This is a genomic window from Streptomyces sp. NPDC026062 (assembly GCF_055568375.1).
On record NZ_JBVHOQ010000033.1, the window covers coordinates 1 to 57059 of the forward strand.

Sequence of the window (57059 nt, forward strand, 5' to 3'; positions counted from 1 at the left end):
CGGTTGACCAGGTGAAATTCCTGGACCGACGGTTAAAGTCCGGATGGGAGGCAGTGCGCGGCGGGCGGGCATTCGTGCGCGCCGCCGTATGTTGCGCACGTCCTGTCGGACGTGTCCCTGTCGGCGACGTTCCCGGTGTTCTCGTCCGCTCATTCTGTCGTCATCGACAGGCCCCGGAGTCCGTGCCCCATGAGGCAGGAGGACCCGGGAAGTGTTCACCGGAATCGTCGAAGAGCTGGGTGAGGTCACCGCCGTCGAGATCCTCGACGACGCCTCCCGTTTTCGTCTGCGCGGCCCCGTCGTCACGCAGGGCGCGCAGCACGGCGACTCCATCGCCGTGAACGGCGTCTGTCTCACGGTGGTCGAGCACGAGGGCGACGAGTTCACCGCCGACGTCATGGCGGAGACCCTGACCCGCTCCAGTCTCGGTGCCCTGGCCGTCGGATCCCGCGTCAACCTGGAACGCCCCATGGCCGTGGGCGAGCGCCTCGGCGGACACATCGTGCAGGGGCACGTCGACGGCACCGGCTCGATCATCGAGCGCAAGCCGTCCGAGAACTGGGAGATCGTCAAGATCTCGCTCCCCGCGGACCTCTCCCGCTACGTGGTCGAGAAGGGTTCGATCACCGTGGACGGCATCAGCCTCACGGTCGTCGACGCGGGCCCCGACCACTTCACGGTCAGCCTCATCCCCACCACCCTCGACCTGACCACGCTCGGCCACAAGCAGCCCGGCGACCCGGTCAACCTCGAGGTCGACGTGATCGCCAAGTACGTCGAGCGGCTGCTCGGCGGGCGCGGCGACCAGCCGGCCGGCCTGCCCGGCACCGAGGGAGCCACCCGGTGAACTGGCTCAACTCCGAGGCCTTCGTCCTGTTCGACCAGCACATCAAGTGGTCGGACATGGCGGGCAACGTGATCGGTCTGATCGCCCTCGCCCTCGGCTGGCGGCGCTCCATATGGAGCTGGCCCGCCCAGTTCGTCTCGGGCGTCATCCTCTTCGCGGCCTTCGCGACCGCCCATTACTCCGGCAGCGCGGGCAAGCAGGTCGTCGTCATGGTCGTCGCCGTGTACGGCTGGTGGCAGTGGAACCGCGGCAAGGGCCAGGACGGCTCCGTCGCGGTCCGCTTCGCCACCTGGCGCGAGCGCGCGGCGATGGCCGGTGCCGCCGCCGTCGGCACGGTCGCCGTCGCCGGCCTGTTCCTCGCCTACCCGTCCCTGTCCTGGGACCCCTGGCCGGACGCGTACATCTTCGTCGGCACGATCGTGGCGATGTACGCCCAGGCGCGCGGCATGGTCGAGTTCTGGTTCGCCTGGCTGCTCGTCGACGTCGTGGGCGTACCGCTGAACTTCGCCAACGGCTTCGCCTTCTCCGGATTCGTCTACGTCCTGTACGGCGCGCTCGTCCTGTGGGGCATGCGCGACTGGTGGCTGCGCTCCCGAAAGGCCGGGCAGCCCGTCATGGAAGGAGCCCCGGCATGACAACCGCGCCGGTTCGGTACAGCATCGGGCACGACCAGGATGCCTCCGACTTCGCTCTCGACCCGATCGAGCAGGCCATCGCCGACATCGCGGCCGGCCGCCCCGTCGTGGTCGTCGACGACGAGGACCGGGAGAACGAGGGCGACCTCGTCATCGCCGCCGAGAAGGCGACCCCCGAGATCGTCGCCTTCATGATGAGCGAGTGCCGCGGCCTGATCTGCGCACCCATGGAGGGCGACGAACTCGACCGGCTCCGGCTCCCGCAGATGGTCGACGACAACACCGAGTCGATGAAGACCGCGTTCACGGTGTCCGTGGACGCCTCCGCCGCCCACGGTGTGACCACCGGCATCTCGGCGTCCGACCGGGCCACCACGCTCCAGCTCCTCGCCGACGGGACCGCCCAGGCCGACGACTTCGTCCGCCCCGGGCACATCTTCCCGCTGCGCGCCAGGCCCGGCGGTGTCCTGGTCCGCAACGGCCACACCGAGGCCGCCGTCGACCTGGCCCGGCTCGCCGGACTGCGCCCCGCCGGCGCGATCGTCGAGATCGCCGGCGAGGACGGCCGGATGCTCCGGCTGCCCGAGCTGATCCCCTTCGCCCGCAAGCACGGCCTGACGATCGTCTCCATCGAGGACCTGATCGCCTACCGGCGCTCCCTCAAGCTCTCGGCCCCGCCCGAGCAGGGGGGACCGTCGGCCGAGCCCACCGTGCGCCGTGAGGCCGAGGTGCACCTGCCCACCGCCTTCGGCGAGTTCACTGCCTACGGCTACCGCTCCACCGTCGACGGCGTCGAGCACGTCGCCCTCGTCCACGGCACCGTCGGCGACGGCGAGGACGTCCTCGTCCGCGTCCACTCCGAGTGCCTCACCGGCGACGTCTTCCACTCGCAGCGCTGCGACTGCGGCCCCCAGCTCCAGACGTCCATGCAGCGCATCCAGGCCGAGGGCCGCGGCATCGTGGTCTACCTGCGCGGTCACGAGGGACGCGGCATCGGGCTGCTCTCCAAACTCCGCGCGTACGAACTCCAGGAACGCGGCCGGGACACCCTCGACGCCAACCTGGAGCTGGGCCTGCCCGCCGACGCCCGGGACTACGGCGCGAGCGCCCAGATCCTGGAGGATCTCGGCGTGCGGAGCCTGCGCCTGATGACCAACAACCCCGACAAGACCGACGCGCTCGTCCGGCACGGCCTCCAGGTCACCGGCCGCGAGCCGATGCCCGTCCTGGCGGGCGAACACAACCTCCGCTACCTGCGCACCAAGCGGGACCGGATGGGACACGATCTGCCCTGGCTCGACACGACCACCGTGTCGGCCTGCAGCAACCAGTAACACGGCAACACCACCGAACAAGCAGCACCAACGGCAACACAGCACAGCGGCACTGAGGAGAGACGTGAGCGGCAAGGGTGCACCCGAACTGTCCGTACGCAACTGCGGCGACCTGCGCGTCGCGGTCATCGCGGCACAGTGGCACGAGAAGGTGATGGACGGCCTCGTCGACGGCGCGCTGCGCGCCCTGCACGAGCTGGGGATCGACGAGCCGACCCTGCTGCGGGTCCCCGGCAGCTTCGAGCTCCCGGTCGTCGCCAAGGTCCTCGCGGGACGCGGCTACGACGCGATCGTCGCGCTCGGAGTCGTCATCCGCGGCGGGACCCCCCACTTCGACTACGTGTGCCAGGGGGTCACCCAGGGCCTCACCCAGGTCTCCATCGACACCGGCGTCCCCGTCGGCTTCGGCGTGCTGACCTGTGACACCGAGGAACAGGCCCTGGACCGCGCGGGCATCGAGGGCTCGAACGAGGACAAGGGTCACGAGGCGGTGACCGCCGCCGTGGCGACGGCGGCCACACTCCGCTCGGTATCCGAACCCTGGCGCTGAGGTACGGCCACGAGCGCGTAGGGTGGGCAGCACCATGTCCAAGAAGACGTTCGAGGAGCTCTTCACCGAGCTCCAGCACAAGGCCGCCAACGGCGACCCCGCCACTTCGCGTACCGCCGAGCTGGTCGGCAAGGGTGTCCACGCCATCGGCAAGAAGGTCGTCGAAGAGGCCGCAGAGGTCTGGATGGCCGCCGAGTACGAGGGCAAGGACGCCGCCGCCGAGGAGATCTCGCAGCTGCTCTACCACGTCCAGGTGATGATGGTCGCGCGCGGGATCTCCCTCGACGATGTGTACGCCCACCTCTGAGCCGCACCAGCAATCCACACACAAACGCACGAACGAAGGAAGCCGACCTCATGCTGCGCATCGCCGTCCCCAACAAGGGTTCCCTGTCAGGCCCTGCGGCGGAGATGCTGCATGAGGCCGGCTACCAGCAGCGCCGGGAGTCCAAGGAGCTGCGGATCGTCGACCCGGAGAACGAGGTCGAGTTCTTCTACCTCCGCCCCCGCGACATCGCGATCTACGTCTCCTCCGGCCGCCTCGACATCGGCATCACCGGCCGGGACCTGCTCATCGACTCGGGCGCCAACGCGGAGGAGATCCTCCCGCTCGGCTTCGCCCGCTCCACCTTCCGTTTCGCCACCAAGCCCGGTACCGCGAACGGCGTAGCGGACCTGTCCGGCATGACCGTCGCCACCTCCTACGAGGGCATCGTCGCCAAGCACCTCGCCGACCACGGCATCGATGCCTCCGTCGTCCACCTCGACGGCGCCGTCGAGACGGCCATCGAGCTGGGTGTCGCCGAGGTCATCGCGGACGTCGTCGAGACCGGCACCTCGCTGCGCAACGCGGGCCTGGAGGTCTTCGGCGACCCGATCATGAAGTCCGAGGCCGTCGTCATCCGCCGCGTCGGCGCCGACACCTCGGAGGAGGCCGAGCCCAAGGTCCAGCAGTTCCTGCGCCGCCTCCAGGGCGTCCTGGTCGCGCGGACGTACGTGATGATGGACTACGACTGCCGCGCCGAGCACCTGGAGAAGGCCGTCGCGCTCACCCCGGGGCTGGAGTCGCCGACCATCTCGCCGCTGCACAACGAGGGCTGGGTGGCCGTCCGGGCCATGGTCCCCGCCAAGGAGGCCCAGCGGATCATGGACGACCTGTACGCCCTCGGCGCGCGGGCCATCCTGACCACGGCCATCCACGCCTGCCGGCTCTGACGGGACGCAGAACATGTCGGACAACTCCGCGCCTCCCGCGCTCCCCGTCACCTTCCGGCCGTCCCGCACCCGGGCCGTGCTGCTCATCGGCGGAGCCGCCATCTTCGTGGTCATCACGACGGTCGCACTGCTCCTCGAACAGCTCAGCCCGGGGGAGCGGACCAGCTTCGTCTTCACCGCGGCGCTGCTCTTCGGCGTACTCCTGCTGCTCGCCCGGCCCAAGGTCGTCGCCGACGAGACCGGCGTCACCGTGGTCAACATCGCCAGCAGAAGGCACCTGGAGTGGGCCGAGATCCTCCAGGTCAACCTGCGCCCCGGCGACCCCTGGGTGTTCCTCAACCTGAGCGACGGCACCAGCCTGCCCGCGCTCGGCATCCAGCCGGGCATCGCCAAGCAGCGCGCGATCGAGGACGCCCGCGCCCTGCGCGCCCTCGCCGAGGCCCGGGCCATCGGCGAGCCGCACGGACGACGTGACGAACATCAGGGCTGACTCTCGCCCTTCCACCCTGCCCCGAGGGCCCATGTCTTGATTAACCTGTTGGCGGAGGCGTTTTCGTTGCGCCTCCGCCTTCGATCCGCCACCCGGCGTTTCCGAGGCCCCCTGCTACCCGAGGAGTGACTCCCTCCAGCGATGGACGGATCGTCCTGTAGTACCTGCGCCGCCCCCTCCCGACATACCGAGGCGGCGGCATGACCATCCCCCTGCTGCTCCTGGGAGCGGCGTTCCTGCTGATCCTCGCCAACGGCTTCTTCGTCGCGGCGGAGTTCGGCCTCGTCACGGTCGAGCGCCCCGACGCCGAGAAGGCCGCGGCCGAAGGTGACCGACGGGCCGGTACCGTGGTCGACTCCCTCAAGGAGCTGTCCTTCCAGCTCTCCGGCACCCAGCTCGGCATCACCATCACCTCGCTCGTGGTCGGCATGCTCGCCGAACCGGCGCTCGCCGAGCTGCTGCACGGCCCGTTCACCGCGATCGGCCTCCCCGAAGGCGCCGTACCCGGTGTCGCCGTGGTCGTCGGCATGCTGCTCGCCTCGGCCGTGCAGATGGTGGTCGGTGAGCTGGTGCCCAAGAACTGGGCGGTGTCCAGGCCCCTCCAGGTCGCCCGCTTCGTCGCGGGCCCCCAGCACGTCTTCTCCCGGCTCTTCCGGCCGGTGATCGCCGCGCTCAACACCGTCGCCAACCGGCTGGTGCGCGCACTGGGCGTCGAACCCGCCGAGGAGCTGGCCTCCGCCCGCACCCCCGGCGAACTCGTCTCCCTGGCCCGGCACTCGGCACAGGCCGGCGCCCTGGAGCAGGACACCGCGGACCTGTTCGTGCGGACCATCTCGCTGGCCGACCTGACGGCCCAGCACGTCATGACGCCGCGCGTGAAGGTCAGCGCGCTCCAGTCGTCGGCGACCGCCGAGGACGTCGTCAACCTCACCCGCGCCACCGGCCTGTCCCGATTCCCCGTCTACCGGGAGCGGATCGACGAGATCGTCGGCATGGTGCATCTCAAGGACGCCCTGGCGATCCCCTCGCACGACCGGCTGCGCACCCCGGTGGGCCGGATCGCCCAGGCACCGCTGCTCGTCCCGGAGACGCTGCCCGTGCAGCCGCTGCTGGAACAGCTGCGCAGCGAACAGCCCATCGCCGTCGTCGTCGACGAGTACGGCGGTACGGCAGGTGTCGTCACCCTGGAGGACATCGTCGAGGAACTCGTCGGCGAGGTCCACGACGAGCACGACGACGTCCTCAACGAACTCCCCGAGCTCGCCCCCGCCCCGCCCGAGGACGGGCGGCCCGCTTGGGACGCCGACGGCAGCTGCCGCGTCGACGTCCTCCAGCGCATAGGCCTCGACGTGCCCGAGGGACCGTACGAGACCGTGGCCGGCCTGGTCGCCGATCTGCTCGGCCGGATCCCGGCCCCCGGCGACCGGGCCGAACTGCCGGGCTGGCGTCTGTCGGTACGCCAGGTCGGGCACTACCGCGCCGAACGCGTCCGCCTGGTGCGGACCGCGCCCGTCCCGGAGGCCGTCCGATGAGCGTGCTCCAACTTCTCTTCGCCGCCCTGCTGGTGCTCGCCAACGGCTTCTTCGTCGGCGCCGAGTTCGCCCTGGTCTCCGTGCGGCGCAGCCAGATCGAACCGCTCGGGACCGCACGGGCCCGACAGGTCCTGTACGGCCTCGAACGCCTCCCGCAGATGATGGCCGCCGCGCAGTTCGGCATCACCGTCTGCTCGCTGACGCTCGGCGCCGTCGCCGAACCGACCGTCGCCCACCTGCTGGAGCCGGTCTTCGAGGCGGCGCATCTGCCGGACGGGCTGATCCACCCGCTCGGCTACGTGATCGCGCTCGCCCTCGTCGTCTTCTTCCACCTCGTCATCGGCGAGATGGTGCCGAAGAACCTGGCGATGGCCGCGCCCGAGAAGACCGCGCTGTGGCTCAGCCCCGGTCTGGTGGCCTTCGCGCGGCTGTGCCGTCCGGTGACCGTCGCCCTGGGAGCCTGCGCGCGGGTGATCCTCAAGCTGTTCCGCGTCGAGCCCAAGGACGAGGTCGAGGCGGTCTTCACCAGCGAACAGCTCAATCGTCTCGTCGAGGACTCGGGCCAGGCCGGTCTCCTCGACCCCGAGGAGCAGGAGCGCCTGGAGGACGCCCTGGAGCTGGGCTCCCGCCCGGTCACCGACGTCCTGCTGGACCGCGATCTGCTGATCACGGTGGATCCCTCGGTCACTCCCGGCCAGGTCGTCGCGCTCACCGCGCGCACCGGGTACTCGCGTTTCCCGGTGGTCGCCGAGAACGGCGCCTTCATGGGCTGCTATCTGCACGTGAAGGACGTCCTCGACCTGGAGGAATCCGACCGGGCGGTGCCGCAGCAGATGTGGCGCCCGATGACGACCCTGCGGGCCGAACTTCCCCTGGACGACGCCCTCACGGTGATGCGCCGCGCTGCCACGCACCTCGCTCAGGTCGCCGACGCGTCCGGCAAGGTCCTGGGGCTCGTGGCGCTGGAGGACGTCCTGGAGCTGCTGGTGGGCGAGGTCCGCGACCCGGCGCACCGGGAAGCCCCGCGGCTGCGTGTCTCGGAGCCGCGCCCGAGCGAGACACCGGAGGAGGCGCTGGCCGGCTGAGCTGTCTCCGGCCCCCCGCTCGGCCGCGGGCCGGCGGAGGCTTGTCGCGGGGGGGCCGGCCCCCCCCGGGGGGGGCGCGCCCTTCCACGGGGCACTGCCTAGCCGAGCGGGTGCATCCAGCCGTGGGTGTCCTCGGCGGTGCCACGCTGGATGTCCAGCAGACGCTCGCGCAGCTTGAGGGTGACCGGGCCGGGCGTGCCGTCGCCCTGGGTCCACTCGCCGCTCGCGCTCTTCACGATGCCGACCGGGGTGATGACGGCGGCGGTGCCGCAGGCGAAGACCTCGGTGAGGGTGCCGTTCGCGGTGTCGTCGCGCCACTGGTCGATGGAGACACGGCTCTCCTCGGGCTCGTAGCCGAGGTCGCCGGCCAGCTTGAGCAGCGAGTCGCGGGTGATGCCCGCGAGGAGCGAGCCGGTCAGGGCCGGGGTGACGATCTTGTTCCCGTACACGAAGTACAGGTTCATTCCGCCGAGCTCCTCGACCCACTTGTGCTCGACGGCGTCGAGGTAGGCGACCTGGTCGCAGCCCTTGGCCGCGGCCTCGGCCTGGGCGAGGAGGGACGCGGCGTAGTTGCCGCCGGTCTTGGCGTCGCCCATGCCGCCGGGGACGGCGCGGACGCGGTCCTCGGAGAGCCAGATGGAGACGGGCTTCACGCCGCCCGGGAAGTAGGCGCCGGCCGGCGAGGCGATCACGAGGAAGAGGTACTCGTTGGACGGCCGCACCCCGAGACCGACCTCGGTCGCGATCATGAACGGGCGCAGGTAGAGCGACTCCTCGCCGCCGTGGGCCGGCACCCAGGCGGCGTCCTGCCGGACGAGCGCGTCACAGGCCGCGACGAACGTCTCGACGGGCAGTTCCGGCATCGCGAGCCGGCGGGCGGACGCCTGGAAGCGCTCGGCGTTGGCCTCGGGGCGGAAGGTGGCGACGGTGCCGTCGGGCTGCCGGTAGGCCTTGAGACCCTCGAAGATCTCCTGGCCGTAGTGGAGCGTCATGTTGGCGGGGTCCATCGACAGCGGCGCGTACGGTGCGAGCTGGGCGTCGTGCCAGCCGCGGCCCTCGGTCCACTTGATCGTCACCATGTGGTCGGTGAAGTAGCGGCCGAATCCGGGCTTGACCAGAATCGCGTCGCGCTCCGCGTCGGACAGCGGGGTCGAGGAGGGCTTGAGCTCGATCGTGGGCGTCGTCATGAGTGCTTGTCCTTCACCGTTTTGTGTGTGTAGGACCACGTCCACGCCAGCTCCTGCCGGACAGGTGCTAGGACGTCCGAGCTTCGTGGCGGACCACGGTCCCGTTCGATTATCTCTCGCGGGTGGCCGTGCACGAAATGACGTGAGTGCGGTCCAGGGTTCGATGGTGGCACCCGGGGCCGCACAGGAGAAGCCGCCGGGTGCGTGTGCGACCCGGCGGCTTCGTGGTGGAGTCGTCGGATCAGCCCGCTACGCGTACCGCGAGCGCGTCGCCGATCTCGTCGGTGGTACGGGCGCTGCCGTCGCGCTCCGCGAGGTCGGCGGAGACGGCGTCCTCGATGCGCACGGCCTGGGCCTCGTAGCCGAGGTGGCGCAGCAGGAGGGCGACGGAGAGGATCGTGGCGGTCGGGTCGGCCTTGCCCTGCCCCGCGATGTCGGGGGCGGAGCCGTGGACCGGCTCGAACATCGACGGGAAGGCACCCGTCGGGTTGATGTTGCCGGAGGCGGCCAGGCCGATGCCGCCGGAGACGGCGGCGGCGAGGTCGGTGAGGATGTCGCCGAAGAGGTTGTCGGTGACGATGACGTCGAAGCGCTCCGGCTGGGTGACGAAGAAGATCGTCGCGGCGTCGACGTGCAGGTAGTCGGTGGTGACCTGGGGGTACTCGGCCGCGACCTTGTCGAAGGTGTTCTTCCACAGGTGGCCGGCGTAGACGAGGACGTTGTTCTTGTGGACCAGCGTCAGCTTCTTGCGCGGGCGGGCGGCGGCACGCTCGAAGGCGTCCCGGACCACGCGCTCGACACCGAAGGCGGTGTTGAGGCTGACCTCGGTGGCGACCTCGTGCTCCGTGCCGGTGCGCAGCGAGCCGCCGTTACCGGTGTACGGACCCTCGGTGCCCTCGCGGACGACGACGAAGTCGATCTCCGGACGGCCGGCCAGCGGGGTCTCCGTGTTCGGGAAGAGCTTCGACGGCCGCAGGTTGATGAAGTGGTCGAAGGCGAACCGCAGCTTCAGCAGCAGACCGCGCTCCAGCACACCGGAGGGCACGGACGGGTCACCGATCGCGCCGAGCAGAATGGCGTCGTGGCCCTTGAGGGCCTCCAGCTCCGCGTCCGGGAGGGTCTCACCGGTGCGGTGCCAGCGCTGGGCACCAAGGTCGTACTCCTTGGTCTCCAGCTTCACGTCCTGCGGGAGAACAGCGTTGAGGACCTTGAGGCCCTGGGCCACGACCTCCTGGCCGATACCGTCACCGGGGATCACTGCGAGATTGATGCTGGAAGCCATGTCCGGCACGATACTGCGCGTCCCACCCCATGACACGTCGCGTCCACCATACGGACACATGGTGAGCTGTACGTGTACCGTTCACCTATCCGACGGGGCGGCGTCAGGCAACGCGTGCAGGTTGTCGCCATGGACATCCCACGTTTCGGCATCCCCGAGAAGCTCGCCGACCGCATGAGCATGGCCGAGCAGCACGACTACCTGCGGACCCGGCTGACCCGGCGCGGTGTGCTGCGTACGAGCGTGGCGACCGCCGCCGTCGCCGGTGCCGGGCTCGGCACCTCGCTCACCGCCTCGCCCGCGTACGCCGCGCCCTCGGTCCCCACCTCGCACAGCACCACCCGGGTCGACGGCTCACTGGTCGCGCCGTTCGGCCGGCACCTGGCGTACGGCGCCGACCCGAAGACGCAGATGGCGGTCTCCTGGCAGGTCCCCTTCGCCGTGCGCCGCCCGTACATCCGGATCGGCCTCCAGCCGTGGGCGCTGAGCCGGAGGATCGACGCCGAAGTGCGTCATCTGACCACACCGTCGCTGAACGACGGCAGGATCGCGGCGGCCGAGCAGTACTACGTGCACGCGGCCCTGGAGCGCCTCAAGCCCGGCACCACGTACTACTACGGCGTCGGCCACGACGGCTTCGACCCGGCCGACACCCGCAACCTGGGCACGCTCGGCACCTTCACCACCGCACCCTCGCGGGCCGCGAACTTCACCTTCACCGCCTTCGGCGACCAGGGCGTGAGCTACCACGCACTCGGCAACGACCAGCTGATCCTGGGCCAGAACCCGGCCTTCCACCTGCACGCGGGCGACATCTGCTACGCCGATCCGTCGGGCTCCGGGCGCACCGGCGACACCTACGACGCGCGCACCTGGGACCAGTTCCTGGCGCAGACCGAGACGGTGTCCAAGACCGTGCCCTGGATGGTGACGACCGGCAACCACGACATGGAGGCCTGGTACTCGCCCGACGGCTACGGCGGCCAGAACGCCCGCTGGACCCTGCCGGACAACGGCCCGGACCCGGTGAACCAGCCCGGGGCGTACTCCTTCACGCACGGCAACGTCGGCGTGATCGCGCTCGACGCCAATGACGTGTCGTACGAGATCCCCGCCAACTTCGGCATCAGCGGTGGCAGGCAGACCCGCTGGCTGGACCGGCGCCTGGGCGAGCTGCGGGCGCGCCACGACATCGATTTCGTGGTGGTCTTCTTCCACCACTGCGCCTTCTCCACGACCAACGCGCACGCCTCGGACGGCGGGGTGCGCGACGCCTGGGTGCCGCTCTTCGAGAAGCACCAGGTGGACCTGGTCATCAACGGCCACAACCACGTCTACGAGCGCACCGACGCGATCCTGAAGAACGCGGTGCGGCGCAAGGTGCCGATCGGCGAGCGGACCGACCCGACGCGTGACGGCATCGTGTACGTCACGGCGGGCGGCGCGGGCAAGGCGCTGTACGACTTCCCGGTGCCGGACAGCTTCGAGGGGCATGTCGCGGACCGGGAGAGCGTGGACACGTACCACGTAGTCAAGGGCGGCGGCAAAGCCGTCGAGAGCGTGGAGTGGTCGCGGGTGCGCTACACCGGTTTCTCGTTCCTCGCGGTGGAGGTCGAGCCCGGACGGCACGCGCGCATGAAGGTCACCGCGCTCGCCGAGTCCGGCGAGCGCATCGACCACTTCGAGATCAGCCGGGGCTGAGCGGCACCGGACATGCGCGGCGGCCCGGTTCAGTGGCCGGTGGAGCCGCCGTTGTCCCTGCGGTCGAGGGCACGCTGCAGGGCGGCGGCGGCATTCTGCCGCTCCGAATCGGTCGGGCGGTGGGTGTGGCGGACGCGGCGGCGGACAGTGGTCTCGGCCATGGTGGATCGACTCCTTGAGATCGCGAGGATTTCGAGATCGAAAAATCGTGAACGTGATGTCGAGATCAGGGATTTCGAGGTGCCGGAAGGGGCGGGAAGCGGACGCCGCAGGGGTTGCCTGCTTCGGGGCGCGCGCTCACAACCGCCAGTCGCTTGATCTAGCGAGACGTTCGGCTTCTACAAAGCTAAGGCAGCTGGGCCGGTCTGTCTCCACAATTACTCGGACTTCCTACTATCTGAGACGGAGGTTTACGCGCGCTCACCCCCCACTCACTCTCGGTTCCCTGCCGAGCGCCCGGACGGCAGACGATCATGCCAGCTCAGACGCGGTGACACGGCTCACGGACCAGGCCGGCCGCTCCGGCCCGAGAGCGGTGATCGCGACCATGTCCACTGCTCCATCACGGGACAATTCCGACACGCCCGTCCCGCCGAGACCAGGGGACACCACCGAGACCGGGGGACAACACCGAGAGCACCGCTCCGCAGCCCCGCCCTCCATCGCCCCCGCCCTCCATCACCCTCGGCCTCCACCCCCTCGGCCTCCGCGTGCCGTACTCCCGGCTACTCAGCCGCCAGGTGAGTAGCTGACCCGTGCCGAAGAAACGTGCGACGCAGAAGAGTTGCGCCCATGAACGGCCTCTACGCTCTCAAGCCCTGGTACGCGAACCGGCTCTCCGGTGTCCGCGCCTCGCTGGTCCGCCGTGAGGTGTCGCCCGACACCCTCACCGCCGCCGGCGTCGTCGCCGCGGCCGGCGGCGCGGCGGCGCTCGCCTGGCTGCCCACCGGAATCGCCGCGCTGCCCGTGGCCGTACTGCTCGCGGCCCGGCTCGCCTTCGCCAACCTGGACGGTGCGCTGGCCCGCGACACGGGCCGCACGACCCGCCGCGGAGCGGTACTGAACGAGCTCGGCGACCGGGTCGCGGACCTCGTCGTGCTGGCCGGCTTCCTGGCGCTCGCCCCGCTGTGGCTGGTGGCGCTCGCCGCGCTCGCCGCGACGCTGCCGTCCTGGGTGTCGCTGGCCGGCGCGGCGGCCGGAGCGCCCCGGCGCAACGGCGGTCCGGTCGGCAAGACCGAACGCTGCCTGCTGGTCGTGGTCGCCGCGGCGAGCGGCTGGGCCGTCCCCGTACTGATCGTGATCGCCGCCGGTTCGCTGCTCACAGCGGTGCTCCGGCTGGCCGGGCTGTGGAAAGAGCTGGCATGAGCGCCGTACTGATCGTCGAGGAGGCGGCCGCGCGGGCGGTGCCGCTGGTCGCGGGTGTGCTGGGGGCGGGCGGGGTCGCGGTGGCGGTCCTTCCCCCGAAGGTGCGGATGCGGGCCGAACTGCGCAGGCGGTGGCGGACCTGGGCCCTGGTCGCGCCGGTGTTCCTGGGGGCGTACTTCCTGGGCGACGGCGGTACGTACGCCCTGGCCGCCGGGCTCGGGGTGGTCGCTGCCGGCGAGTTCGTCCGGATGGCGGGGCTGCGGCGCGGTGACCATCTGGTGCTGGGGGCGGCCTCGGTGCTCCTTCCCGCGCTGGCCTGGCAGGCGCCGCATCTCCTGGACGTGCGGGCCGCGGCGCTGCTGCTGGTCGCGGCGGCCCTGCCGTCCGTGCTGGGCGGGGACGACCGGACGGGCTTCACCCGGACCGCCCGCACCGCCTTCGGTCTGCTGTGGATCCCCGTCGCGCTGACGGGCCTGATGACGCTCGGCGGAACGGGTGTCGCGGTGGGCCTCGCGGTGGCGCTCGGCGATGTGGGCGCCTGGTGCGGCGGTACGGCGCTGGGCCGGAGCGGTCCGCTCGCCCGGCCGCTGTCGCCGCTCTCCCCCGACAAGACCTGGGCGGGTGTGCTCGGCGCGGCCGTCGCCACGGCCGTACTCCTGCTGGTACTCGGTGAGTTCAGTCTTCCCCTGTGGGCGGCGGTGACCGGCGGCTGTGTGCTCGGTGACCTGATCGAGTCCATGGTCAAGCGCGAGTCGGGGGTGAAGGACGCGGGCAGCTGGCTGCCCGGCTTCGGCGGCCTGCTCGACCGGATCGACTCCCTGCTGGTGGCCCTTCTCCTGGCGATGGTGATGACCTGATGAGTACGTTCCTGAGCACCCCTGTCCGAGCCGTCCTCCCCCGCCGCTCCCGTGTCGCGGTCGCCCTCCGGCGCGGACTGTGGTGGAGCGTGCTCAGCCTCACCGGCGGGGTCGAACGGCGCGGCCGGCTGCCGCGCGGCGGCTGTGTGGTCGTCGCCAACCACACCTCGCACGCGGACACCGCGGCGCTCCTCGCGGCGCTCGACGCCCGGCACAGCCCGGCGATCGGCGCGGCGGCCGACTACTGGTTCGCCTCTCCGTGGCGGCGGCGGATCTGCCGCAGGCTGGCAGCCGGCTTCCCGGTGCGCAGAGGCGGTGGCGGGATGGAGGACCTGCTCACGATGACCGGCGAGCTGCGGGCCGGCCGGGCGGTCGTGCTGTTCCCCGAGGGCACCAGGGCGAAGGACGGCACGCTGGGCTCCTTCCACCGGGGCGCGCTGGTCCTGGCCGAGGAGGCGGGGGTTCCTGTGGTGCCGGTGGGGATCGCGGGCACGGACCGGCTGCTGCCGAAGCACGGGCGGCTGCGTTCCTCGCTGGTCCGGGTGACGATCGGTGAGCCGCTGCCGTCGGCCGTCACCCCCGACGAGGCCCGGGACGCGGTGGTGGCCCTGCACACGCGTACGGTCGCCGAGCCGCTGAAGGACTCCGCGACGCGGCGCCGGGTGGCGGCGGTCGCCACCTCGCGCTGGGGTGTGCCGCTGGCGTTCTGCTGGGCGTTCGCGGAGGCGCTGAGCTGGCCGCTGATGCCGGAGCTGCTGCTGGGCGTGGTGTGCGTGGCGGTTCCGCGCGCGGCCCTGAGGATGTCGCTGGGCGCACTCGCGGGGAGCCTGGCGGGCGGTCTGCTGGCACTCCAGCTGGCCTCGGCGGGCGTCCACCCGCCCGCGCCGCTGACCACGGACCGGATGCGCGCGGAGGTCCGGCACGAACTGGCCCTGGAGAGCGCGTCCGCGGTGCGCCATCAGCCGTGGAACGGCATCCCGTTCAAGGTGTACGGCGCCGGGGCGGGCCGCGCCGGTGTCCCCGCGTCCGACTGGCTCGCCGCGTCGGCGGCGGCCCGCGGGTCACGCACCCTGACGGTGGGCCTCGCCTTCGCCGCTTTCGGCCTCCTGCTGCGCCGCCACCGCCGCCAGTACGGCCGGTACCTGGTGCTGCTGGGCGGCGGGTTCGCGGCGGGGCTGTCGCTGATCGTGCACGGCTGGGGCTGAGCCGGACCCCGTCCATGGAAACGGCCGGGGCTGGGCGGGACCCCTGCCCGTACACGGAAACGGCCGGGGCTGCGTCGGCCCCCGTACATGGAAACCGCCTCCCGGCCGGCAGGGGAACCGGTCGGGAGGCGGAGTTCGGGGCGGGGCGCCGGGAGGGCGGCGCCCCGGTGGGGCATCAGCCCCGGTGGGGCATCAGCCCCGGTGGGGCATCAGCCCCGGTGGGGCATCAGCCCCGGTGGGGCATCAGCCCCGGTGGGGCATCAGCCCTGGTGGGGGTAGGTGTACTCGGTCGGCGGGACCAGCGTCTCCTTGATGGCCCGGGTCAGGGTCCAGCGCTGGAGGTTCTGCGGGGCGCCCGCCTTGTCGTTCGTACCCGAGGCGCGGCCGCCACCGAAGGGCTGCTGGCCGACGACGGCACCGGTCGACTTGTCGTTGATGTAGAAGTTGCCCGCGGCGTACCGCAGCTTCTCCATCGTGTACGCCGCCGCGGCGCGGTCGTTCGCGATGACGGAACCGGTCAGGGCGTAGTCGGAGACCGACTCCATCTGCTCCAGCATCTCGTCGAACTTGTCGTCCTCGTAGACGTGGACGGCGAGGATCGGACCGAAGTACTCGGTCGTGAAGACCTCGTTCTCGGGGTCGCTGCACTCGATGACGGTCGGGCGGACGAAGTAGCCCACCGAGTCGTCGTACGTGCCGCCGGCGATGATCGTGCACGCCGGGTCGGCCGCGGCGCGGTCGATGGCGGCCTTGTTCTTCGCGAACGAGCGGTCGTCGATGACGGCGCCCATGAAGTGCGACAGGTCGGTGACGTCGCCCATGGTGATGGAGTCGACCTCGGCCGCGAACTTCTCCTTGAAACCGGAGTACCAGATGGAGGCCGGGACGTAGGCGCGCGAGGACGCCGAGCACTTCTGGCCCTGGTACTCGAAGGAGCCGCGGGTGAGCGCGGTCTTCAGGACGGCGTGGTCGGCCGACGGGTGGGCGACGACGAAGTCCTTGCCGCCGGTCTCACCGACGAGGCGCGGGTAGGTGCGGTAGTTCGCGATGTTGTTGCCGACCGTCTTCCACAGGTGCTGGAAGGTGGGGGTCGAGCCGGTGAAGTGGATGCCGGCCAGATCGCGGTGGTTCAGGACCACCTCGGAGACGGCGATGCCGTCACCGGTCACCAGGTTGATGACGCCCTTGGGCAGACCGGCCTCCTCCAGGAGCTGCATCAGCAGCACGGCGGCGTGGGTCTGGGTGGGGGACGGCTTCCAGACCACCACGTTGCCCATGAGGGCCGGGGCGGTGGGCAGGTTGGCCGCGATGGCCGAGAAGTTGAACGGCGTGATCGCGTAGACGAAGCCCTCCAGCGGGCGGTGGTCCATGCGGTTCCACACACCCGCGGAGTTCGCCGGGGGCTGCTCGGCCAGGATCTGGCGCGCGTAGTGCACGTTGAAGCGCCAGAAGTCGACGAGCTCACACGGGCAGTCGATCTCGGCCTGCTGGGCGGTCTTGCCCTGGCCGAGCATCGTGGAGGCGGCCAGCGTCTCGCGCCACGGGCCGGAGAGCAGCTCGGCGGCGCGCAGGATGATGGCGGCGCGGTCGTCGAACGACATCGCGCGCCAGGCCGGGGCGGCGGCGAGGGCGGCGTCGACCGCGTCCTGCGCGTCCTGCTCGGTGGCGCCGGCGAACGTACCGATGACGGACTTGTGGTTGTGCGGCTGGACGACGTCGAAACGCTCGCCGCCACCCATCCGCTTCTCCCCGCCGATGGTCATCGGCAGGTCGATCGGGTTCTGGCTGAGCTCCTTGAGCTTCGCCTCCAGGCGGGCGCGCTCCGGGGAGCCCGGGGCGTAGGAGTGGACCGGCTCGTTGACCGGCGCGGGGACCTGGGTCACAGCGTCCATGAGTTCCGTTTCTCCTTAGGTAGAGAGAGGGAGGGGGCTCAGCCCTTGGTGAGGATGGAGCGGCCGAAGAACAGCAGGTTGGCCGGCTTCTCCGCGAGACGTCGCATGAAGTAGCCGTACCAGTCGGTGCCGTACGCGGTGTACACACGCATGCGGTGGCCCTCGGCCGCGAGCCGGATGTGCTCGTCGCTGCGGATGCCGTACAGCATCTGGAACTCGTACTCGTCGAGCTTGCGCCCGGCCTTGCGGCCCAGCTCCTGGGCGATGGCGATCAGGCGCGGGTCGTGGGACCCGATCATCGGGTAGCCCTCGCCCTCCATCAGCGTCTTCAGGATGCGGACGTACGCCTTGTCGATCTCGGCCTTGTCCTGGTACGCCACGGAGGCGGGCTCCTTGTAGGCGCCCTTCACGATGCGCACCCGGCTGCCGGCGCCGGCCAGGCGGCGGGCGTCGTCCTCGGTGCGGAAGAGGTAGGCCTGGATGACGCATCCGGTCTGCGGGTAGTCCTTCCGCAGCTCCTCGTGGATGGCGAACATCGAGTCCAGGGTGGTGTGGTCCTCGGCGTCCAGGGTGACCGTGGTGCCGATCGCGGCGGCGGCCTCGACGACCGGGCGGACGTTGGCGAGGGCCAGCTCGTGACCGTTCTCCAGCGCCTGGCCGAACATGGAGAGCTTGACGGACATCTCCGCCTTCGTTCCCAGGCCGAGGTCCTTGAGGCGGCCGATGAGCTCCAGGTAGGCGTCGCGTGCGGCGGCGGCCTGCTCGGGGGTGGTGATGTCCTCGCCGACCACGTCGAGGGTGACTTCGAGGCCCTTGCCGGTGGCGTCCTCGATGATCGGGACGACGTGCTCGACCGTCTCACCGGCGATGAACCGGTCGACGACCTGCTTCGTGCCCGGGGCTGCCGAGATGAAACGGCGCATCTTGTCGCTGCGGGACGCGGCGAGAATCACGGGACCCAGCACGGGGCACCTCCACGGAAAGTACGAACGAAGGCCGAACCGCCGCACATGCCCGAAAGGGCACATAAGCGGAACAGCACGGAGAACCACCGTGAAATCTAAGGATCTCTCCGATCCTGTGCCATCGACAGCTGTCACGCATCCGTGCCCTGGATCTCAGACATATGTCTGAAGGGGTGCGAGAATGGCCGGGTGAAGGGCGATTACCAGGAGCTGGTCGACGAGATCTCCGCGCTGCTCGGCGTCCCGGCGACGCTGGAGAACCGCGACTTCGGCCTGGTCGCCTTCGGCGCCCACGACAGCGACGACGACACGGCGATGGACCCGGTCCGCACCCGTTCGATCCTGACCCGCCGCTCGACCCCGGCGGTCCGCGCCTGGTTCGAGAACTTCGGCATCACCCGTGCCACGGGCCCCGTCCGCATCCCGGCCGCGCCGGAGGCCGGTGTCTACCGGGACCGGATCTGTCTGCCCGTACGCCATCGGGGTGTCGTGCTCGGTTACGTCTGGCTGCTGGACGCCACCCCGGGGCCGACCGACCAGCAGCTCGAAGCGGCCATGGACGTGGCGGCCCGGATCGGGGCACTGCTCTCCGACGAGGCGCGTGCGGGCACCGATCTGTCCCGGGAGTTCGGCGCGGTCCTCGCGGCGGGGCCCGGCTGGCAGCGCGACATGGCGGTGGCCGCGTTCAGCGAGGCGCTGGGTCCGGACGCGGACGGGCTGCACACCGTGGTGTGTGTGACGCCATGGCCGGACGATCCGCCGTCGGTGCGTACGGTGCCGTCGGCGGCGGCCCTGTCCGCCGCCCCGTTCCCGGGCGGTCCGGGCACCCCGGCACTGGCCGCGCTGGTCCGTCTGCGGTCGCACGACGTCCTGGACCCGGCGCTCACCGCCGCCGACCGGCTGCGCACCACCGGGGGGACGGCCGCCACCGCCGGGATCGCGGTCCCGCGCCGCGGCCTCGCCGAGCTGGCCGGCGCCTGGCACGAGGCATCCGCCGCGGCGCGGGCGGCAGCGGCGGAGACCCGGTTCGGCCCGGTCGCCCAGTGGTCGGCCATCGGCCCGTACCGGCTGCTGACAGCGCTCACCCCGGACACCCTGCCGGACCACACCGTCCGCCCCCTGCTCACCCCGCCGCACCGGGATCTGGCGCACACCGCCGAGGTGTTCCTCGACTGCGCGGGCCAGGCCTCCCGGACCGCCGCCGAACTGGGCGTCCACCGGCAGACGCTGTACTACCGCCTGTCCCGGGTCCAGCAGCTCACCGGCCTCGATCTGAACGACGGCGAGGACCGGCTGCTGCTGCACATGGCGCTCAAGGCGTCCCGCCTCTGAGGCCCTGCGGAACAGCCCCTGCGGAACAGCCCGTGCGAGACAGCCCCTGCGGAACAGCCCGTGCGGAACAGCCCGTGCGGGACAGCCCCTACGCCGCCCGCTCGTCGGTGCCCGCGACTTTGCCGGTGGACAGGGCGATGCGGTTCCACGTGTTGATGGTGAAGATCAGCGCCAGCAGTCCGGCGAGCCGGGTCTCGTCGAACACCGCCGCCGCCTGCGCGTAGACGTCGTCGGGGACTCCGCCGCGGGAGACCAGGGTGACGGCCTCGGTGAGCGCGAGCGCGGCCTGCTCCTCGGCGGTGAAGAAGTGGGCGGCCTCCCGCCACACGGCCACCATGTGCAGCCGCTCCTCGCTCTCCCCCGCCTTACGGGCGTCCTTGGTGTGCATGTGCAGGCAGTACGCACAGCCGTTGAGCTGCGAGGAACGGATCTGCACCAGCTCGACGAGCGCGGGGTCCAGGCCCTGGCGTGCGGCGGCGTCGAAGCCGATGAGGGCCTTGAACGCCTTCGGGGCGGCCTTGGCGAAGTTGATACGAGGAGCGCGGACTGCTGTTCCTTGGTTCGTCATGTCCACTACGTTATGAGCCCCAAAGACCTCGCGTAGAGTGCATTTCCATGCCGGATTCATGGGTCAATTCCGCTGAGCGGATCGGCAGTGACCTGCTTCTCGACCTGGCCGGGCCGGGCAGCCGCCGGGCCGTCCTCATCCGGGCGCTGCGTGACGCCGTACGGGACGGGAGGCTGGCCCCCGGAACCCTGCTGCCGCCCTACCGGTCGCTCGCCGCCGATCTCGGCCTGGCCCGCAACACCGTCGCCGACGCGTACGCCGAACTGGTCGCGGAGGGCTGGCTGACCGCCCGTCAGGGTTCCGGGACCCGGGTCGCCCGGCGCGCCGCCCCCGTGGCGTCCGCCCGGTCACCGAAGAAGGCGCCGCACCGTCCGGGCGGCCCCGTGCACGACCTGCGGCAGGGCAGACCGGACGGCGGTTCGTTTCCGCGCACCGCCTGGCTCGCCGCCTCCCGGCGCGCCCTGAACACGGCACCGAACGACGCCTTCGGACCCGGTGACCCCCAGGGCAGGATCGAACTCCGCCGCGCGCTGACGGACTATCTGGGGCGCTCGCGCGGTGTCCGCACCACACCCGAACGCATCGTGATCTGCTCGGGGTTCGCCCATGCCCTGCGGCTGCTGTCCGGGGGCGGCATCCTGCGCGGTCCGCTGGCCGTGGAGTCGTACGGGCTCGGCTTCCACCGTTCGATCCTGGACGCCGCCTCGGTGCGCACGGTCCCGCTGGCTCTCGACGAGGACGGCGCGCGCGTCGACGAGCTGGCCGGGCTCCCCGGTGTGCGGAGTGTCCTGCTGACTCCGGCTCATCAGTTCCCCACCGGCGGCCCCCTGCGCCCCGAGCGGCGCTCGGCCGTCGTCGACTGGGCGCGCGCCCGGGGCGGGCTGGTCGTGGAGGACGACTACGACGGGGAGTTCCGGTACGACCGGGAACCGGTGGGTGCCGTACAGGGGCTGGACCCGGACCGGGTCCTCTATGCCGGCTCGGTCAGCAAGACCCTCTCACCGGCGGTCCGCCTGGGCTGGATGGTGCTGCCGGAACGGCTCGTCGACCGGGTACTGACCGCCAAGGGTGAGCGGGAGGCCTGGGCCGGCGTGCCGGATCAGCTGACCCTCGCCGAGCTGATCTCCTCGGGTCAGTACGACCGCCATGTCCGCCGGATGCGGCGGAGCTACCGCGACCGCCGTGACCGGCTCGTCGCGGCGCTCGCCGAGCACGCCCCGCACATCACGCCCACCGGCATCGCCGCCGGTCTGCACGCCGTCCTGCGGCTGCCGCCCGGCACCGAGCGCTCCACGGTGAAGGCCGCTGCCTGGCAGGGCCTCGCCCTGGACGGGCTGGACACCTTCCGCCATCCGGCCGCGACGGCTGCGGCCCCGGACGGCCTGGTCGTGGGTTACGCCGCCCCTCCGGACCACGCGTTCACCGCGGCGCTGGACGCGCTCTGCCGGGCGCTGCCTCCGGCGTGAGGCAGCCTGCGGACACGGTCTGCGTAAGCGCCCCGTGCGCCCCGTGGACACGGACTGCGGACACGGTCCGCGTACGCGGCCTACAGCCAGGACGGCGGGTCGGGAGCGACGATCGGGCGGTCGCTGACGACGGCGGCCATGACCAGGGGCGCGTCCCCGTCGCTGCGTCCGACACCCACGCCGACCCACCGGTCCCGCGCGGACACCGGGCCCCACGCGCTCAGGTCTCCGTAACAGTCCTCGTCGAGCAGCGCCCCGAACAGCGGCGGCACCGCTTCCGGTTCCCCGTGCTCCCTGAGGAGCAGTGCCACATGGACCGCCACCGGGTGATGGCCTCCCCAGCGGGCATCCAGCTCCCCGACGAGCGCGGCCAGCCGCGCCTCGGCCACCTCCTCCGCCTCGTCCGGCCCGTCCGGCCCGTCCGGCCCGTCGAGGGGATCGCTCTCCCAGAGCGGGACGATCCGGAAGCCCTGGCCCGTGGTGACGGCCCACTCGCCCGTGACCGGGTCCCCCTCGGCCACCGTCGGACCGCTCGCGGGCAGCGGCGCGGCAAGCAGGTCCTCGATGTCGGCGACGGCCCGTGCGACGTCGAACGTCTCCCCCGCGCGGGCGCTCATCGCCGGCCGCCGTTCCTGCCGGGCTTCGGGATCCGCTTCCTCATCCGCTTGAACTCCTGCCTGAGCCAACGACGTTACCGGGACGACGGTATCGGGAACCGGCGATGCGGGCACGGGCCGAGAAGAGCGGTCAGGCGGTGGGGCGGGTGCCGGGGGTGTGGCCGAACGTGCGGCGGAAGACGTTGATGAAGGTGCTGGCGGACGACCATCCGCAGCGATGGGCGACCGCGGTGACGGAGGTTTCGCCGGCCAGGAGGATCAGCGCGTGGTGGAGCCTGATCTGGGTGCGCCACTGCGGGTAGGTGAGGCCGAGGTGGTCCCGGAGGCGGCGGGACAGTGTGCGAGCGCCGGCGCCGACCTGGCGTCCGAGTTCGGCCAGAGAGCGGTTGTCGGCCGGGTCCGCGCGCAGGATGCCGTGCAGTTCACGGAGCAGGGGATCGGTGGGGGCCGGCAGATGCAGGGGCTGTTCGGAGGAGACGGTGAGCTGGTCGAGCATGACCGCGCGCAGGCGCAAATGGGGCGGGCTGTCGTTGTCGGGGTCCCGGGTATAGGCGACGACGAGTTCACGCAGGAGGGGGCTGACGGCGAGGACGGCGGGTTTGTCCAGGCCCAGGGGGTTGCAGGTGGCGGGCAGGCCGACGAAGTGGAGGTCGAGTTCACCGTGCGCCTGGTGCTGGTGGACGGTGCCGGCGGGGATCCAGAGCGCACGGGTGGCGGGCGCGATCCATGAGCCGGCGTCGGTGGTCACGGCGATGGTGCCCCGGCTGGCATAGGCGATCTGATGGTCGTCGTGTCGGTGCGCGTCGATCTCGCCGCCGGACGCCAGGCGCTGGGTCCGGGTCGGCGCCATGGGTTCGTGGCGAATTTTCTGCATCATCTGTCAATCTATCGAAAGCGCGACACCGGGTGTCTCTCCCAGCATGAAGGGATGCGAAGGAACACATCGATCTCCCTGCTGGCCGTGGGCCACGCCTGCGTCGACATCTACCAGGGCGCCGTCGCGGCGCTGATCCCGTTCTTCGTGGCCGAACGGGACTACACCTACGCCGTCGCCTCCGGCATCGTGCTGGCGGCGTCCCTGCTTTCGTCGGTGGCCCAGCCGGTGTTCGGGGCGCTCACCGACCGGTGGGCGATGCCGTGGCTGCTGCCGGTCAGCACCCTGCTGGGCGGGGTGGGCATCGGGCTCAGCGGCCTGAGCGGCTCGTACGGCCTCACCCTGTTCTTCGTCGCCGTCTCCGGTGTCGGGGTGGCCGCCTACCATCCGGAATCCGCCCGCGTGGCCCGGCTGGCCAGCAACGGCAGTCACAGCGCGATGGGCTGGTTCTCCCTCGGCGGCAACATCGGCTTCGCGCTCGCCCCGCTCATGGTGTCGGCCGCGATCGGACACGGATCCCTGCGCTGGACACCCGTGCTCGTCCTCCCGGCGCTCGCCGGCGTCGCGCTGTGCGTACCCGTGCTGCGGATGCTCGCCCGGCCCGGGCCCGGCGCGTCCGGGACACGGGCGCCCCGGAGCGCGGACGACGTGGCCTCGTTCGTGAAGCTGTCCCTGGCGGTCGTCTTCCGCTCCATCGTCTTCACCGGCCTGAGCACCTTCATCTCCCTCTACGCCCAGCAGCGCATGGGCGGCAGCGCCACCGCGGGGACCCTGGCCCTGTTCCTGCTGTTCCTGGGCGGCGCGGTCGGCTCGGTCCTGGGCGGGAACCTGGCCAACCGCTACGACCGGGTCCGCGTCTCCCGCTGGTCCTACCTGCTCTCCATCGCCGCCGTCACCGGAGTCGTCCACGCACCCGGCCCGGCCATGTTCCTCTTCATCGCCCTCACCTCGGCCGGCCTGTACGTCCCCTTCTCCCTCCAGGTCACTCTCGGCCAGGACTACCTGCCGTCCCGCATCGGCACCGCCAGCGGCGTCACTCTCGGTCTCACCGTCAGCATCGGCGGCCTCGTCAGCCCCTTGCTGGGGCACCTCGCCGACACCACCGGTCTCAGGACAGCGCTCACCCCCCTGATCGCGATGCCCGCCCTGAGCTGGCTCCTCTTCCGCGCCCTGCCCGAACCCACCGCCCCGGGCATCCGGACGCCCACGCCCGCATCCGCCCCGCGGGACGCGTAGTCCCGCACGGACCGGTGAGCACGCGCACGGCCTGCCGGAACATGCTCACACCCCGCCGGGAAACACGCGCACGGCCCGCCAGGAGACGGAGGGCGCCCCCGGGCGAAAGGGGTGCCGCCCGCGGATTCGCCGCCCGCTCCCGCCAGGGTTCCGGGTCAGCCCTCAGTGGATCCGTCCGGAGCCGCGGTGCGCGCCCGCCCCTCCAGTACCGCCTTCAGCCCGTCCGTCAGATCCTGTGCCGAGGGCGCCGATTCGCTGTCCATCAGCCACTGGACCATGACGCCGGCGAGCAGCGCCTGGCAGAAGAGCCCGGCCACGCGTGCCTTCTCGGGATCGGTCTCGGGGTCGATGCCCAGCATGTTCTCGGCGAGGCCTTCGCGGCCCTCACGCTGCGGACCGGCGAGAGACTTCTGCAGTTCGGGGTCCGAGTCGATCCGGGAGATGACCTCCATCTGGAGCTGCCAGACGGCGCGGGTCTGCTCATAGCTGCCGATCACCCGCTCCCAGGTCTCGCGGAACTGGTCGAGCGGGGCCGGGGGCACCGGGACGGCCTCGGCCGCTTCGCCCTCCTTGGTCAGCACGTCCCCCCACTCCTCCGTCACCTTGAGGAAGGCGAGGTTGAGCAGAGCCTCCTTGGAGCCGTAGTGGTAGCCGATGGAGGCGAGGTTCGTTCCCGAGGCCGCCACGATGTCCCGCGCCGTCGTCCGGGCGTACCCCTTCTCCAGCAGGCAGCGCTTGGCGCCTTCGAGCAGATCCTCACGATGTCCCATGACAGCAGCGTACCCGGCACATGGACGTTCGTGTAAGACACACGTCTACATGCCGGGTACGGGCCGGTCCGGGAGCGGTCCCGGGCCGTGGAGAATCAGCCGGTGAGGTTCACCGAGCGGGCCGAGGCCGCGCCGATCTCCGAGGAGATCTCGGTCAGCACCGGCACCGGCACGTCGTCGTCCACGGTGAGGACGACCAGCGCCTCGCCGCCCGCGGCGGCCCGGGAGACCTGCATGCCCGCGATGTTCAGACCGGCCTCGCCGAGGATCTTGCCGACCGCGCCGACGACGCCGGGGCGGTCGTCGTAACGCAGCACGACCATGTGGTCGGCGAGCGCCAGGTCCACGTCGTGGTCGCCGATCGCGACGATCTTCTGGAGGTGCTTGGGGCCCGCCAGGGTGCCGGAGACCGCGATCTCCTCGCCACTGGACAGCGTGCCCCGGACGGTGACCACGTTGCGGTGCTCGGGCGACTCGGAGCTGGTGGTGAGGCGCACCTCGACACCGCGCTCCTGCGCGAACAGCGGAGCGTTCACGTACGAGACGGTCTCGTCGACGACGTCCTCGAACACGCCCTTGAGCGCGGAGAGTTCGAGCACCTTGACGTCGTGCTGGGTGATCTCGCCGTACACCTCGACGTCCAGCCGGGCCGCGACCTCGCCCGCGAGCGCGGTGAAGATCCGGCCGAGCTTCTCGGCGAGCGGCAGTCCGGGGCGGACGTCCTCGGCGATGACGCCGCCCTGGACGTTGACCGCGTCCGGCACGAGCTCACCGGCGAGCGCGAGACGCACCGACTTGGCGACCGCGATGCCGGCCTTCTCCTGGGCCTCGTCCGTGGAGGCGCCGAGGTGCGGGGTGCAGACGACCTGGTCGAACTGGAACAGCGGGGAGTCCGTGCAGGGCTCCTTGGTGTACACGTCGAGACCGGCGCCGGCGACGCGGCCCTCCTTGAGGGCGGAGGCGAGCGCCTCCTCGTCGACGATGCCGCCGCGCGCGGCGTTGACGATGCGCACCGAGGGCTTCACCTTGTGCAGCGCCTCGTCGCCGATCAGGCCGAGCGTCTCCGGGGTCTTGGGGAGGTGCACGGTGATGAAGTCGGAGACCTCCAGCAGCTCGTCCAGCGAGAGGAGCTTGACGCCCATCTGCGCGGCGCGCGCGGGCTGCACGTAGGGGTCGTACGCGACGATCTTCATGCCGAAGGCCGACATGCGCTGGGCGACCAGGACGCCGATGCGGCCGAGGCCGACGACACCGAGGGTCTTCTCGCTCAGCTCGACGCCGGTGTACTTGGAGCGCTTCCACTCGCCGTTCTTGAGGGCGGTGTTGGCCTGGGGGATGTTGCGCGCGGTGGCGACGAGGAGACCGCAGGCGAGCTCGGCGGCGGTGACGATGTTGGAGGTCGGTGCGTTCACGACCATGACGCCGGCCTTGGTGGCGGCGGAGACGTCGACGTTGTCCAGACCGACGCCCGCGCGGGCGACGACCCGAAGCTTCTTGGCGGCGGCGATGGCCTCGGCGTCGACCTTGGTGGCGGAGCGCACCAGGATGGCGTCGACGTCGGCGATCGCGGGGAGGAGCTCGGCGCGGTCCGCGCCGTTGCAGTGCCGGATCTCGAAGTCCGGCCCCAGGGCGTCCACCGTGGCGGGCGACAGCTCTTCAGCGATGAGTACGACAGGTTTCGAGCTCACGTGAGTCCTCACAGATCCAGTGCGGACGGCCGTCCCGACGGCCGCAGGCGGTGGAGGGGCTTGCCGCGTGGAAGACGCACGACACTGTGGGCCTGACGCGTGTATGTGTGGAGAAGTGTAGTCATGCGCGAGGACGCATACTGCGCCCCGTTGGAAGGATCACCCACACGGGGCTGGACGACTTGTACACACGTACGACGCCGCCTCTTCCAGCGGTGAAAACGGCCCCGGGGGCGGACCGTGGTCCGCCCCCGGGGCCAAGGCGTTACGCGTCCTCGTCGTTGACCCAGCTCATGAGCTTGCGCAGCTCACGGCCCGTGGTCTCCAGCAGGTGGTCGCTGTCGGCCTTCTTGTACTCGTTGTACTTGGGCAGACCGTTGTGGTACTCGGCCATCCAGTTCTTGGCGAAGGTGCCGTCCTGGATCTCGGCGAGGACCTTCTTCATCTCGGCCTTGGTGGCGTCCGTGATGATCCGCGGGCCGGTGACGTAGTCGCCCCACTCGGCGGTCTCCGAGATGGACCAGCGCATCTTCTCCAGGCCGCCCTCGTACATGAGGTCCACGATGAGCTTCAGCTCGTGCAGGCACTCGAAGTACGCGATCTCCGGCTGGTAGCCGGCCTCGGTCAGCGTCTCGAAACCGGCCTTGACCAGGGCGGCGGTGCCACCGCAGAGGACGGCCTGCTCACCGAACAGGTCGGTCTCGGTCTCCTCGGTGAAGGTCGTCTTGATGACGCCGGCCCGGGTGCCGCCGATGCCCTTGGCGTACGACAGGGCGAGCTCCAGGCCCTTGCCCGTGGCGTCCTGCTCGACGGCCACGATGCACGGAACGCCGCGGCCCTCCTCGTACTGGCGGCGGACCAGGTGACCCGGGCCCTTCGGGGCGACCATGCAGACGTCGACGTTGGCCGGCGGCTTGATGAAGTCGAAGCGGATGTTCAGGCCGTGGCCGAAGAACAGCGCGTCGCCGTCCTTGAGGTTGTCCTTGACGGACTCCTCGTAGACCTGGGCCTGGATCGGGTCCGGCACCAGGATCATGATGACGTCGGCCTCGGCGGCGGCCTCGGACGGGGTCACCACGCGCAGGCCCTGCTCCTCGGCCTTGGCCTTGGACTTCGAGCCCTCGTGCAGACCGACGCGGACGTCGACACCCGAGTCGCGCAGCGACAGCGCGTGGGCGTGGCCCTGGCTGCCGTAGCCGAGGACCGCGACCTTGCGGCCCTGGATGATGGACAGGTCGGCATCGTCGTCGTAGAACAGCTCGGCCACTGGGTCTTCTCCTTGGTGTGCAGGTGTTGCGTCCCACCGTACGGCGGGGTGCGTCAGTTACGTTTTCGGGTCTCGCCATGCGAGCGGCACGGCGGGCCCGGAATGATCTATGCCGTGCGGTCGAGGGCGCGCAGCGACCGGTCGGTGATCGAGCGCGCGCCACGGCCTATGGCGATGGTGCCGGACTGGACGAGCTCCTTGATGCCGTACTGCTCCAGCATCTTGAGCATCGCCTCCAGCTTGTCGGCGCCGCCGGTCGCCTCGATCGTGACGGCCTCCGGGGAGACGTCCACGGTCTTGGCGCGGAACAGCTGGACGATCTCGACGATCTGGGAGCGGGTCTCGTTGTCGGCGCGGACCTTCACCAGGACGAGCTCACGCTGGATCGCAGCGGCCGGCTCGAGTTCGACGATCTTCAGGACGTTGACCAGCTTGTTGAGCTGCTTGGTCACCTGCTCCAGGGGCAGGTCCTCGACATTCACGACGATGGTGATGCGGGAGATGTCGGGGTGTTCGGTGGTACCGACCGCGAGCGAGTCGATGTTGAAGCCGCGGCGGGAGAACAGGGCGGTGATCCGGGCGAGGACACCGGGCTTGTTCTCGACCAGGACGGAGAGCGTGTGCTTGGTGGACATGGAAGTCGGTCTCTCTCTGTCTCTCAGTCGTCTTCGTTGTCGCCGAAGTCGGGGCGGACGCCGCGCGCTGCCATGACCTCGTCGTTCGAGGTGCCGGCGGCGACCATCGGCCACACCATGGCGTCCTCGTGGACGATGAAGTCGACGACGACCGGGCGGTCGTTGATCGAGTTGGCCTCGGCGATGACCTTGTCCAGGTCGGCCGGGTCCTCGCAGCGGATCGCGTGGCAGCCCATGGCCTCGGACAGCTTGACGAAGTCGGGCACCCGGGTGCCCTTGGCCGCGTTGCCGTCCGTGTCGGCGCCGGAGTGGAGCACGGTGTTGGAGTAGCGCTGGTTGTAGAAGAGGGTCTGCCACTGGCGGACCATCCCGAGTGCGCCGTTGTTGATGATGGCGACCTTGATCGGGATGTTGTTGAGCGCGCAGGTGGTGAGTTCCTGGTTGGTCATCTGGAAGCAGCCGTCGCCGTCGATCGCCCAGACCGTACGGTCCGGCATGCCGGCCTTGGCGCCCATCGCGGCCGGGACCGCGTAGCCCATCGTGCCCGCGCCGCCGGAGTTGAGCCAGGTGGCGGGCTGCTCGTACTGGATGAAGTGCGAGGCCCACATCTGGTGCTGGCCGACGCCCGCGGCGAAGATCGTGTCCGCCGGGGCGAGTTCACCGACGCGCTGGATCACCTGCTGCGGCGAGAGGCTGCCGTCCTGCGGCAGGTCGTAACCGACCGGGTAGGTCTCGCGCCAGCGGTTGAGGTCCTTCCACCAGGCGGCGTAGTCGCCGGTGTTGCCCTCGGTGTGCTCGGCCTGGACCGCCTGGACGAGGTCGGCGATGACCTCGCGGGCGTCACCGACGATCGGCACGTCGGCTGCGCGGTTCTTGCCGATCTCCGCCGGGTCGATGTCGGCGTGGACGATCTTGGCGTACGGGGCGAAGCTGTCCAGCTTGCCGGTGACCCGGTCGTCGAAGCGGGCACCGAGGGCGACGATCAGATCGGCCTTCTGCAGCGCGGTGACGGCGGTGACCGCACCGTGCATACCGGGCATTCCCACGTGCAGCGGGTGGCTGTCGGGGAAGGAGCCGAGCGCCATCAGCGTGGTGGTGACGGGCGCTCCGGTGAGCTCGGCCAGCACCTTGAGTTCGGCGGTGGCCCCGGCCTTCATGACGCCGCCGCCCACGTACAGCACCGGGCGCTTGGCCTGGGTGATGAGCTTGGCGGCCTCGCGGATCTGCTTGGCGTGCGGCTTGGTCACCGGGCGGTAGCCCGGCAGATCCATCACCGGCGGCCAGCTGAAGGTGGTCTTCGCCTGGAGCGCGTCCTTGGCGATGTCGACCAGGACGGGCCCCGGACGGCCGGAGGCGGCGATGTGGAAGGCCTCGGCGATGGTGTGCGGAATGTCCTCGGCCTTGGTGACCAGGAAGTTGTGCTTGGTGACCGGCATCGTGATGCCGCAGATGTCGGCTTCCTGGAAGGCGTCGGTGCCGATGGCGGCGGAGGCCACCTGGCCGGTGATCGCGACGATCGGCACCGAGTCCAGGTACGCGTCGGCGATCGGGGTGACCAGGTTGGTGGCACCGGGGCCGCTCGTCGCCATGCAGACGCCGACCCTGCCGGTGGCCTGCGCGTAGCCGGTGGCCGCGTGGCCGGCGCCCTGCTCGTGGCGGACCAGGACGTGACGGACCCGCTGCGAGTCCATCATCGGGTCGTACGCCGGAAGGATGGCGCCGCCGGGAATGCCGAATACCGTGTCGGCCCCCACCTCCTCGAGGGAGCGGATGAGGGACTGCGCACCCGTGACGTGCTCAACGGTGGCGGACGACGATCCGCCGTTACGGGCCCGCGGCTGGGGATGGTGGGCCCCGGTGGCCTGCTCGGTCATCGGCATTCTCTTCTCGAAGCTGAGGGTTTTTGCGAGTGTTTTGCGATGGTTTGACTGGTGCCGGTGCAACAAAAAACCCCTCGTGCCGTGAGGCAGGCGAGGGGAGCGCGTCGGTGCGGTCTACAGGGTGTCATCGAGGAACCCTGCTTCAGCCGACGCGCTTTCCAAGTACGAGAATTCGGGTGCGCATGGCATTGACCCTCTCTCCGACGCACTCGACGTGTCAAGTGGGTGGGACGGGCGTCTCACGATGTGAACCGCTGAGCAGGGAGACGGAGCCGCCCGCGAGGACCGGCTGAGCGGCCGGGCTGCCGGGCACCGGGAACTCACCGCGGACCAGGGCGCGGCGCAGCCGGTACTCGTCCAGCGGCCCGGAGAAGGCCATGCCCTGGCCGTGCGTGCACCCCATGGCGCGCAGGGCGAGGACCTGTTCCGGGACGTCGACGCCGTCGGCCACGGACTGCATGCCGAGGTCGCAGGCGATGCGCAGCAGCCCGTTGGTGATCTTGTGCAGCCGGGCGGACTCGACGACGCCCTCGACCAGGCCGCGGTCCAGCTTCAGTACGTCGATGGGGAGCCGGCGCAGGGCGTTGATCGCGGCGTAGCCGCTGCCGAAGCCGTCCAGCGCGATGCGTACGCCGAGGCGCCGCAGGGCGACCAGCCGCTGTTCCAGCTCGTCGATGGAGACCCGCGGGTCGCTGTCGGCCACCTCGATCATCAGCGCCCCGGACGGGAGTCCGTACCGGGTGAGCAGCGCCTCGACGGAACCGAAGGGCAGCCCCTTGTCGAGCAGTCTGCGGGCGGAGAGCCGGACGACGACGGAGACGTGATGGCCGTCCCTGGCCCGGTCGGCGGCCTGCTCGACGGCCTCTTCGAGGAGCCAGCGGCCCAGTTCGGCGGTGCGGTCGCTGTCCTCGGCCAGGCGGAGGAACTCGGCGGGCGTGAAGAGGATGCCCTGGGCGGAACGCCAGCGGGCCTGCGCGGCGACCGCGGCGACGGAGCCGCTGGCCAGATGGACCACGGGCTGGTGCAGCAGCGCGAACTCGCCGTCACGCAGAGCGGTGCGCAGCCGGGCCGCCAGCTCGGAGCGGCGCACCACCTCGGCCTGCATCTGGGGGGCGTAGAGCTCGACGCGGTCCTTGCCGCCGGCCTTGGCGCGGTACATGGCCAGGTCGGCGTTGCGCATGAGGTCATTGGGGGTGATGCCGGGCTCGGCGAAGGCAACCCCGATGGAGGCGGTGACCCGGGCCTCGCCGGCGCCGACGCGGTAGGGCTGGGAGAGCGTGAGGCGCAGCCGGTCGGCGATCTCGTGGACCTGGAACTCGCGGGCCGCCTGGTCGCGTCCGCCGTCGCCGACGATGAGGGCGGCGAACTCGTCCCCGCCGAGACGGGCGGCGGTGTCCCCGGCCCGGACGGACTCCGCCAGACGGCGGGCGGCCTGGATCAGCAGCTCGTCGCCCGCCTGGTGGCCGAGCCGGTCATTGGCCGCCTTGAAGCCGTCCAGGTCGATGAAGAGGACGGCGGTGCCCGCGTCACCCGCCCGGCGTCCGCCGAGAGCCCGGCGGACCCGGTCGGTGAAGAGCGCCCGGTTGGGCAGGTCGGTGAGCGGGTCGTGCTCCGCGCTGTGCTGCAACTGGGCCTGAAGACGCACGCGTTCGGTGACATCGCGACTGTTGAGAATCAGGCCGCCCTGGTGGCGGTTGACGGTGGACTCGACGTTCAGCCAGTCACCGGAGCCGGAGCGGAAGCGGCACTCGATGCGGGTGGTGGGTTCCTCGCCCGGCGGGGCGGCGAGGAAGCGGCGCACCTCGTGGACCACGCCGCCGAGGTCCTCGGGATGGATGATCGAGGAGAGCTCGGCGCCGACGAGATCGTCCGCCTCGCGTCCGTAGACTCCGGCGGCGGCGGGGCTGACGTAGCGGAGTATGCCGGTCGGGGCGGCGATCATGATGACATCGCTGGATCCCTGCACCAGGGAGCGGAAGTGGTTCTCCTTCTGGGCCAGTTCCTGGGTGAGGGCGATGTTGTCGACGAGCATGATGCCCTGCCGGACGACCAGCGCGAGCACCACCGTGCATCCGGTGAAGACCACGACGCGGTCCACCCGGCGGCCCTCGATGACGTTGTAGAGGATGCCCAGGGTGCAGACGGCGGCGGCGAGATACGGGGTCAGCGCCGCCAGGGATCCGGAGATGGGGCGGCTGGTGGTACGGGGTACGAGCTGCTGCCGGTCGGCGTCGTCCTCGGTCTCGTCCCGGGCGACCCCCCAGGGGGCGTACGCGAGGAGCAGCGATCCGGCGAACCAGCCGGCGTCGAGCAGCCTGCCGGACTGGTAGGCCTGGCGCAGCAGTGGTGAGGTGAACAGCGCGTCGCACAGGACGGTGAGGGCCAGTGCCGCGATGGCGGTGTTCACCGCGGCGCGGTTGACGCTGGAGCGGCGGAAGTGCAGCGCGAGCACCATGGAGACCAGCACGATGTCGAGCAGCGGATAGGCCAGCGAGAGCGCCGCGCGGGCCACGCTCGCGCCCTCGACATCCGCCACGTGCGCGGTGTGGGCGAGAGCGAGGCTCCAGGAGAGCGTGAGGAGCGATCCGCCGATCAGCCATGAGTCGAGAGCCAGGCAGACCCAGCCGGCCCGGGTGACGGGGCGTTTGGCGAGGACGAGCAGTCCGACGATGGCGGGCGGTGCGAAGCAGAGGAAGAAGAGGTCGGCCAGGGAGAGGCTGGGCACATCGGCCTCGCGCACGACCTCGTACCAGCCCCATACCGCGTTGCCCGTCGCGGCCATCAGGGAGGAGAGCGAGAACAGCAGCCAGGCCGGCCGGAGTCTGTGCTCCGCGGTGCGGGCGAACAGGAAGCAGGAGACGGCGGCGACCAGGGCTGCCGCGCTCAGGCCGAAGTCCCCCATGAACAGGGCAAGTCGCTCCGATCCCCAGCCCACGCCCGCACCCACCGCGTATCCGGCGCAGACGAGCCCGAGGAGGAGCCTGGGGACCAGCGCGGGCGCATGACCCACGGCCGGGCGGCGGGCGAGGAATGCCGCGCGGGCGCTCGCCGGCGCGCTCACCGGGGCATCCCCGAGACCGCCCGACGGCTGCGGGGGCGGCGCACCGAGGGCAGCCGTCGGCCGCTTCGCCGTGTCGGATCGTTCGCCCTTCGGCCGTACATCGCCCGTCGCCCCCTCGCGTGTGGCTTCCTCCCCGGCGCCGCCCCTTCCACGGCACAGCCTCCCTTTCGGGACGATACACCAGACTCGTCACACAGGGACATAGTTCCTCTACTCTCCGTGACGACCTGCGGAGTTGTCGCCACGGAGCGGCACGGAACGAGCCCGTAGCGTGTTCAGCCGGTGGTGCGTACGACGTTGTGCAGCGGCTCCCCCGCGGCGAAGCGGGTGAGCTGTCCGGCGAGCAGTCGCTTGGCGCGCGGCAGGAACGCCGAGGTGCTGCCCCCGACATGCGGAGTGATGAGGACGTGGGGAGCATGCCAGAGCGGATGGCCGGAAGGGAGTGGTTCCGGGTCCGTGACGTCGAGAGCGGCGCGCAGCCGGCCGGACTCGAGTTCGGACAACAGGGCCTTGGTGTCCACGACTCCGCCGCGGGCCACGTTCACCAGCAGCGCGCCGTCCGGCATCGCGGAAAGGAAGTCCTCGCCGACCAGGCCCTGTGTGGACGGGTTCAGCGGGGTGGACAGAACGACGATGTCGGCCCGGGGCAGCAGTGCGGGCAGATCGTCGAGTGTGTGTACGGGCCCGCGTGCGGTTGTCCGGGCGGAGCGTGCGACGCGCGCCACCCGCGCGCACTCGAACGGCGCGAGCCGGTCCTCGATGGCCGAGCCGATCGATCCGTAGCCGACGATCAGCACGGACTTGTCGGCGAGGGCCGGGTAGAAGCCGGACCGCCACTCCTCCTTGTCCTGGCCGTGCACGAATCCGGGGAACCCTCGCAGTGAGGCGAGGATCAGCGCGAGGGTGAGCTCGGCGGTGGAGGCCTCGTGGACCCCCTTGGCGTTGCACAGCCGTACGCCCGCGGGCAACAGCCCGAGGCCCGGCTCGACGTGGTCGATGCCCGCGGAGAGCGTCTGCACGACCTGGACGGCGCCCATGCCGTCGAGCGGACGGACCGCGACCACGGGTCCCTTCATGTAGGGGACGACGTAGAACGCGCAGTGCGCGGGGTCGGCGGGGAAGTCCTGCCCGCCGTCCCAGAAGCGGTAGTTGAGACCCTGGGGAAGCCCGTCGATCTCATCGGCCTCGAAGGGCAGCCAGACATCGGGCGCATCGGCGGAACGCGTGGTGGAAGTCATGGTCAGGAGGCTATGCGAAGCCCGCCGGGACGCAGAGGTTAGCTTGGGGGGTGCGGTGCGAGGGAGGGTTCGGGGAGTTGGAGCGCAGAAGTGTCGGTGCGGCGGCGCTCGCCGTGGGTGCGGTCGGTCTCGGCTGCATGCCGATGAGCTGGGCGTACAGCGCCTCGCGACGGCGTGGTGACGAGGCGTTGCGCGCGGTCCACGCGGCGCTGGACGCGGGCGTGAACCTGCTCGACACAGCCGACATGTACGGGCCGTTCACCAATGAGCTGCTGGTGGGGCGGGCGCTGAAGGGGCGCCGTGAGCAGGCCTTCCTCTCCACCAAGTGCGGGCTGCTGGTGGGCGATCAGCACATCGTGGCCAACGGCAGGCCGGGCTACGTGAAGCGGGCCTGCGACGCCTCCCTGCGGCGTCTGCAGACGGATGTGATCGATCTGTACCAGCTCCACCGGGCCGATCCCGAGGTACCCGTCGAAGAGACCTGGGGCGCGATGGCGGAGCTGGTGGGCGCGGGCAAGGTGCGGGCGCTCGGGCTGTGCGCGGTCGGCGCCAGGGCCGGGCGGCGGCCCGGATCGCGTACGTACGACGAAACGATCCGGCAGCTGGAGCGGGTCCAGCAGGTCTTTCCGGTGAGCGCGGTGCAGGCGGAGCTCTCGGTGTGGTCTCCGCAGGCGTTGGAGGCGCTGCTTCCGTGGTGTGCGGCGCGCGGCGTCGGGGTACTGGCCGCGATGCCGCTGGGCAGCGGCTATCTGACGGGGACGCTCACTCCGGGGCAGGGTTTCGAGCCGGAGGACCTGCGGGCCAGGCATCCGAGGTTCACGGCCGAGATGATGGCGGCGAACCAGCCGGTGCTGGTGGGGCTGCGGCGGGTCGCGGAACGGTACGGGGCGACGCCGGCCCAGGTGGCACTGGCCTGGGTGCTCGGGCAGGGGCCCCAGGTGGTTCCGGTGCCGGGGACCAAGCAGGCGCGGTGGGCCGTCGAGAACGCGGGGGCGGCCGGGCTGACGCTGACGGCGCGGGACCTCGCCGAGATCGACCGGCTGCCGGCCGCCCGGGAGTCGTGGGACTGAGCGCCGGCGCACGGCCGTCGGCGGATGAAGTCCGGCCGCCCGGCGAGAAAGTCCGCCGGCTTCGGGAACCCTGGACGCGGCCGCGGTGTAAGAACAGGGGGACAGGCGGTCGTCGAAGGGGTCGGTGCTGTGCGCGGTGCGAGGTTCGGATCTGTGCGGGAACCGGTGGGGCGTCGCGCGACGCCCCTCGGAAGTGGTCACGGCGCGCGGCGGGGTGCGGTGGCCGTGCTCGCGGCGGGCGCTCTGATGCTCGCGGCGGGGTGCTCCTCGCAGGAGGGGGCCGAGAGCACGGCGGGCCAGGGCGTGAGCTCACCGGCGGGCTCGTCGGCGCCGCCGCCGAGCCGGACGGCCTCGCCGTCCCCGTCGCCGTCGGCCTCGGTCCCTTCGGCCGGTCTGCCGCCCGCGAAGGGCTCGGTCAAGGTGGTGTCCACCCTCACGGAGGGCCTGGAATCGCCCTGGGGTCTCGCGAAGCTGCCGGACGGCGATCTGCTGGTGTCCTCGCGCGACAAGGGGACGATCACCCGGATCAGTGCGAAGAACGGGAAGAAGACGCTGCTGGGCACCGTGCCGGGGGTGGCACCGGCCGGCGAGGGCGGGCTGCTGGGCCTCGCCGTCTCCCCCGACTACGGCACGGACCATCTGGTGTACGCGTACTTCACCACCGCTTCGGACAACCGCATCGCCCGCATGCTCTACGACGAGAAGGGGACGACCCCCGGTCAGCTGCTGGGCGCCCCGGACACGATTCTGCGGGGCATCCCGAAGGGGGCCGTCCACAACGGCGGCCGCATCGCCTTCGGCCCGGACCGCATGCTGTACGCGGGCACGGGCGAGACGGGGGACGACGGCCGCGCCCAGGACAAGGAGTCGCTGGCCGGCAAGATCCTGCGGATGACCCCGGACGGTGAGCCGCTGCACGGCAATCCGCAGGCCGACTCCGTGGTGTATTCGTACGGTCACCGCAATGTCCAGGGTCTGGCCTGGGACGGGCAGAAACAGCTGTGGGCGTCCGAGTTCGGCCAGGACACCTGGGACGAGCTGAACCGGATCGTGCCGGGCGGGAACTACGGCTGGCCGGAGGCCGAGGGCAAGGCGGGCCGGGCCGGGTTCATCGATCCCGTGGCACAGTGGAAGACGTCCGAGGCGTCCCCTAGCGGTACCGCCTTCGTCAAGGGATCGATCTGGATGGCCGGCCTGCGGGGTGAGCGGCTCTGGCGGATTCCGTTGTCCGGTACGGCGGACAAGGAACCTCTGGCGGCACCCCAGTCGTTCCTGGAAGGGAAGTACGGCCGTCTGCGCACCGTGCTCGCGGCGGGCGGCGACAGGCTCTGGCTCGTGACGAGCGAGACGGACTCCCGCGGTACCCCGAAGCCGGGAGACGACAGGATCCTGGTGGTCGAGGTGCGTTAGCGGCTACAGCGACGGGAAGGGTGCGCGGCCCGTGTTCAACTTCTTCGAGGAACTCTTCGCCCCCGGCCGTAAGCACACCGCCGAGGAACAGAAGCGGCTGGAGCTGACCCGGGTGGATCTCGGCGTCGGCGACCCCGCGCGCGGGCCCATCGACCTGACCTCGGGCAAGGTGGTGGTCCGTCGCCGTGACGAGGACGGGGACGGCGACCCCGTCGGGACGGGCGGCGGCCCCGACGACCCGGACGACGGCGATCCGGACGGGGGCGGCGGATCCGGGAGCGACGGGGGCGGCGCGGACGGCGACGGGGACGGGGCCTGACCTCACCGGCCCGGCCCCACCGGGCCCGGCTGCGGGCCTGACCTCTCCGGGCCCGGAGCGGCCGGGCCCGCCCGGAGCGGCGTCCGGCCGCAGGCCTACAAGTCCTTCGGCATCCGGTACAGCCGCAGCCGGTGGGCGAGCGCCGCCGCCTCGCCCCGGCCGGTGACGCCGAGCTTGGCCAGGATGTTGGAGACGTGCACGCTCGCCGTCTTGGGCGAGATGTAGAGCTCCTCGGCGATCCTGCGGTTGGTGTGGCCTGCGGCCACGAGCCGGTGCACGTCCTGCTCGCGCGGGGTCAGCCCGAAGGACTCCACCGCGGCGGCCGCCGCGGCCCTGAGCTGATCCTCCGAGTGGTCCTGGCCCCCCTGCTCGTCTCCTTGGTCCGGAACGGTCACCGCGACCGGAATGTCCTCGCCCCGGCCGGGACCGGCCCCGGTGAGGGTGATGCGGGCGCGGCCCGCCAGCAGTTCGATGGTCTCGGTCAGCGGGCGCGCCCCGAGGCTCCGGGCGGTGCTGTGGGCATCGCGCAGCAGGGTGGTGGCCTCGGCCCGGTCGCCGGAGGCGATGAGCAGGGCCTCGGCCCAGCGGTGGCGGATCTGCGCCAGTTCGTACGGACGGTGCAGCGGCAGGAAGGCGCGGGCGGCTCGGGACCAGTGATCCGGGGTGTCGAGGCCTTCGGCCCGAGCCAGTTCGGCGTCGATCAGCACACCGTGGGCGGCCCATACCGGAACGAGCGCCGGCAGCCGCTTGAGGTGGCTCCGCACGAGGGCGAGGATGCCCGGCCGGCCCGGTTCGGTGGCGGGCAGCCCCCGGGCGTCGGCCTCGGCCGCCGCGACGACGTGCAGCAGCGGGAAGGCGTAGCGCTGGGTGCCGGTCGGGAAGCCCTCGGCCGCCTGGGCCTCGAAGGCCGCCCGCGCTTCGGGGAGGTTCCCCTGCTGCACGGCGATGGTGACGGTGTGGCGGACGGTGTTGATGACGTGCTGCGGCTGCGGGTCACTGGAGCCGAATCTCCTTATGGTCAGCGCCAGTTGCTGTTCCGCCTCGGCGATGTCCCCACGCGCCAGGGCCACTTCGGTACGGCGTGCGGCGACCAGCGCCTGGGCCTTCCGGGACAGCGCCTTGCGCGCGGCGGCCTCCGTGGTGGCGAGGGACTCGTCCCAGCGGCCGAGGGAGAACAGTGACATCGCCTGGTTGGTACGGACCCAGGCCTCCATGTCCGCCACACCGTGGCTGTGACAGCCCTTGATGCCGTGGTCGGCGGCGGCCACCGCGTCCAGCGAGCGGCCCATCGCTTCGAGGGTGGAGGGCAGGTTGATGCCGGCGCGGCCCACGATGCCGACGAGACCCAGCTCATCGGCCCGGTCACGGACGGCGTACATCTCAGCGATGCCCTCGTCGACGGCTCCGGCATCGGCGTTCAGCCAGCCTCGGGTGAGCCTGGCGTGCAACTCGATGTACTCGTCCCCGACCAGCCGGGCATACTCCACGGCCCGGTCGGCGGCGGCAAGGGTATCGGCACCGGGCCGGTGCAGGGCGCCCCAGCCGGCCACGCTCGTCAGGACGTCCGCGTGCACGGCGGACGGGGGCAGGCCGCGGACCAGCTCCTCGGCCGTGGCCAGTTCGTCCCAGCCGTCGCCCCGGGTGAGGTCCTGGACCAGACGGGAGCGCTGGACCCAGAACCAGGCGGCACGCAGGGCGTCGTCCTCGCCCTCCAGGATGCGCAGGGCCTTCTTGCAGAGGGCGAGGGCCCGTTCGCGCTCACCGCCGAAGCGGGCGGCGACGGTGGCTTCGGCCATCAGATCGAGATGGCTCAGCGGGGTGGAGCCGTCACGGCCGCAGGCCGGATAGACCTCGGCGTAGTCGATGGGGCGCAGTGTGCCGCGTATCGCCTCGGGGACGTCGTCCCAGAGTTCCATCGCCCTTTCCAGCAGCCTCAGTTGCTCGGCGTAGGCGTTGCGGTGGCGGGCTTCGACCGAGGCTTTCAGTACGGCGGGCAGGGCTTTGGCCGGGTCGTGTGCCCCGTACCAGTAGCTGGCCAGACGCGTGGCGCGTTCCCCGTCACGGACGAGAGAGGGGTCGGCCTCCAGGGCCTGGGCGTAGCGGCGGTTGAGCCGGGAGCGTTCGCCCGGGAGCAGGTCGTCGCTGACGGCTTCACGGACCAGGGAGTGCCGGAAACGGTAGCCGTTGCCCTCCGGGGTGGTGAGCAGCAGATTGGCTCCCACGGCCCCGCGGAGGGCTTCGATGAGCTCGTCCTCGGCGAGGCCCGCGACGGCGGCCAGCAGTTCGTACTCGACCGCGGATCCGCCCTCGGCGACGATGCGGGCGACTTTCTGGGCGTCGTCGGACAGTGCCTCGACGCGGACGAGGAGGAGGTCGCGCAGGGAGTCGGGCAGCCCGGTCCCGTCGCCGCACTCCAGGGTGCAGGCGAGCTCCTCGACGAAGAAGGCGTTTCCGTCGGAGCGCTCGAATATCTCGTCCACCAGGGCGGGTTCGGGGGTGCCCGCGAGAATACCGGCGAGCTGGCGGCGGACCTCGGCCCGGTTGAACCGGGAGAGCTCGATGCGGCGCACGGTACGCAGCCGGTCCAGCTCGGCCAGCAGGGGGCGCAGCGGGTGGCGGCGGTGGATGTCGTCGGCCCGGTAGGTGCCGATCACGACGAGACGGCCGCTGCGCAGCGTACGGAAGAGGTAGGCGAGCAGGTGCCGGGTGGAGGAGTCGGCCCAGTGCAGGTCCTCCAGGACGAGCACGACGGTGCGGTCCGCCGAGATGCGTTCCAGGAGTCTGGCGGTGAGCTCGAAGAGACGGGCGGTGCTGTGCTCGTCGGCCGCGTCCCGGCCGGCCTCGCCGAGTTCCGGAAGGAGACGGGCCAGTTCGCCCTCCTGGCCGGCGCAGGCGGCGGCCAACTCCTCGGGCAGGATGCGGCGCAGCGCGCGCAGGGCGGTGGAGAAGGGGGCGTACGGCAGGCCGTCGGCTCCGATCTCCACACAGCCGCCGACGGCGACGACGGCCTCGCGGCGGACCGCCACCGCGAGGAACTCCTCGACCAGCCGGGTCTTGCCCACGCCCGCCTCGCCGCCGATGAGCAGCGCCTGCGGCTCGCCGCCACCGCCGGACGGGGCGGTGGCGGCGAGCGCGTCGGTGAGCGCACCGAGTTCACGTGCGCGGCCGACGAACACGGGACTGACTGACCTGGTCTCCACGTCGCCGAGCATCGCACACGGGTCCGACAGCGGGGAGCCGGGAAGCCGGGCAGCCATGGCCGTCCGCCCCTACGCGGCGTGCGCGAACCGCTCCCGCTCCCTGTCCGCACTCACCGTCCTCTCCCGTTCCTGGCTCACGGAGCCGCGCGCCGCCTTGTGGGCCCGGCGGGCCTCCCGGACGAGGCGCTCACGCTCGGCGCGGCGGACGAGTTCGGCTGCCAGGACCTTGTGGAGTTCCAGCTCGTACATGCGATTCCCCCTGGGGACGGGCCCGTTGGGCCTCGGTGGCGGCAGTGCTTCTGCCGTGCCACCACTGTCGTCCCCCAGGGGGTGGTGCCGCATCGGGCGAGTTCCGCATCTGTGGCGGCCGGGGGCCTTAGGGAGGGGCTCACGCCGCCGCAGGCGCCCTGCCGGGGCGCCCGCACATGCCTTAGACCGCGCTGCGGGGTGACGTACGGAGGAACCCGGTGACGGTGATCTTCGCGGGCGGGCAGAACCGGCTGCGGAACGCTTCACCGAACTGCCGCCTGCCGTCTGCCGTCCGCTGTCCGTCGTCCGCCGTCCGCCGTCCGCCGTACGGAGTCTCGGGGCTGCCCGCCCGGATCCCGGCGGGACAGCTCTCAGCCGGCCGTCGGCAGGGCGACGATGAGGTCGAAGTACATGCACACCGCGATCAGCACACCCAGAGCGCCGAGGGCGATCCCTCCCTTGGCGACCGCGTGGATCCAGCCCGGCCGCGGGTGCGCGGACGGGGCGCCGAACGCCGGGCGGACCAGGACGTAGCCGCCGACGAGCAGGGCGAGCAGGCCGAAGAGGCCGTTGACCAGCGCGGTGGCGTGCCAGGCGTCGCCGTAGATCTCGGAGATCTGCTGGGCGGCGGACCCGCCGGACGAGGTCTTGATCTGCCCGATCAGCGTCTCGCGCTCGGCGGCGACCCTGCCGCTCCAGGCTCCGGTGAGCGAGACGATGCCCAGTCCGGCGGAGACCACGGCCGCGGCGGCGGTGGCGAGGCCGGACGACTCGTCGTCCGGCTCTTCATCGTCCAGCTCCGGGCCGAGATCCTGCTCCGGGTCGAGATCCCCGTCCGCACCGGTCTCCGGCTCCGGGCCCGCCTTGTCCGCGGTCTTGTCGAGGGTCTTGTCAGCGGTCTTCCGCGCGGTGGTGTCCGACTCGCCGTCGCCCTCGGCGACGGGAGCGGTGGGAGTAGTGGGAGTCGTGGGGTTCATCTTCCGCACGCTAGGCGCGGCAGATGAGAGCCCGCTTAACGCACCGTCCGGGGCCGGCTCCCCCGTCCCGTACCGGCTCTGCCGGGCCCGGGGTTCCGGGGCCGGCACCGGTCTCCGAGTCATGGCTCACACCCCGGCCCGTACCGCTCAACGCACGCGCTGAGCGGTCGCCGCGACCTCGCCGCTCCCGGTCCCGGCCCCCATCCCGGTCTCCGTCCCCTTCCCGGTCTCCGTCCCCGCCCCGCCCGGGTACGTCCCCGGGGCCCCCGCACGCGGCACCCCGCAGCCGGGCGGTTCGATGCTGATGCGCGGCAGCCGCCGGTCCAGCCAGCCGGGCAGCCACCAGTTCGCCCCGCCCAGCAGATGCATCAGCGCCGGGACCAGCAGGGTGCGCAGCACGAAGGCGTCCAGGGCCACGGCCGCGGCCAGCGCGATGCCGAACATCGCGATCACCCGGTCGCCGCTGAGCACGAAGGCGAGGAAGACCGAGATCATGATCACGGCGGCCGAGTTGATCACCCGGCCGGTCTCGGCGAGGCCGACCCTGACCGCCCGCCGGTTGTCGCCGGTCTCCAGCCACTCCTCGTACATCCGGCCGACCAGGAACACCTGGTAGTCCATCGAGAGGCCGAAGAGCACGGACACCATGATCACCGGCAGGAAGGGCTCGATGGGGCCCGCGCTGCCCAGTCCGAGCAGTTCGCTCCCCCAGCCCCACTGGAAGATCGCCACGACGACACCGAACGAGGAGGCCACCGCCGCCACGTTCATCACCGCCGCCTTCAGCGGGATGCCGACCGATCGGAAGGCCATCAGCAGGAGCAGGCAGCCGAGGCCGACGACCGCACCGATGAAGAGCGGCAGCTTGCCGATGACGACCCGGCCGAAGTCGTCGTAGCTCGCCGTCACCCCGCCCACATGGGCCTGGAGCGAGGTGTTCTCGGACGCCTTCGGCAGGATGTCCGTCCGCAGCCGTTCGACCAGCTCGCTGGTCTGCCGGGACTGCGGTGCGGAGTCCGGGACGACGGTGACGTAGGCGGTGTCCCCACTGGCGTTGTACGTCACCGGGTAGGCCTGTGCGACCCCGTCGGTGGCGCGCAGCACGGCGGGCAGGGCGTCCATCGCGAGCCGGTCGTCGGCGCCGTCCAGGTGCGCGGCGACGGTCAGCGGGCCGTTCACGCCGGGCCCGAACCCGTCGGCCAGCAGGTCGTACGCCTGCCGGGTGGTCGAGGATTTCGCGTTGTTGCCCTGGTCGGAGCTGCCCAGGTGGAGCGAGAACGTGGGAAGTGCGAGAACCAGCATCACCACGACGGCGAGGCCGCCGAGCAGCTTGGGGTGACGCTCCACGAACGCGGACCAGCGGGCCGCGAAGCCGGTGGGCAGCTCCGGCCGGGGGCCGTGCTCGGCCAGCCGCCCGCGCTCGCGCCGGCTCAGCGCCCGCATGCCGATGAGCGACAGCAGCGCGGGCAGCAGCGTGACGGAGGCAGCGACGGTCAGCACGACGGTGAGCGAGGCAGCGATGGCGACACCGTTGAGGAAGCTCAGCCGCAGGATCAGCATGCCGAGCAGCGCGATGCAGACGGTGGCGCCGGCGAAGACGACGGCCCGGCCGGTCGTCGCGACCGCGTGCTGCGCCGCCTCGGGTACGGTCATGCCGCGCCGCAGTCCGCCGCGGTGCCGGGTGACGATGAAGAGCGCGTAGTCGATGCCGACGCCGAGCCCCACCAGCATGCCCAGCATGGGTGCGAAGTCGGCGACGGTCATCACGTGTCCGAGCAGCACGATGCCCGCGTACGCCGTACCGACCGAGACCAGGGCGGTGGCGATGGGCAGCAGGCTGGCGGCGAGCGATCCGAAGGCGAGGAAGAGCACGACGGCGGCGACGGCCACCCCGATGGCCTCGCTGAGATGCGCGGCCGGTGGTTCGGTGAGCGCGATGGCGGAGCCGCCCAGTTCGACCTGGAGGTGTCCGCCCTCGGCTGCCTTCGCGGTGTCGACGACGGCGCGGGCCTGCGCGACCGGTACGTCGTCCGCCTGGCTGTCGAAGGTGACCGTGGCGTAGGCGGTGTGCCCGTCCGCGCTGATCTGCCCGGAACCGGTGCCCGTGTAGGGCCCGCTGACGGCTCCGACGCCGGGCAGCCGCTCCACCTCGTGCAGGGCCGTGGTCATCTTCTGCCTGACGTCGGCGGCCCGGACGGTGGAGTCGTCGGTGTGCCAGACGATGGTGTCGGTGTCGCCGCCGAGATCCGTGAAGCCGCTCTTCAGCAGCTCGGCGGCCCGCCCGGACTCGGTGCCTGGGGCCTCGTAGTCGTTGGAGTAGGCGGAACCCGCGAACGCTGCTGCGGCCGCGGTGCCACCGAGGGCGAGCAGCCAGATGAGGACGGCGAGGAGGCGGTGCGTGACGCACCAGCGGGCGATGGCAGCCAAGGGACGTACTCCCTGCGGGTTCGTGGCCCCGACGGAGGTTCGGCAGAACCGTCGCGAGGGAACGCATGGCCTTGAGAACCGTCACTCTGACAGCCAACTGTGATCGTTTGCCCGTTTCGTGTCGATCCTCACAGGGGTCGGATCCACATAAGGGCGACATGAGCACCGCTGCGGGGCGGGGGTGCGCGCCGCGTCACGGAACCCGGGAGCCCCTCCTCTCGGCAAAGCGGCCACTCGTGTACCGGAGGATTCCGTTTCCGTTGACCGGAGCGGCACGGTCCCAGCTATCTTATGAACCGTCAATTACCGTGCCTGGGGGGATCAGTTGAACAGTGCGTCGCACCACATCGGGCCGGATTCCGCTCCGGACAGATACCGCCTGCTCAATTCCATCGGCCGGGGCGGCGAGGCTGTCCTCTACCGGGCGGAGATCGAGCTCGACGGGGCACCCGAGACCGTGGTCGTGAAGGTCCTGGACTCCAAGACCACGATCACCATCGAGCAGTTCCAGCGGCTCAGCTCGAAGTGGCGGGAGCAGGCGGAGCTGCTGCGGTTCGTGAGCCGTCCCGGTGTCGTGGGGGTGCGCGAGCACTTCGAGGGGCCGCCGATCCACAGCATCGGGGACGCCTCCACCGCTGCCGGGCGGGCCCTGATCCTGGTGATGAACCATGTGGACGGTCTCGACCTCCGGGACTGGCGTGCCGAGCGGACCCTCGCCTCCCACGCTGAGCGCCGCGAGGTGCTGCGGACACTCGAACAGCTCGCGGACGTGCTGGACTGGCTGCACTCGGGCCGCGCGACACCGTCCGGGCGCACCGTCGTCCACGGCGACCTGTCCCCCGGCAATGTCATGGTCGACGCGCACGGCCAGGCCACGCTCGTGGACTTCGGGCTGAGCAAGCTGACCGCGGACCACCAGACGGCGGAGGTCTGGTTCACCCCCGGTTACGCCGCTCCCGAGGTCTTCGAGGGCAAGCGGACGCCGAACACCGACCGGTACGCGTTCGGCGCGATCGCCTACTTCCTGCTCAGCGGCCAGGCCCCGCCCAGCACCCCCGAGCAGCTGCGCGCCGCCCTCCGTGCGCTCCCCCAGGTGGCCGCCGCGGCTCCGGAGCGCTGCGAGCGCATTCTGTCGATCTGCGCGGCCGAACCGGACAACAGGCCGGAGAGCCTGTCCGCGTGGGTGAAGGACGTGCGCTCGGCCGTCGTGTCGACCACGGTCACCGGCTCCTCGTCGCGGGGTGCGGAGTCCGTACGGGACACCCCGCCCACCGTCGCACCCACCGTCGCGCCCGCAGCCGTGCCGCCGCCGCCTCTGCTGCCGCCCGGCACCCCCGCACCGCCGTCCGGGACGCCGGCCTCGCAGCCGTCCTTCCCGCCGCCGATCACCGCCTCCGGCGACCCGGGGGTGGCCATGCCCACCACGGTGAACCCGGGGCCGGAGACCGCCGCACTGCCCGCGACGCCTCCGCGGGAAACGGGACGGCTCCCGCTCGGGCACGATCAGCAGCCTCCTGCCACGCTGCACTCCCGGGAGTCCGCTCCGCCCGCCGCGTCACCCAGGAAGAAGCGCCGGCTGCTGAAGGTGCTGCTCCCCGTCGTGGCCGTACTGCTCGCCGGTGCACTGGGCGCGATCGGCGTCAAGGCGCTTCAGAACGACGACAAGGACGGCAAGAAGACGGACACCGCCGCCGGGCAGTCCCCCTCGGACACCGCGGAGTCGCCTTCGGACACCGCTTCGGCCACCGACGAGGATTCCGCGTCGGCGGATCCGGGGACCGGCGGTGACGAGGCCGTCGACCCGTCGCCGTCGGCCACGGACCCCGGCTCCGTGGAGGACGCCTCGGAGGTCGCCCTGACCACCATGAACCCCTTGGCCGAGCCGGAGTACTTCACGGTCGGTTCCGCCATGCTCAACACGCGGCTGCACAACGACGCCTTCCTGGCGACGCCCGACTGCAACGACGCGCCGTACATGGAGTTCAACCTCTCCCGCGCCTGGAAGAAGTTCGATGTGACCGTCGGAATCGAGGACAACTCGGTCTACGAAACAGGGCGGATGACCATCAAGGTGGACGACACCACGCTCTGGGTGGGCGGGCTCGAAGTGGGCAAGCCCCAGAAGCTGTCGCTGAAGGTGGAGAACGCGCTCCGGCTGCGCATCAGGGTGGACGAGGACTGCAACGAGGCCAAGGTCGTGCTCGGCACTCCGCTGCTCAAGCGGTAGCGCCCGCTCGGGGAGCGAGCGCGACGAAAGGGGCGGTGCATCCGGCAGAAGCCGGATGCACCGCCCCTTCGCGGACGTGCGGTGTACGGAAGGGCTCAGCCCTCGACGCCGAGCTTCTCCAGGATCAGCTCGCGCACCCGGGCCGCGTCCGCCTGGCCACGGGTGGCCTTCATGACGGCGCCGACGAGCGCACCGGCGGCGGCCACCTTGCCGCCGCGGATCTTGTCCGCGATGGCGGCGTTGCCCGCGATGGCCTCGTCCACGGCCGCGGACAGCGCACCCTCGTCCGAGACGACCTTCAGACCGCGCTTCTCGACGACGGTGTCCGGGTCGCCCTCACCCGCGAGGACACCCTCCAGGACCTGACGGGCGAGCTTGTCGTTGAGGTCGCCGGAAGTGACGAGTCCGGCGACCCTGGCGACCTGCGCGGGGGTGACACCCAGCTCGTCGAGGCCTCGGCCGGTCTCGTTGGCGTTACGGGCGAGCTCGCCCATCCACCACTTGCGGGCCTGGTCCGACGGGGCGCCCGCCTCGGTCGTGGCCACGATCAGGTCGACCGCGCCCGCGTTGAGGATGGACTGCATGTCGTGCTCGGAGACACCCCACTCCTCCTTGAGCCGGGCGCGGCGCAGCCGGGGCAGCTCGGGAAGCGCCTTGCGCAGCTCCTCGACCCACTCGCGGGCCGGGGCGACCGGCACCAGGTCGGGCTCGGGGAAGTAGCGGTAGTCCTCGGCGTTGTCCTTGATGCGGCCGGCCGTGGTGGAGCCGTCCTCCTCGTGGAAGTGCCGGGTCTCCTGCACGATCGTGCCGCCCGAGTTCAGCACCGCGGCGTGGCGCTGGATCTCGAAGCGCGCGGCGCGCTCGACGGAACGCAGGGAGTTGACGTTCTTCGTCTCGGAGCGGGTACCGAACTTCTCGGTGCCGTTGGGGCGCAGCGACAGGTTCACGTCGCAGCGCATCTGGCCCATCTCCATGCGGGCCTCCGAGACGCCGAGCGCCTTGATGAGCTCGCGGAGCTCGGCGACGTACGCCTTGGCGACCTCGGGGGCGCGTGCGCCCGCTCCCTCGATCGGCTTGGTGACGATCTCGATGAGCGGGATGCCCGCGCGGTTGTAGTCGAGCAGGGAGTGGGACGCGCCGTGGATGCGGCCGGTGGCACCGCCGACGTGCGTCGACTTGCCGGTGTCCTCCTCCATGTGGGCGCGCTCGATCTGCACCCGGAAGATCTCCCCGTCCTCCAGCTGGACGTCCAGATAGCCGTCGAAGGCGATCGGCTCGTCGTACTGGGAGGTCTGGAAGTTCTTCGGCATGTCCGGATAGAAGTAGTTCTTCCGGGCGAAGCGGCACCACTCGGCGATCTCGCAGTTCAGCGCGAGGCCGATCTTGATGGCGGACTCGACGCCGATCTCGTTCACGACCGGCAGCGCGCCGGGCAGCCCGAGACAGACCGGACAGGTCTGCGAGTTGGCGTCCTGCTTGAGCTCGGTGGAGCAGCCGCAGAACATCTTGGTCTTGGTGCCGAGCTCGACATGGACTTCGAGGCCCATGACGGGGTCGTACGTCGCGAGGGCGTCCTCGTACGACTCCAGGTCAATGACAGTCACTGAAACTTTCCCTCTCAGCCCAGCAGGACGTCGTCGTCGCCGAGACGCTTGAGCTCGCGGTACAGGATCGCGAGTCCGGTCACGATCGCGGCAGCGGATACGGCGGCGTCGATCAGCCGCAGTGTGTCGTTGTCCTGGCGGGCCATCTTCGCCTGCTTGATGACGCTGAGCGCGCCGAAGGCAGTGGTGCCCATGGACACGTACGCGCCGGTCTTGGACTTCTTGAAGTTCTTGGCCTTCTTAGCCATGGCACTCATAGCGACGGAGCCTCCTCAAGCAGCGGGTGCCCCCACCTTTCCACGAAGGCGGCCTCGACGGCGGCTCCGACCTTGTACAGCCGGTCGTCCTTCATGGCGGGAGCAATGATCTGCAGCCCGACCGGCAGGCCGTCCTCCGGCGCCAGACCGCAGGGCAGCGACATCGCGGCGTTGCCGGCCAGGTTGGTCGGAATGGTGCACAGGTCCGCGAGGTACATCGCCATCGGGTCGTCGGCGCGCTCGCCGATCGGGAAGGCCGTGGTGGGCGTCGTCGGGGAGACGATGACGTCGACCTGCTCGAAGGCCTTCTCGAAGTCGCGCGTGATCAGCGTGCGGACCTTCTGCGCCGAGCCGTAGTACGCGTCGTAGTAGCCGGAGCTCAGCGCGTACGTACCGAGGATGATGCGGCGCTTGACCTCGTCGCCGAAGCCGGCCTCACGGGTCAGCGCGGTGACGTCCTCGGCGGACCTCGTGCCGTCGTCGCCGACCCGCAGGCCGTAGCGCATGGCGTCGAAGCGGGCGAGGTTCGAGGAGCACTCGGACGGCGCGATGAGGTAGTACGCCGAAAGGCCGAGGTCGAAGGACGGGCAGTCCAGCTCGACGACGGTGGCACCGAGCGACTTCAGCAGCTCGACCGACTCGTTGAAGCGCTGGACGACGCCGGCCTGGTAGCCCTCGCCCGAGAACTGCTTCACGACGCCGACGCGCATGCCCTGCACGGAACCGTTGCGCGCGGCCTCGACGACCGGCGGGACCGGGGCGTCGATGGAGGTCGAGTCGAGCGGGTCGTGTCCGGCGATGGCCTCGTGCAGCAGGGCCGCGTCCAGGACCGTACGGGCGCAGGGCCCGCCCTGGTCCAGGGAGGAGGAGAAGGCCACCATGCCGTAGCGGGAGACGCCGCCGTAGGTGGGCTTGACGCCGACGGTGCCGGTGACGGCTGCGGGCTGGCGGATGGAGCCGCCGGTGTCCGTGCCGATGGCGAGCGGGGCCTCGAACGACGCGAGGGCCGCCGAGGAGCCGCCCCCGGAGCCGCCCGGGATGCGGGTGAGGTCCCACGGGTTGCCGGTCGGGCCGTAGGCGCTGTTCTCGGTGGAGGACCCCATGGCGAACTCGTCCATGTTGGTCTTGCCGAGAATGACGACGTCGGCGGCCTTCAGCCGCTTGGTGACGGTCGCGTCGTACGGCGGGACCCAGCCTTCGAGGATCTTCGAACCGACGGTGGTCGGCATGTCCTCGGTGGTGAAGATGTCCTTCAGCGCGAGCGGGACGCCGGCCAGCGGGCCGAGCTTCTCACCGGCCGCCTTCTTGGCGTCGACGGCGCGGGCCTGCGCGAGCGCGCCCTCGCGGTCGATGTGCAGGAAGGCGTGGACCTTCTCGTCGACGGCCTCGATCCGGGCCAGGTGGGCCTCGGTGACCTCGACGGCCGTGAGTTCACCCGAAGCGATCTTCGCGGCGATCTCGGCGGCGGTGAGCTTGATGATGGTGCTGATGTCCGTCATGACTTTTAGTCCTCCCCCAGGATCTGCGGCACCTTGAAACGCTGCTGCTCCTGGGCCGGGGCGCCGGAGAGCGCCTGCGCGGGGGTGAGCGACGGACGGACCTCGTCCGCCCGCATGACGTTCGTCAGCGGCAGCGGGTGGGAGGTCGGCGGTACGTCTTGGTCGGCGACCTCGGAGACGCGGGCGACCGCGCCGATGATGTCGTCGAGCTGACCGGCGAAGTGATCGAGCTCTTCGCCCTTCAGCTCCAGACGTGCCAGCCGGGCGAGGTGGGCGACCTCCTCGCGCGTGATGCCAGGCATGCGGCGATCCTCAGGGGTTGGTGTGTGGTTCTGGCCGGGCCGGTGGCGCACTCCCGCCGTCCGTCCGAAGGACGGGCCGCGCGGAGTCCGGTGCGTACGATCGCAAGGCGCCGGAGCGCCCTCGTGACGGAGCCACGTGGACGTTTCGGCAACGCGGCGAGCGTGCGGGCCAGGTCTCGCGCGGCAGATGGGAATGTGCCGCCGGCCCCAATCCTATGGGGTCGCCCGCACCGGCTACGGCCACCCGCGAAACACCCGCTCGAACACCCGCTCGGCAGAGCGGAGCACGGGCCCCGGCCGGTCCCGTCCGGACACTCACGGACAACGCCGCCACCGGGCGGCGTCCGGCCCGTTCGGTGCATTCGGCTCGTCCGGCCTGTTCGGTCCGTCCGGGCCTCAGGTACGAAGCGGCCGCCGGGCGCCTCCGGTCACCTCACCGCAGCCCGGCTCCCCGATGCCCGCTCCCGCCCTATGTCGTCGCGGGCCGCGAGTCGACCGCCCGCCCGGACGGCCGCTGCTCCGGTTCGGGCGTCGCCGAGGCGGCCACACCCGCCGCCGCGGCGGCCGCCGCCGCGGCCGCCGCCAGCTCCGCCGGCCGCCGCCAGCCGTGCTCGCCGCGTGCACGCAGCCACGCAGTCGTCTCCTGCGGCGGCATCGCGGCCGCAACCAGCCATCCCTGCACCGCGTCGCAGCGCAGGTCCCGCAGCCGCTCCCAGGTCTCGTCGTCCTCGACGCCCTCGGCGACCACCAGCAGGCCGAGCGAGTGGGCCAGGTCGATCGTGCAGCGGACGATCTCCGCGTCCTCGTGGTCGATGGCGAGCCGGGCCACGAACGAACGGTCGATCTTGAGCTCGCTGACCGGCAGGCGGCGCAGATGGACCAGCGAGGAGTACCCCGTACCGAAGTCGTCCAGGGACATCTTCACGCCGTGCCCGGTCAGCCCGGCCAGCGTGTCCGCGGCCCGCTGCGGATCCTCCAGCAGCACGTGTTCCGTTATCTCCAGCTGCAGGGCGCCGGCCGGGACGCCGTGCCGGGCCAGCCGGGCCGCGACCCCGCCCGCGAACCCCGGGGTGTGCACATCGCGCGGGGACACATTGACCGCGACGGGGACGAAGAGCCCCTGCGCCCGCCACCGGGCCACCTGGGCCAGCGCCGTCTCCAGGACGTACTCCGTGAGATGCGGCATCAGCCCGGACGATTCGGCGATGGCGATGAACTCGTCCGGGGGGACCCGTCCCCGCTCCGGATGCACCCAGCGGACCAGCGCCTCCAGGCCCGCCACCTGACCGTCGAACCGGACCTTCGGCTGGTAGTGCAGCTCCACCTCGCCGGCGTCCAGAGCGCGCCGCAGATCACCGAGGAGGCCGAGCCGGTCCGGGGTGTTGCTGTCACGCTTCGACTCGTACACCTCCACGCCCGTCCGGTCGCGTTTGGCCTGGTACATCGCCACGTCCGCACGCCGGAGCAGCCCCTCCGCGTCCATCGCGTGGTCGGGGTAGACAGCGACACCGGCGCTGGCCTCCAGCACCAGCGTGAGCCCGTCGAGGTCCAGTGGCGAGGAGAGCTCGGCCACCAGATGGCGGGCGACGCGCTGGGCGCTGGTGGCGGAATCCGCGGTCGGCAGCAGGACGGCGAACTCGTCGCCGCCGAGCCTGGCCGCCTCCGCGCCGCGCGGCAGGGCGAGCCGCAGCCGGTCCGCTATCTGCAGCAGCAGCCGGTCACCGGCGAGGTGACCGAGGGTGTCGTTGACCGCCCGGAAGCGGTCCAGGTCGATCAGGACGAGGCCGGCCCGGCTGCCGAGACTCTCGGCCTCCTCCAGCGCCGTCCAGGTCCGCTCCAGCAGCCACTGCCGGTTCGGCAGGCCGGTGAGCGGGTCCCTCAGCTGCTCCTCCGCCCTGGCCCGGGCGATCCAGAGCGTGGAGTCCAGCGCGATCAGCGGGACCGCGAAGAGAGGCAGCAGAACCGGCATGGCCATCGCGACGACACAGATCAGCGGGGCGATACCGAGAAGCGCGACGGCGACGAGCCCCTGCCGCAGCAGCGCGGTGCGGGCGACCGTCGGCAGCCCGCCGCTCTGCGGGGACCTGGCGTACCACAACAGGACCCGGGTGACGAGGAGATACGTCGAGGCCGCGAGAAGGACTTCCGGGACCGCTTCGATGCCCCAGTCGAGTGGCTGCCAGGGCGACTCGACGGTCTGCACCTCGCCGAACGCCGCCAGGACCAGCGCCGCCGCGCCCACCCCCAGGATGTCCACCGACCCGTGCAGCAGCCCCTGCCACCAGCGGTGGCGCCGGGCCACACCGACGAGGACGACCACGACGAGGCTGACCAGGCCCGCGGGCACCCAGCCGTAGAGGAGCAGCACGGCGAGGGTGAGGGCGGCGCCGGAGCCGGTGCCGCCCCACCAGCGGTCGCGGCCGAGCGCGACCAGATGCCCGACGACTATCCCGGTGAGGACGGCGAGCGACCAGCCGGCGCGCCCGTCCGGGAAGAGGGCGTGTCCACTGCTCATGCTCCGGTAGAAACCGGTCGCGAGCTGGACCGTGGCGAGGGCCACGACGACGGCACCCACTTGGGGCATGGGGCCGACGAAACCTTGCAGCCGCGACACCGGTGCGGCGTTCTCGGTCGGTTTCATTCCGTCCCTCTCACAGCCGGCGGTGCCGATGTCACCCGATGGTTCCGTTCCGTGCCACCACGCCCCGGTTCCGCCCGATGGCCGGGCACCGCGGGCGCGTCTCTCCACAGTAGGCCGCACAAGGCTCCCAGGGGCAGCGGTCTACAGCTCTTGCCCGAATGCGAACCAACCGCTCGTCAGCATCCGCCGTGCGCCGGTCGGGTGAACCGACGCCGAACCGACGGCGCGTCACCTCCCCTTCACCCTCCGGCATGCCGGTGTCCGCCGCCCTACTGCTCCTCGGCCGGAACCGCGGCTTCGCGCGCGGCGTCGGGCCCCTGTTCGAGCAGCACCGCGAAGCCGTCCTCGTCCAGCACGGGCACCTTCAGCTGCATCGCCTTGTCGTACTTCGATCCGGGGTTGTCGCCGACCACCACGAAGGACGTCTTCTTCGAGACGGAGCCGGTGACCTTTGCCCCACGGCTCTGGAGGGCGTCCTTCGCGCCGTCCCTGGTGTGCCCGGTCAGAGTGCCGGTGACCACGACGGTGAGTCCTTCGAGCGGCCTCGGCCCTTCCTCCTCACCGGCGCCCTCGTCCTCCATCCGGACCCCGGCCTCCCGCCATTTGCGCAGGATCTCGCGGTGCCACTCCTCGGCGAACCAGTGCTTGACCGAGGCGGCGATGATCGGTCCGACCCCGTCCGCGTCGGACAGCTCCTGCTCGGTGGCCTCGTCGATCCGGTCGATGGACCTGAACTGGCGGGCCAGCTCCTGGGCCGCGACCGGCCCGACGTGGCGGATGGAGAGCCCGGTGAGGATCCGGGCCAGCGGTGCTTCCTTGGCCGCGGCGATGGCGTCCAGCATGGCGAGGGCGTTCTTCTTCGGTTCGCCCTGCTGGTTGGCGAAGACCGTCGCGATCTTCTCCTCCCCGGTCTTCGGGTCCCGCTTCGGCAGCCCGCTGTCCATGTCGAGGACGTAGGCGCGGATGGGCAGCAGCTGCTCCACGGTCAGCCCGAAGAGATCGCCCTCGTCCCGGAGCGGCGGATCGGCGGGCTCCAGCGGCCGGGTGAGGGCCGCGGCGGCGACGTATCCGAAGTGGTCGATGTCCAGGCACTTGCGGCCCGCCAGATAGGCGACCCGCTCCCGCAGCTGCGCCGGGCACGAGCGGGCGTTGGGGCACCGGACGTCGATGTCGGCCTCCTTCATCGGCCGCAGTTCCGTCCCGCACTCGGGGCAGTGGGTGGGCATGACGAACGCCCGCTCGGTGCCGTCGCGGAGGTCGGCGACCGGGCCGAGGATCTCCGGGATCACGTCGCCGGCCTTGCGGAGCACGACGGTGTCGCCGATCAGGACGCCCTTCGCACGGACCACGTTCTGGTTGTGCAGAGTCGCGAACTCGACCTCGGACCCCGCCACCTCGACCGGCTCCACCTGCGCGTACGGGGTGACGCGTCCGGTCCGGCCGACGCCGACCCGGATGTTGACGAGCTTGGTGTTGACCTCCTCCGGCGCGTACTTCCAGGCGATCGCCCAGCGCGGCGCGCGGGAGGTGGAGCCGAGCCGGCCCTGGAGCGGGATCTCGTCGAGCTTGACGACGACTCCGTCGATCTCGTGCTCCACGGAGTGCCGGTGCTCGCCGAAGTACGCGATGAACTCCCGCACCCCGGCGAGGGAGTCCACCACCTTGTTGTACTTGGCGGTGGGCAGACCCCACTCGTGGAGCAGCTCGTAGGCGTGCGAGAGGCAGTCGATGTCGAAGCCCTCACGGGCACCGATGCCATGGACCACCATGTGCAGCGGGCGGGTGGCGGTGACCTTGGGGTCCTTCTGGCGCAGTGAACCGGCCGCCGCGTTGCGCGGGTTGGCGAAGGGCTTGTCGTCCGCCTCCACCAGCCGGGCGTTCAGCTCCTCGAAGGCGTCCATCGGGAAGAAGACCTCGCCGCGGACCTCGACGAGCGCCGGGATCCGGTCGCCCTTCAGCCGGTGCGGAATCTCCGCGATCGTACGGACATTGGGTGTGATGTCCTCGCCGGTGCGGCCGTCGCCCCGGGTCGCGGCCCGGGTCAGCAGCCCGTTCTCGTAGGTGAGGTTGACCGCGAGGCCGTCGATCTTGAGCTCGCACAGGAAGTGGTAGCCGGTGGCGCCCACGTCCCGGGCGATCCGCTCGCCCCAGGCGGCGAGCTCCTCGTCGTCGAAGGCGTTGTCCAGCGACAGCATCCGTTCGCGGTGCTCGACGGAGGTGAACTGCGTCCGGTACGGCCCCGCGACCTTCTGGGTGGGCGAGTCGGGCGTGCGCAGCTGCGGGTGTGAGTCCTCCAGGGCCTCCAGCTCACGCATCAGCCGGTCGAACTCCGCGTCGCTGACGACCGGCTGGTCCTTCACGTAATAGCGGAAGCGGTGCTCCTCGACCTGCTCGGCCAGGAGCGCGTGCCGCTCCCGCGCCTGTGCCGGCACGGCCGTCTCCTGTTCGCCTGGCAGTGACGTCTGCTGTTCGCCGGCCATCGTCCCGTCCTCCCGTTGCCCAGTACCCCGTTACTCAGGGTTGTCTGCGAGCGATTTCGCGGCCCGGGCGCAGTGGGCGAGCGCGGCACGGGCGTACGCGGGCGAGGCACCCGCGAGACCGCACGAGGGGGTGACCGCCACGGACTCGGTGAGAGTCCCCGGATTCAGCCCCAGCCTGCGCCACAGCGTCCTGACACCCATGACGCTACCGCCCGGGTCGGACAATCCGCCCGAGGCCGGGTCGGTGCCCGGCACCACCCCGAGGAACAACTGGGTGCCGCCCTCGACCGCTTCCCCGATCGCCTCCTCCTCACGCTCGGTGAGCAGCGAGAAGTCGAACGAGATCCCGTCGGTCCCGGCCCGGCGCAGCAGGGCGAACGGCACGTCGGGGGCGCAGGTGTGCACGACGGTGGCGGCTTCGCCCGCCGCACCCAGTACATCGCGCAGGGTGTCCTCGACCACCTGGCGGTCCACGGCCCGGTAGGTGCGGTAGCCGCTCGCCGTGCGGATCCGCCCGAGCAGGACCCCGGTCAGTGACGGTTCGTCGAGCTGGAGGATCACGCGCGCGCCGGGCATCCGGCGCCGCACCTCGGCGAGGTGGTCGCGCAGCCCCTCCGCGAGCGAGCCGGCCAGGTCGCGGCAGGCGCCGGGGTCGCCGAGGACGGCCTCGCCGCTGCGGCGTTCGAGTGCGGCGGCCAGCGTCCACGGCCCGACGGCCTGCACCTTGAGCGGGCCCTCGTACCCCTGGGTGAACTCCTCCAGGGCGTCGAGGTCCTCGCCGAGCCAGGACCGGCCGCGGCGGGTGTCGCGCCCCGGCCGGTCGCTGATGCGCCAGCCGCTGGGCTCGACATGTCCGTACATCTCGACGAGCAGACCGATGGACCGCCCGATCATGTCCGCGCCGGGGCCGCGCGCGGGGAGTTCCGCCAGATACGGCACGCCCTGGCCGTCCCCGAAGGAGCCGGTGACGGTCTTCGCCGCCTCCCGTGCGTCGCCTCCGGGCATCGAACCGATTCCGGTGGCCGGGCAACCGCTGAACTTGCTCTTCTCGCTCACGTGGGAAGCCTACGGCGGTTCGCGGCCCGGTCCGTCAGCGGCCGGGGCGCACCGTGAGGTCGTTGACCTCGGCGTCGCGCGGCAGGTCGATCGCCATCAGGATCGTGGTGGCGACGGACTCGGGGTCGATCCAGCGCGAGGCGTCGTACTCCTTGCCCTCCTGCTGGTGGACCTTGGCCTGCATGGGACTGGCGGTGCGGCCCGGATACACGGACGTCACCCGGACCCCGTTCTCGTGCTCCTCGTGGCGCAGCGAGTCGGCCAGTGCCTTCAGCCCGTGCTTGCTGGCCGCGTACGCGCTCCACTCCGCGTGGGCGGCGAGCCCGGCGCCGGAGTTGACGAAGAGGACGTGGCCCTGGGCGACCCGCAGCTGGGGCAGGAGGAGGCGGGTCAGCTCGGCCGGGGCGACGAGGTTGGCGTTGAGCTGGACGTGCCAGGCCTTGGGGGTGAGCTCGCCGACGCGGCCGAGCTCGACGACGCCCGCGATGTGCAGCAGCGAGTCGATCCGCTCGGGCATCGGCTGCTGGCCGAAGGCCCAGGAGAGCCGGTCCGGGTTGGACAGGTCGC

47 protein-coding genes (1 of these 47 running past the window's edge) are annotated in these 57059 nt (G+C 71.3%); 20 read left to right on the top strand and 27 right to left on the bottom strand.

Annotated features, from left to right (window positions below):
• Positions 1–211 precede the first annotated feature (211 nt).
• The 9 genes from ACZ4LX_RS26815 (at position 212) to ACZ4LX_RS26855 (ending at position 7688) form a co-directional block, all read left to right on the top strand.
• Positions 212–847 carry a riboflavin synthase gene (locus tag ACZ4LX_RS26815; protein WP_467710046.1) on the top strand — a complete coding sequence of 212 codons (636 nt, stop codon included), beginning with the start codon at positions 212–214 and terminating at the stop codon, positions 845–847.
• Positions 844–1482, top strand: coding sequence for a nicotinamide mononucleotide transporter family protein (locus ACZ4LX_RS26820; RefSeq protein WP_345657782.1), 639 nt, complete (start codon positions 844–846; stop codon positions 1480–1482). The genes ACZ4LX_RS26815 and ACZ4LX_RS26820 overlap by 4 nt, the downstream gene beginning before the upstream one ends.
• Entirely contained in the window at positions 1479–2816 is a 1338-nt protein-coding gene (locus tag ACZ4LX_RS26825; protein WP_467721289.1) for a bifunctional 3,4-dihydroxy-2-butanone-4-phosphate synthase/GTP cyclohydrolase II, read from the top strand. The genes ACZ4LX_RS26820 and ACZ4LX_RS26825 overlap by 4 nt, the downstream gene beginning before the upstream one ends.
• Positions 2817–2880: 64 nt before the next feature.
• Positions 2881–3366, top strand: a complete 486-nt coding sequence (ribH, locus tag ACZ4LX_RS26830) for a 6,7-dimethyl-8-ribityllumazine synthase (RefSeq protein WP_095932990.1) — start codon at positions 2881–2883, stop codon at positions 3364–3366.
• Between the two features lie 34 nt (positions 3367–3400).
• Positions 3401–3673, top strand: a complete 273-nt coding sequence (locus ACZ4LX_RS26835; protein ID WP_028803646.1) for a phosphoribosyl-ATP diphosphatase — start codon at positions 3401–3403, stop codon at positions 3671–3673.
• A gap of 50 nt (positions 3674–3723) precedes the next feature.
• Positions 3724–4581 (top strand): ATP phosphoribosyltransferase, encoded by an 858-nt coding sequence (gene hisG, locus ACZ4LX_RS26840; RefSeq protein ID WP_345657780.1) that lies wholly within the window; start codon positions 3724–3726, stop codon positions 4579–4581.
• A gap of 13 nt (positions 4582–4594) precedes the next feature.
• A complete protein-coding gene (locus ACZ4LX_RS26845) occupies positions 4595–5071 on the top strand; it encodes a PH domain-containing protein (protein WP_345657778.1) in 477 nt (158 codons plus the stop codon).
• Between the two features lie 200 nt (positions 5072–5271).
• Positions 5272–6603 carry a hemolysin family protein gene (locus ACZ4LX_RS26850; RefSeq protein WP_467564416.1) on the top strand — a complete coding sequence of 444 codons (1332 nt, stop codon included), beginning with the start codon at positions 5272–5274 and terminating at the stop codon, positions 6601–6603.
• Entirely contained in the window at positions 6600–7688 is a 1089-nt protein-coding gene (locus ACZ4LX_RS26855; protein ID WP_467721291.1) for a hemolysin family protein, read from the top strand. The genes ACZ4LX_RS26850 and ACZ4LX_RS26855 overlap by 4 nt, the downstream gene beginning before the upstream one ends.
• Positions 7689–7786: 98 nt before the next feature.
• Here the strand turns inward: ACZ4LX_RS26855 and ACZ4LX_RS26860 are convergent, their stop codons facing one another.
• Positions 7787–8875 (bottom strand): branched-chain amino acid aminotransferase, encoded by a 1089-nt coding sequence (locus ACZ4LX_RS26860; RefSeq protein ID WP_467641084.1) that lies wholly within the window; start codon positions 8873–8875, stop codon positions 7787–7789.
• A 241-nt stretch (positions 8876–9116) separates the two neighbouring features.
• Positions 9117–10157, bottom strand: a complete 1041-nt coding sequence (locus tag ACZ4LX_RS26865) for a 3-isopropylmalate dehydrogenase (protein ID WP_467641087.1) — start codon at positions 10155–10157, stop codon at positions 9117–9119.
• Positions 10158–10286: 129 nt separating this feature from the next.
• On the opposite strand from ACZ4LX_RS26865, the gene ACZ4LX_RS26870 reads away from it, so the two are divergent.
• A complete protein-coding gene (locus tag ACZ4LX_RS26870) occupies positions 10287–11858 on the top strand; it encodes a purple acid phosphatase family protein (protein WP_467641089.1) in 1572 nt (523 codons plus the stop codon).
• A 29-nt stretch (positions 11859–11887) separates the two neighbouring features.
• Here ACZ4LX_RS26870 and ACZ4LX_RS26875 read toward each other — a convergent pair whose 3' ends face one another.
• Positions 11888–12019 carry a hypothetical protein gene (locus tag ACZ4LX_RS26875; protein WP_326738927.1) on the bottom strand — a complete coding sequence of 44 codons (132 nt, stop codon included), beginning with the start codon at positions 12017–12019 and terminating at the stop codon, positions 11888–11890.
• A 631-nt stretch (positions 12020–12650) separates the two neighbouring features.
• Between ACZ4LX_RS26875 and ACZ4LX_RS26880 the strand changes: the two genes are divergently transcribed.
• Genes ACZ4LX_RS26880 through ACZ4LX_RS26890 form a run of 3 tightly spaced genes read left to right on the top strand, consistent with a single transcriptional unit; the run spans position 12651 to position 15285 of the window.
• Positions 12651–13223, top strand: a complete 573-nt coding sequence (locus ACZ4LX_RS26880; protein WP_467641093.1) for a CDP-alcohol phosphatidyltransferase family protein — start codon at positions 12651–12653, stop codon at positions 13221–13223.
• Positions 13220–14080: a phosphatidate cytidylyltransferase gene (locus ACZ4LX_RS26885; RefSeq protein WP_467641096.1), complete on the top strand. Its 861-nt coding sequence runs from the start codon at positions 13220–13222 to the stop codon at positions 14078–14080. Before ACZ4LX_RS26880 ends, ACZ4LX_RS26885 begins: the two co-directional genes overlap by 4 nt.
• Entirely contained in the window at positions 14080–15285 is a 1206-nt protein-coding gene (locus tag ACZ4LX_RS26890; protein WP_467641098.1) for a lysophospholipid acyltransferase family protein, read from the top strand. The genes ACZ4LX_RS26885 and ACZ4LX_RS26890 overlap by 1 nt, the downstream gene beginning before the upstream one ends.
• A 260-nt stretch (positions 15286–15545) precedes the next feature.
• Here the strand turns inward: ACZ4LX_RS26890 and pruA are convergent, their stop codons facing one another.
• Both pruA and ACZ4LX_RS26900 read right to left on the bottom strand, forming a co-directional pair.
• Complete coding sequence (gene pruA / locus ACZ4LX_RS26895; protein ID WP_467641101.1) at positions 15546–17177, bottom strand: L-glutamate gamma-semialdehyde dehydrogenase; 1632 nt, start codon at positions 17175–17177, stop codon at positions 15546–15548.
• A 38-nt stretch (positions 17178–17215) separates the two neighbouring features.
• The gene (locus ACZ4LX_RS26900) at positions 17216–18142 is read right to left on the bottom strand and encodes a proline dehydrogenase family protein (protein ID WP_467641104.1); all 927 of its coding nucleotides are present in this window, start codon (positions 18140–18142) and stop codon (positions 17216–17218) included.
• Positions 18143–18331: 189 nt separating this feature from the next.
• Between ACZ4LX_RS26900 and ACZ4LX_RS26905 the strand changes: the two genes are divergently transcribed.
• On the top strand, positions 18332–19474 hold the full coding sequence (locus ACZ4LX_RS26905) for a PucR family transcriptional regulator (RefSeq protein ID WP_467641107.1): 1143 nt from the start codon (positions 18332–18334) through the stop codon (positions 19472–19474).
• 88 nt (positions 19475–19562) lie between these two features.
• On the opposite strand, the gene ACZ4LX_RS26910 is transcribed toward ACZ4LX_RS26905, so the two are convergent.
• Positions 19563–20042: a carboxymuconolactone decarboxylase family protein gene (locus ACZ4LX_RS26910; RefSeq protein WP_467641110.1), complete on the bottom strand. Its 480-nt coding sequence runs from the start codon at positions 20040–20042 to the stop codon at positions 19563–19565.
• Positions 20043–20089: 47 nt separating this feature from the next.
• Between ACZ4LX_RS26910 and pdxR the strand changes: the two genes are divergently transcribed.
• Positions 20090–21508 carry a MocR-like pyridoxine biosynthesis transcription factor PdxR gene (gene pdxR / locus ACZ4LX_RS26915; RefSeq protein ID WP_467641113.1) on the top strand — a complete coding sequence of 473 codons (1419 nt, stop codon included), beginning with the start codon at positions 20090–20092 and terminating at the stop codon, positions 21506–21508.
• An 80-nt stretch (positions 21509–21588) separates the two neighbouring features.
• On the opposite strand, the gene ACZ4LX_RS26920 is transcribed toward pdxR, so the two are convergent.
• Both ACZ4LX_RS26920 and ACZ4LX_RS26925 read right to left on the bottom strand, forming a co-directional pair.
• Complete coding sequence (locus tag ACZ4LX_RS26920; protein ID WP_467641116.1) at positions 21589–22125, bottom strand: hypothetical protein; 537 nt, start codon at positions 22123–22125, stop codon at positions 21589–21591.
• A 130-nt stretch (positions 22126–22255) separates the two neighbouring features.
• Positions 22256–23002, bottom strand: coding sequence for an AraC family transcriptional regulator (locus ACZ4LX_RS26925; protein ID WP_467641119.1), 747 nt, complete (start codon positions 23000–23002; stop codon positions 22256–22258).
• A 51-nt stretch (positions 23003–23053) separates the two neighbouring features.
• Here ACZ4LX_RS26925 and ACZ4LX_RS26930 point away from each other — a divergent pair, with 51 nt between their 5' ends.
• Positions 23054–24235, top strand: coding sequence for an MFS transporter (locus ACZ4LX_RS26930; RefSeq protein WP_467641122.1), 1182 nt, complete (start codon positions 23054–23056; stop codon positions 24233–24235).
• Positions 24236–24390: 155 nt separating this feature from the next.
• On the opposite strand, the gene ACZ4LX_RS26935 is transcribed toward ACZ4LX_RS26930, so the two are convergent.
• From ACZ4LX_RS26935 to ACZ4LX_RS26965, 7 genes are all read right to left on the bottom strand, one after another.
• A complete protein-coding gene (locus tag ACZ4LX_RS26935; RefSeq protein WP_467641125.1) occupies positions 24391–25005 on the bottom strand; it encodes a TetR/AcrR family transcriptional regulator in 615 nt (204 codons plus the stop codon).
• A gap of 95 nt (positions 25006–25100) precedes the next feature.
• Positions 25101–26693, bottom strand: a complete 1593-nt coding sequence (serA, locus tag ACZ4LX_RS26940; RefSeq protein WP_467641128.1) for a phosphoglycerate dehydrogenase — start codon at positions 26691–26693, stop codon at positions 25101–25103.
• A gap of 265 nt (positions 26694–26958) precedes the next feature.
• Entirely contained in the window at positions 26959–27960 is a 1002-nt protein-coding gene (ilvC, locus tag ACZ4LX_RS26945; RefSeq protein WP_467721294.1) for a ketol-acid reductoisomerase, read from the bottom strand.
• 107 nt (positions 27961–28067) lie between these two features.
• Positions 28068–28595: an acetolactate synthase small subunit gene (gene ilvN, locus ACZ4LX_RS26950; RefSeq protein ID WP_147971013.1), complete on the bottom strand. Its 528-nt coding sequence runs from the start codon at positions 28593–28595 to the stop codon at positions 28068–28070.
• A gap of 23 nt (positions 28596–28618) precedes the next feature.
• Positions 28619–30475 carry an acetolactate synthase large subunit gene (locus ACZ4LX_RS26955; protein WP_467649674.1) on the bottom strand — a complete coding sequence of 619 codons (1857 nt, stop codon included), beginning with the start codon at positions 30473–30475 and terminating at the stop codon, positions 28619–28621.
• A gap of 217 nt (positions 30476–30692) precedes the next feature.
• On the bottom strand, positions 30693–33536 hold the full coding sequence (locus ACZ4LX_RS26960; RefSeq protein WP_467649675.1) for a putative bifunctional diguanylate cyclase/phosphodiesterase: 2844 nt from the start codon (positions 33534–33536) through the stop codon (positions 30693–30695).
• Between the two features lie 275 nt (positions 33537–33811).
• A complete protein-coding gene (locus ACZ4LX_RS26965) occupies positions 33812–34774 on the bottom strand; it encodes a 2-hydroxyacid dehydrogenase (RefSeq protein ID WP_467649676.1) in 963 nt (320 codons plus the stop codon).
• A gap of 77 nt (positions 34775–34851) precedes the next feature.
• On the opposite strand from ACZ4LX_RS26965, the gene ACZ4LX_RS26970 reads away from it, so the two are divergent.
• The 3 genes from ACZ4LX_RS26970 to ACZ4LX_RS26980 all read left to right on the top strand — a co-directional run bounded on the left by ACZ4LX_RS26970 (position 34852) and on the right by ACZ4LX_RS26980 (position 37573).
• Positions 34852–35844 (top strand): aldo/keto reductase, encoded by a 993-nt coding sequence (locus ACZ4LX_RS26970; RefSeq protein ID WP_467649677.1) that lies wholly within the window; start codon positions 34852–34854, stop codon positions 35842–35844.
• Between the two features lie 219 nt (positions 35845–36063).
• A complete protein-coding gene (locus ACZ4LX_RS26975) occupies positions 36064–37254 on the top strand; it encodes a PQQ-dependent sugar dehydrogenase (RefSeq protein ID WP_467649678.1) in 1191 nt (396 codons plus the stop codon).
• A 31-nt stretch (positions 37255–37285) separates the two neighbouring features.
• Positions 37286–37573, top strand: a complete 288-nt coding sequence (locus ACZ4LX_RS26980) for a DUF6191 domain-containing protein (RefSeq protein ID WP_467649679.1) — start codon at positions 37286–37288, stop codon at positions 37571–37573.
• A 95-nt stretch (positions 37574–37668) separates the two neighbouring features.
• Here the strand turns inward: ACZ4LX_RS26980 and ACZ4LX_RS26985 are convergent, their stop codons facing one another.
• The 4 genes from ACZ4LX_RS26985 to ACZ4LX_RS27000 all read right to left on the bottom strand — a co-directional run bounded on the left by ACZ4LX_RS26985 (position 37669) and on the right by ACZ4LX_RS27000 (position 44426).
• Positions 37669–40785: a helix-turn-helix transcriptional regulator gene (locus tag ACZ4LX_RS26985; RefSeq protein WP_467649727.1), complete on the bottom strand. Its 3117-nt coding sequence runs from the start codon at positions 40783–40785 to the stop codon at positions 37669–37671.
• A gap of 57 nt (positions 40786–40842) precedes the next feature.
• Entirely contained in the window at positions 40843–41022 is a 180-nt protein-coding gene (locus ACZ4LX_RS26990; protein ID WP_467649680.1) for a hypothetical protein, read from the bottom strand.
• 371 nt (positions 41023–41393) lie between these two features.
• A complete protein-coding gene (locus ACZ4LX_RS26995) occupies positions 41394–41999 on the bottom strand; it encodes a hypothetical protein (RefSeq protein WP_467649681.1) in 606 nt (201 codons plus the stop codon).
• A 147-nt stretch (positions 42000–42146) separates the two neighbouring features.
• Entirely contained in the window at positions 42147–44426 is a 2280-nt protein-coding gene (locus ACZ4LX_RS27000) for an MMPL family transporter (RefSeq protein WP_467649682.1), read from the bottom strand.
• Positions 44427–44751: 325 nt separating this feature from the next.
• On the opposite strand from ACZ4LX_RS27000, the gene ACZ4LX_RS27005 reads away from it, so the two are divergent.
• Positions 44752–46653 (top strand): protein kinase domain-containing protein, encoded by a 1902-nt coding sequence (locus ACZ4LX_RS27005; protein WP_467649683.1) that lies wholly within the window; start codon positions 44752–44754, stop codon positions 46651–46653.
• Positions 46654–46748: 95 nt separating this feature from the next.
• On the opposite strand, the gene gatB is transcribed toward ACZ4LX_RS27005, so the two are convergent.
• From gatB to ACZ4LX_RS27045, 8 genes are all read right to left on the bottom strand, one after another.
• Positions 46749–48257: an Asp-tRNA(Asn)/Glu-tRNA(Gln) amidotransferase subunit GatB gene (gatB, locus tag ACZ4LX_RS27010; protein ID WP_467649684.1), complete on the bottom strand. Its 1509-nt coding sequence runs from the start codon at positions 48255–48257 to the stop codon at positions 46749–46751.
• A gap of 14 nt (positions 48258–48271) precedes the next feature.
• On the bottom strand, positions 48272–48514 hold the full coding sequence (locus ACZ4LX_RS27015; RefSeq protein ID WP_467649685.1) for a hypothetical protein: 243 nt from the start codon (positions 48512–48514) through the stop codon (positions 48272–48274).
• Positions 48511–50013: an Asp-tRNA(Asn)/Glu-tRNA(Gln) amidotransferase subunit GatA gene (gene gatA, locus ACZ4LX_RS27020; protein ID WP_399308335.1), complete on the bottom strand. Its 1503-nt coding sequence runs from the start codon at positions 50011–50013 to the stop codon at positions 48511–48513. Before gatA ends, ACZ4LX_RS27015 begins: the two co-directional genes overlap by 4 nt.
• 5 nt (positions 50014–50018) lie before the next feature.
• Positions 50019–50315, bottom strand: coding sequence for an Asp-tRNA(Asn)/Glu-tRNA(Gln) amidotransferase subunit GatC (gene gatC / locus ACZ4LX_RS27025; protein ID WP_003966094.1), 297 nt, complete (start codon positions 50313–50315; stop codon positions 50019–50021).
• A gap of 469 nt (positions 50316–50784) precedes the next feature.
• Positions 50785–52956 carry a putative bifunctional diguanylate cyclase/phosphodiesterase gene (locus ACZ4LX_RS27030; RefSeq protein ID WP_467649686.1) on the bottom strand — a complete coding sequence of 724 codons (2172 nt, stop codon included), beginning with the start codon at positions 52954–52956 and terminating at the stop codon, positions 50785–50787.
• Positions 52957–53225: 269 nt separating this feature from the next.
• Positions 53226–55436 (bottom strand): NAD-dependent DNA ligase LigA, encoded by a 2211-nt coding sequence (ligA, locus tag ACZ4LX_RS27035; protein ID WP_467649687.1) that lies wholly within the window; start codon positions 55434–55436, stop codon positions 53226–53228.
• Between the two features lie 30 nt (positions 55437–55466).
• Complete coding sequence (locus ACZ4LX_RS27040; protein ID WP_467649688.1) at positions 55467–56492, bottom strand: methionine synthase; 1026 nt, start codon at positions 56490–56492, stop codon at positions 55467–55469.
• Between the two features lie 34 nt (positions 56493–56526).
• Positions 56527–57059: the 3' portion of an SDR family oxidoreductase gene (locus ACZ4LX_RS27045; RefSeq protein ID WP_467649689.1), read on the bottom strand. 157 nt of this gene lie beyond the right edge of the window; only the last 533 of its 690 coding nucleotides appear in the window; the start codon falls outside the window, past its right edge; the stop codon is at positions 56527–56529.

What these genes read in the sequence shown, in the direction of transcription:
- pruA (WP_467641101.1), bottom strand. Translation starts at nt 17,177, where the DNA reads ATGGACGCTGTGACCCAGGTCCCCGCGCCGGTCAACGAGCCGGTCCAC.
- ilvN (WP_147971013.1), bottom strand. Translation starts at nt 28,595, where the DNA reads ATGTCCACCAAGCACACGCTCTCCGTCCTGGTCGAGAACAAGCCCGGT.
- ACZ4LX_RS26990 (WP_467649680.1), bottom strand. Translation starts at nt 41,022, where the DNA reads ATGTACGAGCTGGAACTCCACAAGGTCCTGGCAGCCGAACTCGTCCGC.
- ACZ4LX_RS26930 (WP_467641122.1), top strand. Translation starts at nt 23,054, where the DNA reads ATGCGAAGGAACACATCGATCTCCCTGCTGGCCGTGGGCCACGCCTGC.
- ACZ4LX_RS26985 (WP_467649727.1), bottom strand. Translation starts at nt 40,785, where the DNA reads ATGCTCGGCGACGTGGAGACCAGGTCAGTCAGTCCCGTGTTCGTCGGC.
- ACZ4LX_RS26885 (WP_467641096.1), top strand. Translation starts at nt 13,220, where the DNA reads ATGAGCGCCGTACTGATCGTCGAGGAGGCGGCCGCGCGGGCGGTGCCG.
- ACZ4LX_RS26935 (WP_467641125.1), bottom strand. Translation starts at nt 25,005, where the DNA reads ATGGGACATCGTGAGGATCTGCTCGAAGGCGCCAAGCGCTGCCTGCTG.
- ACZ4LX_RS26910 (WP_467641110.1), bottom strand. Translation starts at nt 20,042, where the DNA reads ATGACGAACCAAGGAACAGCAGTCCGCGCTCCTCGTATCAACTTCGCC.
- pdxR (WP_467641113.1), top strand. Translation starts at nt 20,090, where the DNA reads ATGCCGGATTCATGGGTCAATTCCGCTGAGCGGATCGGCAGTGACCTG.
- hisG (WP_345657780.1), top strand. Translation starts at nt 3,724, where the DNA reads ATGCTGCGCATCGCCGTCCCCAACAAGGGTTCCCTGTCAGGCCCTGCG.
- ACZ4LX_RS26920 (WP_467641116.1), bottom strand. Translation starts at nt 22,125, where the DNA reads ATGAGCGCCCGCGCGGGGGAGACGTTCGACGTCGCACGGGCCGTCGCC.
- ACZ4LX_RS26965 (WP_467649676.1), bottom strand. Translation starts at nt 34,774, where the DNA reads ATGACTTCCACCACGCGTTCCGCCGATGCGCCCGATGTCTGGCTGCCC.
- ACZ4LX_RS27030 (WP_467649686.1), bottom strand. Translation starts at nt 52,956, where the DNA reads ATGAAACCGACCGAGAACGCCGCACCGGTGTCGCGGCTGCAAGGTTTC.
- gatC (WP_003966094.1), bottom strand. Translation starts at nt 50,315, where the DNA reads ATGCCTGGCATCACGCGCGAGGAGGTCGCCCACCTCGCCCGGCTGGCA.
- ACZ4LX_RS26845 (WP_345657778.1), top strand. Translation starts at nt 4,595, where the DNA reads ATGTCGGACAACTCCGCGCCTCCCGCGCTCCCCGTCACCTTCCGGCCG.
- ACZ4LX_RS27015 (WP_467649685.1), bottom strand. Translation starts at nt 48,514, where the DNA reads ATGAGTGCCATGGCTAAGAAGGCCAAGAACTTCAAGAAGTCCAAGACC.
- ACZ4LX_RS26955 (WP_467649674.1), bottom strand. Translation starts at nt 30,475, where the DNA reads ATGCCGATGACCGAGCAGGCCACCGGGGCCCACCATCCCCAGCCGCGG.
- ACZ4LX_RS26850 (WP_467564416.1), top strand. Translation starts at nt 5,272, where the DNA reads ATGACCATCCCCCTGCTGCTCCTGGGAGCGGCGTTCCTGCTGATCCTC.
- ACZ4LX_RS26890 (WP_467641098.1), top strand. Translation starts at nt 14,080, where the DNA reads ATGAGTACGTTCCTGAGCACCCCTGTCCGAGCCGTCCTCCCCCGCCGC.
- ACZ4LX_RS26865 (WP_467641087.1), bottom strand. Translation starts at nt 10,157, where the DNA reads ATGGCTTCCAGCATCAATCTCGCAGTGATCCCCGGTGACGGTATCGGC.
- ACZ4LX_RS26860 (WP_467641084.1), bottom strand. Translation starts at nt 8,875, where the DNA reads ATGACGACGCCCACGATCGAGCTCAAGCCCTCCTCGACCCCGCTGTCC.
- ACZ4LX_RS26825 (WP_467721289.1), top strand. Translation starts at nt 1,479, where the DNA reads ATGACAACCGCGCCGGTTCGGTACAGCATCGGGCACGACCAGGATGCC.
- ACZ4LX_RS26870 (WP_467641089.1), top strand. Translation starts at nt 10,287, where the DNA reads ATGGACATCCCACGTTTCGGCATCCCCGAGAAGCTCGCCGACCGCATG.
- ACZ4LX_RS26925 (WP_467641119.1), bottom strand. Translation starts at nt 23,002, where the DNA reads ATGATGCAGAAAATTCGCCACGAACCCATGGCGCCGACCCGGACCCAG.
- ACZ4LX_RS26855 (WP_467721291.1), top strand. Translation starts at nt 6,600, where the DNA reads ATGAGCGTGCTCCAACTTCTCTTCGCCGCCCTGCTGGTGCTCGCCAAC.
- ACZ4LX_RS26835 (WP_028803646.1), top strand. Translation starts at nt 3,401, where the DNA reads ATGTCCAAGAAGACGTTCGAGGAGCTCTTCACCGAGCTCCAGCACAAG.
- ACZ4LX_RS26875 (WP_326738927.1), bottom strand. Translation starts at nt 12,019, where the DNA reads ATGGCCGAGACCACTGTCCGCCGCCGCGTCCGCCACACCCACCGCCCG.
- ACZ4LX_RS26880 (WP_467641093.1), top strand. Translation starts at nt 12,651, where the DNA reads ATGAACGGCCTCTACGCTCTCAAGCCCTGGTACGCGAACCGGCTCTCC.
- ACZ4LX_RS26995 (WP_467649681.1), bottom strand. Translation starts at nt 41,999, where the DNA reads ATGAACCCCACGACTCCCACTACTCCCACCGCTCCCGTCGCCGAGGGC.
- gatA (WP_399308335.1), bottom strand. Translation starts at nt 50,013, where the DNA reads ATGACGGACATCAGCACCATCATCAAGCTCACCGCCGCCGAGATCGCC.
- ligA (WP_467649687.1), bottom strand. Translation starts at nt 55,436, where the DNA reads ATGGCCGGCGAACAGCAGACGTCACTGCCAGGCGAACAGGAGACGGCC.